We start from the raw sequence: 56,587 nt of genomic DNA on the forward strand, positions 1-56,587 counted from the left end.
ACTGTCCGACGCTCTGCATGAGCGTCTCACGCAAAGATTTGTGGATCGGCGCACATCGGTTTTGTTGCGCCGGCTCAAACAGAAGGAGGCCCTTTTGGCCGAAGTAAATGACAAGGGTGAAGTGACCGTCGAAGGCGAATTCGTCGGTCGTCTGGAAGGGTTCCGGTTCATCCCGGACAAAAGCGCGCAGGGAACCGAGGCGAAAGCTCTGAAATCGGCGTCTCTGCAAGCACTCGCGCCGCAATTCCATCTGCGCGCCGATCGCTTCTACAACGCGCCCGATACTGAAATTGATTTCACTGATCAGGGTGGCCTGATGTGGGGTGAATACGCCGTTGGCAAGCTGGTTGCCGGGGCGGAACCTCTCAAACCTATGGTCGAAGTGTTCGTTGACGAAGCGGCGGGGCCGGATGTCGAGCAGAAAGTGCAGCGCCGTTTGCAGCACTTCATTGACCGCAAGGTGGCCGCTCTGTTCGAGCCGCTGCTGAACCTGTCCCGTGATGAGGAACTCAGCGGCCTTGCCAAAGGCTTTGCTTTCCGCATGGTCGAAGCGCTGGGTATCCTGCCCCGCGCCCAGGTCGCACAAGAGGTCAAGGATCTTGATCAGGACGCCCGCGGTGCCTTGCGCAAGCATGGTATCCGGTTCGGCCAGTTCACCATTTTCATGCCGCTGCTGTTGAAACCGGCCCCCACGCGTCTGCGTCTCGTGCTTTGGGCGCTGTCCAGCGGGTTGCAGGAATTCCCCGAAGCGCCACCTCCGGGCCTGGTGACCGTGCCGGTCGCCAAGGATGCACCGCAGGGCTATGACACCATGTGTGGCTACCGCGATGCAGGCGAGCGTTCGATCCGTATCGACATGTTGGAACGTTTGGCGGACATGCTGCGCGCTGAAGACAGCCGCGGGGGATTCGAAGCCAAACCCGATATGCTGTCGATCACCGGTATGACCCTGGATCAGTTCGCAGACCTGATGCAGGGGCTGGGATACAAGGCGGAACGCGGCGAGCGGCCGAAAGTCAAACCTGCACCGGTCGAACAGCCGGCGGCAGCTGAAGCGGACAAACCGACCGCCGAAGAAGCCCCGGCAAGTGAAGTCGCGGCAGAAGAGGTCGCCGCACCCGCCGAGGCGGCAGCCGAGGCCACCGACGGCACCGAGGCGGCAGCCGAGGCTGGCGCGGACAGCATTCCCGCAGAACCAGTGTCAGACGAACCCGAGGTTGAAGTGTTCTACACCTTCACCTGGGCCCGTCAGCGACAGCCCAACCGAGGCCCGCGCCGCGAGCAGGGGCAGGGCAAGGGCAAACCGCGCGGCAAACCGCAGGATGGCCGTGGCAAACCGCACGGCAAGAAGGGCGGCAAGCCTCAGGGCGCCAAGATCTTCTCGTCGCGGCCGCCGAAAAAGGAAAAGGCGATTGATCCTGACAACCCGTTTGCAGCCGCGCTGATGGGTTTGAAGGACGGCAACTGATCCGAAATGGCCGAGGCCAAGCTGCGGATTGACAAATGGTTGTGGCAGGCGCGGTTCTTCAAGACCCGCAGCCTGGCCGCCAAACAGGTCAGCGGCGGCCATGTCAGGTTGAACGGAAACCGGGTGCAAAAACCGGCGCAGGCCGTGGCCCCGGGCGACGTTCTGACCTTTCCTCAGGGCCGTATCGTCCGCGTTGTGCGCATCGAAAAAATCGGGGATCGCCGTGGTCCGGCCCCCGAAGCGCAAACGCTGTATTTCGATATGACCGAAAAACAGGACGTTCCGCCCAAAAATCCGGGGTTTGAGGGAAAAGGTCGCCCGACAAAGAAAGATCGCCGTTCACTTGATCTTTCTCGCACCGAAGATCGCTGATCATATCTTGAAGAGTAGGCCAGACTGAATTAGCTAAACGCTCAAACCGCAAACGGGAATCCGATCATGACCTATGTTGTCACCGAAAACTGTATCGCCTGCAAATATACCGACTGTGTCGAAGTATGTCCGGTGGACTGTTTCTATGAAGGTGAGAACACGTTGGTCATCCATCCCGACGAATGCATCGACTGCGGTGTTTGCGAACCGGAATGCCCGGCCGACGCGATCCGCCCCGATACTGAACCGGGCATGGATCAATGGGTCGAATTCAATCGCAAGTACTCGGAAATGTGGCCCGTGATCGTCACCAAGAAAGATCCGCTTCCTGATGCGGAAGAACGCGACGGTGAAGAAGGCAAGATGGAGAAGTATTTCTCGGAAGCACCGGGCGAGGGTGGTTGAACGATTCGCGCTCAAACCCCTGTTTGATGCGCAAAGAACGCGGCACAACCTGTTGAAAACAGGTTGAATATGAAAATTTACCGTGGGGTAAACTTTCGGGTGTCGTATTTTTGTGATATAGTTGGTTCTTGTATGATGACCGAGATTGGGATGCGCTCCACAAGTATGCTCGCTTTGGAGATTTGAATTTGTGACAATATCGCCGCCTGTCGGGGCTGAAAAAGTCCCCGCATGTGGTGTTTTTGTTGTCTGTGTCCCGTCCGCAAGCAAGGAAAAAACTGAATGACAAAGTCGAAAAAGCTCGAGTTCCGCCCGAACGACTATGTTGTCTACCCCGCCCACGGCGTAGGCCAGATCATCTCGATCGAAGAACAGGAAGTCGCGGGATTCTCTCTGGAGCTGTTCGTCATCTCATTTGAGAAAGACAAGATGACACTGCGCGTGCCGACCAACAAGGTTACCGAATCCGGTCTGCGGTCGCTCAGCTCGCCCGACGTGATCAGTCAGGCGATGAAAACGCTGAAGGGAAAGGCAAAGGTCAAACGCGCCATGTGGTCGCGCCGTGCTCAGGAATACGAACAGAAAATCAACTCGGGCGATCTGATCTCGATTGCGGAAGTGGTCCGCGATCTGCATCGCACGGACGACCAGCGCGAGCAGAGCTATTCCGAGCGTCAGCTGTACGAAGCTGCCCTGGAACGTCTGACCCGCGAGGTCGCGGCGGTTTCCGGCACCGGCGAAGTATCCGCTGCCAAACAGGTGGACGAAGTTCTGACCTCTCGCGCTGCCTGACAGCGAGTTCAATATGACAACAGGCCGCTCCACCATCGGGGCGGCCTTTTTCGTGGCTTGGTGAATTCCGCAAGTACCGCTAATTTCACTGTATATGCAGCAAGCTACAGGGCGGACATGAAGCAGACAGTTAGATATCTGTATATCGGACATGACCCGATTTCGGTCTGGTTTCGGTACGCTCTGATCCTGTTCGATGTTGCGACAATCATTTTCTTTGTCGCAACGGCTCACGTCCCTCATGGTCCCGGCTTGGTCCTTGCAAGCCAGTTGATCGGTTTTTTGATTTTCTTGGACTTCTCTGCGCGGCTTTGGATTTCAAAGGATCGTTGGAAGTTGCTGCGCCAGATTTATACGCTGGCGGATATTGTCGTCATCGTCTCGCTGGTTCTGGATCCGTTCCTGACGGGCAACCTGGCTTTCCTGAGGATTCTGCGGGCCTTGCGCCTGATCCACTCATACCATCTGCTCAGGGACTTGCGACGCGACAGCAGCTTTTTTCGCACCCATGAAGACGCGGTGATTGCGGCAATCAATCTGATGGTATTTGTCTTTGCCACCTCTACGGCGGTTTTGGTGTTCTTCATTCCGGAAGACGCCCAGACGCCTTACATAGACGCGCTGTATTTCACCATGGCCACCCTGACCACAACCGGGTTCGGTGACATCACGCTGAGCACCCCTTGGGGCAAGCTGTTCTCGGTCTTCATCATGGTCGTGGGCGTCGCGTTGTTTGTCCGTTTGGCGCAGGCGATATTCATGCCGCAGAAGGTACGTCACAAATGCCCAAGCTGCGGGTTGTATCGGCATGATCCGGATGCCGTGCATTGCAAGCATTGCGGTGGAACACTGCGGATCGAAACAGGCGGCGCGTCCTAAATCTGCGCGCTGATGGCAAGCAGAAACGCGATCTCGGCCAGTTGTTGCGATGCCCCAAGTATGTCCCCGGTCTGGCCGCCGATCTTCTTGCGCGCTGTCAGCGCCAAGATGGCAGCAACCGAGGCGGCAGAGAAGATGGCGGTGATCGCCGCACCCCCGCACAGGAAAACGGCGATTGGAGCGGCCAGGCCCAAGGACATGCTGACCGAAATCGCGCCGGGGGTTCCCACCGAATGGCTCAGCCCCGATTTTCTGGCGTTTGGCAGGGATGCCATCAAAACCGGCATCAAGGCGCGTGAGAACATGCAGGCTGCCAGAATCGCCCAAATCGACCCGGTTGCCAAAATCGCGGCAACTGCCGAAACCCGAGCAAGCTGAGAAAAAACCAAAGCGAGAACACCATAGGTTCCGATCTGGCTGTCTTTCATGATTTCAAGTCGACGTTCAGCGGTGAACCCGCCCCAGAGGCCGTCGAACGTATCGGCCAGACCGTCCTCGTGCATCGCGCCCGTCGTCATGATCAACATTGCAACCAACAGGGTCGCGGCAACAAAAGGGGGCAGATGAAAGACCATTGCCAACCATCCAGCCAGACAGGCAATCGCTCCGACGGCCAGCCCGGCGACGGGGAAGGCCCATGCCGCCTGTGCCTGCCGTTTGAATACAGGTTCCGGCAATCGGGGCAGGGGCAGGCGGGTCAACAGCACCAGAGCCAGCGGAATATCCCACAGGGAAAAGGGATTGGTGTCGTTTTTATGCACGCCCGTGCCTTTCGGGGTCTTGTTGGATTCGATGCTTCGGTTAAACACACAGGACCACTCTGATGCAATGAGGCTTTCATGTTGCCTGAACTGAATGATTTGAACGCGTTCCGTGCTGCGCTTGCAGCGGCTCCGGGGCCGGATGCCACCGCGGCGCAGGGCGCGGCAGAGCGAAACGGACAACTGACGAAACCCCCGGGCGCGCTGGGGCGACTTGAAGATTTGGCAATCTGGTACGCAGGATGGCGAGGAGATGCCCGGCCACAGATCGCGGCGCCACAGGTCATCGTCTTTGCCGGAAATCACGGCGTCACTGCACAGGGGGTCTCGGCTTTTCCGTCGGAAGTGACCGTGCAAATGGTGATGAACTTCGAACATGGCGGTGCGGCGATCAACCAACTGGCCCGGGCGGCGGGTGCGGCGATGGATGTACACGCACTGGATCTGGACAACCCGACCGCAGATTTCACCCAGGCACCGGCCATGACGGAAGCCGAACTGCTGGATGCGCTGCGCACCGGCTGGCAGGCCGTGGACCCGCAGGCAGATCTTTTGGTCGTGGGCGAGATGGGCATTGGCAACACGACCCCGGCAGCCGCCATTGCCTGCGCGCTGTTCGGCGGTGACGCGGCCGATTGGACAGGTCGCGGGACAGGCGTCGATGATGCAGGGCTGACCAACAAGACCCGCGTTGTGGCCGAAGGTGTAGCGTTGCACAAGTCAGAGGACGGCCTTGAAATCCTGCGCTGCCTCGGAGGTCGTGAGATCGCGGCGATGGCAGGGGCGATTGCCGCCGCGCGGATATTGCGCATTCCTGTGATCCTTGACGGTTTTATCTGTACCGCCGCCGCTGCCTGCCTGTGGAGGCTGTCGGACACCGCGCTGGATCACGCCGTGGCCGGCCACCAAAGCGCCGAGGCCGCACACGGTGCCGTATTGGCGAAGCTGGGCAAGGAACCGCTGCTGAGTCTTGGTCTTCGGCTGGGCGAAGGGTCGGGCGGGGCACTGGCGATCAATATTCTCAAAAGCGCCGTGGCCTGCCATTCCGGTATGGCAACCTTTGCCGAGGCAGGGGTTTCTGACGGTTGATTCATTGCCTGACCCGGGCACAGGCTTGGGTCAGGCGGACTTCTTGGCGTGTTTTTCCGCCAGCTCCAGCAGCGCGGTTTCCAGATCCTTTTCCAGCTGCTGTGCACGCTCGATGTATTTCTTGTTTTCGGCAGTTGGCAGACCCGGGACCCATAGTTCGGCGAGATCGCGAACAGACATCCGGTCATGGTGATAAAAGGTCTGTTCTGCCTGTGCGGCCTCGTACTCACTCAGCCCGACATTCTCCAGAACATAGCGGCCTGCGCGCAATGAGCTGTCGAAAAGTTCCCGCACGATGTCGTTGGCGCCAGCCTGATAGAGCTCGTACACATGCGTCCGGTCGCGGGCGCGGGCGATGATGTGAAGGTCAGGGCGCTGCCGTCTGGCATACCCGACAAGCCGCGTGACTTGCTTGTGGTCATCCATGGCGGCGACAAGGACCGACGCTTTTTCCAACCCCGCAGCGCGCAGCAATTCAGGGCGTGTAGGATCGCCCAGAAACCCTTTGACGCCGAAACGGCGCATCAACTGAATGGTTTCGATATCATGGTCCAGTACAACCGTCTTGAACCCGCTGGCCCGCACCAGCCGGTTTACAATCTGCCCGAACCGACCAATCCCGGCGATGATGACGGGGCCTTTTTCGTCAATTTCGTCCGGCACAGGTTCTTTGAAAGTGTCGCCGATCTTTCGCGACAGAAGATCGTAGATGATAAACAGAAGCGGTGTGATCAGCATCGTCAAAGCGATAATCATCAGCAGTTTTTGGGACAGGTCGGGGGGGATGACATTCTGTTGCGTGGAAAATGCCAGCAGAACAAAGCCAAACTCACCCGCTTGCGCCAAGCCCAAGGTAAACAGCCAGTGATCGCGCCCACGCAACTTGAAGGCCTTACCCACAAGATACAGGATGATCCCTTTTGCAAGGATCAAAAGAAGCGCCAGACCGATCAGGTCAAGGGGATCATCAAAGAAATAGGCAACATCGATCCCGGCACCGACCGTGATGAAGAAAAGCCCAAGCAAAAGCCCTTTGAATGGCTCAAGGTCGCTTTCCATTTCATGTCTGAACTCGGAACTGGCCAGAACCACGCCCGCCAGGAAGGCGCCCAGGGCAGGAGAAAGTCCGACGAGGGTCATCAGGAAGGAAATCCCGACCACGATCATAAGCGCCAGAGCAGTATACATCTCGCGCAGGCGGGTCGCGTGGATGAAGCGAAACAGCGGGCGGGTCAGGTAGACACCGGCCAGGATGACAAACACCACTGCCCCGATCGTAACCAGCGTGACGGCCCAACCCGGCAGACCTTCGACCAGAGAAAGGCTGTGATGGTCCGCGCCGTGAAGGTCTCCGGCCCCGCGGTCAATCGAACCATCCGATTCGATATGAGGCATGGCCGGCAAGGCCAGAAGTGGAAGCAAGGCCAAGATCGGAATGACCGCTATGTCCTGCGTCAGCAGCACCGAAAACGTAGCTCGACCGCCATTTGTTCGCATCAGGCCCTTTTCCGAAAGAGTCTGAAGAACGATTGCCGTGGATGACAGCGACAAGGTCAGCCCTACGGCCAGGGCGACCGACCAGGGGTGGTTGGCGTACATTGCCACGGCAGCGATCGCAGCCGTCGACAACGCAACCTGCAACCCGCCCAACCCCAGCAACTTGTCGCGCATATCCCACAGGGCGCGCGGCTCCAGTTCCAGACCGATCAGGAACAGCATCATCACCACACCGAATTCGGCAACGTGCTGAAGGTTTTCCGTTTCCGCGCCGACAAGCCCAAGAACAGGTCCAATGATGATCCCGGCGGCCAGGTATCCCAGCACCGACCCCAGCCCCAGCCGTGCAGACAGGGGAACGGCGATGACCGCCGCTGCCAGATAGATCGAAGCCTGATATAGGAATACGTCCATAGGTGTCCTCTCGGGCCCGTTCAGGTGGGCAGGGGGGCGTCGCGTTTCAGTTGGTCCATTACGATCTGGCTATGGACCCTTGCAACGGCAGGATGCGGCAGGATGACCGAATGTAGCAAGCTGTTGAGCGCGGAAAGATCGTCACAATAGATGTGCAGCAGGTAATCTGCCTCTCCGGTCATCGTCCATGCGCTGGTAATTTCGGGGCGGGTGTCGACCATGCGGGCGAAGCTTGCAGATTGTTCAGGGCCATGAGTCCCCAGATGGACCTGAACAAAGCCTTGCACTTGCAGACCCAGTTTCAACGGGTCCAGCCGGGCGGCATACCCGGTGATGTACCCTTCGGCCTCAAGCCGCTGGCGGCGGCGTCCTGCCTGACTGGGCGACAGGTTCAGCATTTCGCCCAGTTGGTGCGCGGTCAGGTGTGCGTCCTTTTGCAGGGCGGAAAGCAATCGCTTGTCGGTCGCGTCCAGCATGTGCGGAAAAATCCTGCCTTTATTAACTTTTATGCGCGTTTTGCGCGCCCATCGGCAGTTTACACGAAAACAATGCGCAGAAACAGCGTCACAAAAGTCATATTTTTGAATCAGCAAAGAAATTCCTGTTTTCGAAGGAGACGCGCCATGGGTCCTTTCCCACACAACGCCCCGAAATCTGTTATCAGCGAAGAAAACCCTGCCGGTACCGATGGGTTTGAATTCGTCGAGTTTGCCCATCCTGAGCCGCAGGAGCTGCGTAATCTGTTCGCGAAGATGGGGTTTGATCTGGTGGCCCGCCACAAAGAAAAACCCGCCGTCGAGCTGTGGCAGCAAGGGGATGTAACCTATATCCTGAACGCGGATCCCGACAGCTTTGCCGCGAGGTTCGTGGACGAGCACGGCCCTTGCGCGCCATCCATGGGGTGGCGCGTTGTTGATGCGCAAAAGGCCTATGACCATGCGGTGTCGAAAGGTGCAGAACCTTACGACGGCGCTGACAAAACCATGAATGTGCCTGCGATCAAGGGCATCGGCGGATCATTGATCTATTTCATCGATCAATATTACGACACATCGCCCTACAATCAGGAATTCGAGTGGATCAAGGAATCCAAACCACGGGGTGTGGGCTTCTTCTATCTCGATCACCTGACGCACAACGTCTACAAGGGCAACATGGACAAGTGGTTCAAGTTCTACGGCGACCTGTTCAACTTCCGTGAAATTCGTTTCTTTGACATTCAGGGCAAGTTCACCGGGTTGTACAGCCGGGCGCTGACGTCTCCTTGTGGTCGTATCCGCATCCCGATCAACGAAGACCGCGGTGAGACGGGGCAAATCGTGTCTTACCTGAAGAAATACAAAGGTGAAGGCATCCAGCATATTGCTGTCGGCAGTGACGATATTTACGCCTCGACCGATGCAATTGCGGAAAACGGTCTGAAATTCATGCCGGGCCCGAACCAGGCATATTACGAGATGTCCAAGACCCGCGTGGCCGGCCACGAGGAGCCGTTGGACCGGATGATGAAACACGGCATCCTGATCGATGGTGAAGGCGTTGTTGACGGTGGTGAGACCCGGATTCTGCTACAGATTTTCTCGAAAACCGTCATCGGACCGATCTTCTTCGAGTTTATTCAGCGCAAGGGCGACGACGGTTTCGGCGAGGGAAATTTCCAGGCGCTATTCGAATCCATCGAACGCGAACAGATCGAAAGCGGCGAGATTTCCGCAGCCTGATTGCAACGTATTGACACGCCGGGGGCAGTTCATCTGCCTTCGGCGCTTTCATGTGACGGTTGGTACGTTAGAAGATCGATTGCCGTTTTTCAGCTGCGCGGCATCGCAAGGGTCACGTTGCGGCCCTTTTTCTGATATCGAAGCTCACTGTCGCTGATCGCGATCACTTTCCCGCCATCAAGGCGGTCTCCGACTTTCAGCTTTTTGTAACGCCCGCTGGGAAGCCGCACCAATGCGCGTCTGTTGGCTGGCGTTCCGTAGACCCCGATCAGGTTCAGCCTGCGCAGATTGATTGCGTTGTCGATCGTGGCTTGTCGTGCGACCGACGCGGTCGAAGGGATTTTGGGTGCGACGGTTTTTGGTTGGAACGATCCTGCTTCATCGGATTTCTGATCCAATGCTGCTGTGGACCCAAGATTCGAACTGTTTGAAGCAGGTGATTTGGCAGGGGCCAATCCGGCAGGGCGGGATTTGGGGCGCGGTACTCTTACGACAGCCAAGGCCGTTGGTGCATCATCGACCTGTGGCTTGGTCTGAAGGCTTTCCGGGCGCGTTTTCGGTCGCTTGGATGCCAATTCCTCCAATGACCGGCCACCCAGTTGACCGCGCTCGAAATTCTCGACCAGATCAGCTGGGCGTGGCTTGGGCCGAATGCCCGCCAATCTGTCGTCGACCTCGTCGACCACCGGTTCTTCTTCGAAACGAACCGGAGTTTCAGGCGGAACCTTGGATGGGCGCCCCAGATAAACAACGATCCCTTCCGGATTCACGGTGCCTTCCGGTGTTGGCACGACCAGGCCGTTCTCATCCAGATCAAACCGAGTGCCCGCAATGTTGGGGGATACGTCGGGTTCAAAAGGAGCGTCGGTGTCAAAACTGGGGTCGGGCGGTAGGGCAACCGCATCCTCGAACAGATCGGCGTTGTCGAGTGATGCCAGATACAATTCCTGCGGTTCAACAGTTTCGGGTATTTCCGGTGCCGCTGGCGCTGTCGTGCTTATGCCCGTAACGGCCTCGACACCTCTTTGCGTCTCGGGGTCCAGAGCGACGGATTCCACCGCGGTAGGGGCTACTTTGAGGGCCTCCAGAATGGCTGCATCTGTGGCAGTCAGATCCGGCTGCGTACCGGTTTCGGTTTCTGAGGGCTCGTTCGCAGGCTCTTCGGCGTCATCGGTCGCAAGGTCCGGAACGGTTTGTTGCGGGGCTTCCAGCGCAGCCGTGTCCAGCTCTGGTTCAGTCAGGGGCTCTGCGGCGGGTTCAGTGGCGGGAACCGCAACCTGAGCCGGGCGCTGTTCCGCCTGATCCTGTTCAGGGTCGGACCCCGATGCCAGCCATACGCCAACAAGCCCACCAACGAGAAGCACAGCGGCAAAGACCGGAATGGCAGACCGGTTTACCCTTGAAGATGCATCCAGGCTGTTCGCTGTTTCCCGGGGTACTCGGAAAGCCTCGGGCGCGGCGGTGCCGGCAATCGGATGGGTGGGCAGGCCGGAATCATCAGCCTGTTCAACTGCGTCCATTTCCACCGGAGATGGCTGGTTTTCCGGGTGTGACAGATCGGAAGCGTCCGAGGTTTCGCGAAACAACGCCTCGCGCGGGAACGCGCCCTCTTCATCTTCGGCAGTGAACGCCACCACCACAAAACCATGTTCCGAGGCAAAGGTCCGTGCTTCGGCCAGAGTTTCAACCGCCACGGCGGCAACATAGGTCGTGTCACCTTCGGTCTGGCTGTCATAACTCAGTTCCGACAGGGCGTAAGGCGTGGCCTCGGTCAGAGCACTTTCGATACGTTCCGTCCGGCCTTCCGGCGGCAGCCCATCGGTCGAAAGCTTTAGAAACCGAACCTGATCCTCTGGCAGCACGAGCTTGCAGCTCAGATCATTTTCCAGCGCAAATGCCTTTTCCCGCAACGCCTGTATCTGTGCGGACAAGTCCGGAACATCCAGCGGAATCGTACCGACGACAAACCAGTCGTCATCGGAACGGTGGTGCAGTGTTATTCCGGTCGCAGAAAAAGACAGCGCAAAGGCGGGTTTCATATTCCGGAGGAACCATAATTATCAATGTCAATGCAAACGACTTTGCGTTTGCAGACCGACATTAAAGCAGGAACCCGCCGAGGGAAAGAAAAAGGCGGTATCCCCTCTTGTATCGCAAGGACCCGTCAACCCATCTAAAAGCAGAGTAATTTGGAGTGATAACCTTGAAGACATTCGCTTTTCTGGCCGCGATGATGGCGGCAACGGCTGCCGGGGCCGCTCATGCGGAAGAACGTCGCATCAACGTTGATGCAACCGGAACAGTGCAGATTGCGCCTGATATGGCGACGATAACCTTGGGCGTGACCAACGAAAACGCCGAAGCCTCGGCTGCGATGCAGGCGACGTCGGATGCCGTTTCCAAAGTCCTGGCGCGTCTGACCGAGATGGGTATCGAAGATCGTGACGTCCAGACACGGGATCTGTCATTGTCCCCCGTCTGGTCGGGTCGTCACGGACAGAATGGGGAGACACCGGAAATCACCGGCTTTACTGCGTCCAATCGCGTGTTTGTACGTGTGCGCGACCTGACCCAACTGGGGAAGATCATGGACGCGGTCATTCAGGACGGCGCCAATGATTTCGGGGGCTTGAGCTTTGGCGTGCAGGATCCCAACCCGATCGAGGCGCAGGCGCGTGCCAAGGCCGTTGGCGAAGCCACGGCCAAAGCACAGCAGTTGGCAGAGGCAGCGGGCGTGACGCTTGGTCCGGTTCAGTCGATCTCGGAACAAACGGCTGGCATTCGTCCGATGGCAGAAATGCGCGCGCTGAGCATGGCGGATGCGGGTGGTGTTCCCGTCGCGGGAGGCGAGGTCTCGGTTTCCGTCAGTGTCTCGATGGAATTCGAGATTTCAGACTAAGATCACGCTTTCGCGCGGGCCATCAGCGGTTTGTGCTGCTGGCCCGTGCCGTCAAAATTGTCGGGCGACAGCCAGGCTTCGAATGCATCGCGAATGCGCGGCCATTCGGTGTCGATGATCGCGTACCACGCCGTATCCCGATTGCGGCCCTTGTAATGGGTCGCCTGCCGGAACACCCCTTCGAAAGTAAATCCCAGCCGTTCAGCGGCATTGCGTGACGGTGCATTCAGTGCGTCGCATTTCCACTCGTACCGGCGATAGCCAAGCTCGTCGAAAACCCGCTTCATCATGAGGTACATGACCTCGGTCGATTGCGGCTTGCGTTGCAGCAGCGGCGAAAAGTGGATGTGGCCGACTTCGATGGCACCCGCTGCGGGTTCGATCCGAAGATAAGAGGCCATGCCCACCGGCACTTCGTCCGCATCCAATACGGTATGAAACATCGGGTCCGCATCCATGCAGTTGGTGCGGGCCCAGTCTTCAAATTCCGGTTCGCTGTCAAACGGGCCATAGGGCAGGTAAGTCCAGTTACGGCCATCCCTGTCATTTGCAAACGCCCGAAAAAGCCCGGGCGCATGGCGATTCACATCCAGTGGCACGACAGAACAGTACCGGCCTTCCATCGGTGTATGAGGCGGTGTCGGGCGCGGAAAGTCACCCGACACCGGCAAACCGATGGGCTGGCCCAGTGCGTTTGTGGCGTGCCCGGCCATTGTCAGGCGCTGGCCTTGGCGAGGGCCTGATCAAGGTCCGCGATCAGGTCGTTCACGTCTTCGATGCCGATAGACACCCGCACGACACCCGGACCTGCACCGGCAGCCTCTTGTTGTTCCGGCGTTAGTTGACGGTGGGTGGTCGAGGCCGAATGGATGATCAACGAGCGGGCATCGCCCAGATTGGCCACATGGCTGAAAATCTCAAGAGCGTTGACCAGTTTGATACAGGCGTCATAACCGCCCTTCACCGCAAAGGTGAACAGTGCACCGGCGCCACGCGGATACTGTGATTTGACCCGGTCCTTGTAAGGTGATGACGGCAATCCCGCATAGGTGACGTATTCCACGCGGTCATCCGCTTCCAGCCACGCTGCGATTTTCTGGGCGTTTTCGACGTGACGCTCCATCCGCAGCGACAGTGTTTCGATCCCCATCAGCGTGTAATGGGCTGCCTGCGGGTTCATGGTCATGCCCAGATCACGCAGACCGATGGCAATGCCGTGGAAGGTGAAGGCCAGCGGGCCAAAGGTCTCGTGGAACTTCAGGCCGTGATAGGCAGGCTCAGGTTCGCTCAGTGACGGGAATTTGTCATTCGCGGACCAGTCGAACTTGCCAGAATCCACGATGCACCCGCCTGTGACGGTGCCGTTGCCGGTCAGGTACTTGGTGGTAGAATGCACAACCAGCGTTGCTCCGTGCTCGATCGGACGGCACAGATAGGGTGTGGCCGAGGTGTTGTCGACAATCAGCGGAATGCCCGCTGCATCAGCAACATCCGCCAACGCACGGATATCAGACACATAACCGCCCGGATTGGCGATGGACTCGCAGAACACGGCGCGGGTGTTTTCGTCGATGGCATCCTTCACGGCGTCCAGATCATCGGTGTCCACGAATTTGGCGGACCAGCCAAAGCGTTTGATCGTCTGGCTGAACTGCGTGACCGTACCGCCATACAAACGGGTCGAGGCGACCACGTTGCAGCCGGGGCCCATCAGCGGAAACAGCGCCATGATCTGTGCCGCATGCCCGGACGAGCAGCACACCGCCCCGACGCCGCCTTCAAGCGTCGCCACGCGTTCCTGCAGAACGGCGACGGTTGGGTTGGTCAGGCGGGAATAGATAAAGCCCACCTCTTGCAGGTTGAACAGGGCCGCTGCGTGGTCCGCATCCCGGAACACATAGGCCGTGGTCTGATAAATCGGTGTCTGGCGTGCTCCGGTCGCCGGGTCGGGGCGGGCACCCGCATGAATTTGCAATGTGTCGAAACCGTAGGTCGGGCCGTCAGACATCGTGAAAATCTCCTGTTGGTATCTGTCTTGCGGAATCTGTAGGCCATTGCCCGCCTGCGCACAACGATCCTGTCAGCGCAGCCAGAGTCCTTTGCTTTTGATCGCGTTGCGCAGTGCCTGTTCCCGCCGCGGCAGATTGTCCTGATCAAAGAGCGCACGGATTTTTTCGCCTTTGCCCTGAAGAACCAGCTTTTTCAAAGGATCATACTGTTTGAGCACTTTTTTGACCTTGTTGGGGGCCACGACGGTTTCCAGCACATCGATCACGTGATCGCTTTCGCGGGCATAAAGCAAAGGGAAAAGGCGATAGTGGCAGCTGACGGACCCATCCAGAAGCCCGTCCGGCAAAGCATCTCGCCCACCGCCGAAAGAATGAATGACCAGCGGCAGGGCTGCCTGATCCAGCCATGGGTCAAGGTTCTGGCCCGTCAGTTCGGGAATGTTTTCATCCCGGATCGTTCTTGCGTAGTCCAGGTAACGTTCACCGAACATCCTGGGGCATTTGTAAAAGAAGTAACCTGCGTTGAAGTAAAGGTATCGCCGCCAGTAACCATCGGGTTGGTCCGGATCCACCGAGCTTTCGAAATCCAGCCCGAAGCGTGCATAAAGCGACCGCCAGATACCGTCAAAGCCGGGGCCGTACAGCGTCGGCTTTGGCCACGTGCCCTCGACCTTCAGTGAGGCTCCGGGGCGGTCGAAATCGAACGGAACGCTTGTGATGTCGCCGGTGATCAGCGTGTCCGTATCGAAGAACACAAAGGGTTCACCTTCCGGCAGAGCCAACAAAGCCTCGATCTTGTTGCCATAAGGGTAGCTTTCGCCAAAAACATGCGAGTCGAAGGGCAGGATTTCGGCATCCAACTGTTTCAGGGCTTTCAAAACGTCTTCGTCCTGGATGCAGGGGTTGTGGGTCCAGCGCGGGCCCGGGTTGGGTGTGGCGACAAACAGCCGGCCTTTGAACCCGGGCGAACAATGGCGAAGCGAGGCCGCGAACAACAGGGCCTCATATTGCAGGCGGTTGTTTTGCCCGACAACCGCGATGTTGAATTTCCGAGAACTTGCCTGCATCTATGCCCATTCCTGAAAGCTGCCGGAACCGGCACCCTTTGATCCGGGTTACAGCAAGCGGGGTGGGGCGTCAAAAGCCGAAAGTTTGATTCTTGTTTTCTATGGCATTCCTCTCATTGCGCCGAGGAAGGGCTGAGCAAGGTCATTTTGCGGATTTTCCGAGGTTGGCCCGGTTCATGTCGAAAGGTGAATTCGGTTGCGTGCGATGCTGACCGAACCTTGTTTGCCAATACCCGCACAACCCTTTCCTGGGCAAATCCTGCCTTCGGACCCAATGATTCAACGCTTTTCGTGCTTAATCCCTAAGCGAAGTGCCCAAAAACACGGTTGTTTTTGCAAGGCTTTTAATTTTTTGACCATTTGGCAAATTTTACCAATTGATAAAAAAATTATTTGTGGCAAGCTGAAAGCATAACAAACATATCTACAGGGAGTAGAGTGATGGCACAGGGCCAGATGGCACCCGGTATCGTAGCCGGGCGGCTTTCAAGCGATGAGCTGACCTCGAATTTCACCGATCTGCATCCGCCGCTTGCGCAGCATGAGGCCGCAGTAGCCGCAGATCGCTGTTATTTCTGCTATGACGCGCCATGCGTGACGGCCTGTCCAACGGATATCGATATCCCGTTGTTCATTCGCCAGATTCAAGCCGGTCAACCGCAATCAGCAGGGCGCACGATTCTGGAACAGAATATTCTGGGCGGAATGTGCGCTCGGGTCTGTCCAACCGAAACGCTGTGCGAAGAGGCCTGCGTTCGCGAAGCCGCCGAGGGCAAGCCGGTTGAAATCGGGCGCCTGCAACGTTTCGCTACCGATGAAATCATGGCCTCGGGTGTGCATCCGTTTGAACGTGCGCCTTCGACCGGCAAGACAGTTGCCGTTGTGGGGGCCGGGCCTGCGGGTCTGGCCTGTGCCCATCGGCTGGCGATGCTGGGCCATGATGTGGTGATCCATGAAAGCAAGCCCAAACCCGGCGGCCTGAATGAATATGGTATCGCAGCCTACAAATCGACCAACGATTTTGCTCAGGCCGAGGTGGACTGGCTGCTGAAAATCGGCGGGATTGCAATCGAGACCGGTTCGGTTTTGGGCGAAAGCATCTCATTGGATGGGCTGGTCGAAAACTACGACGCGGTGTTTCTGTCCATCGGTCTTGCCGGTGTCAACGCCTTGCGTGCAGGCGGCGTCGACAAGGACGGTGTGCGGGCCGCGGTCGATTTCATATCGGACGTGCGGCAGGCCAGCGACCTTGCCGATCTGCCCGTTGGACGGAATGTGGTCGTCATCGGCGGGGGCATGACAGCTGTGGATGCCGCCGTGAAATCCAAGCTTCTGGGCGCCGAAAACGTCACGATTGCCTATCGCCGCGGCCGGGATGCCATGGGGGCCAGCCGGTACGAGCGGGACCTGGCAGCGTCGCATGGCGTTCGGATCATGACCAATGTTCAGCCGGTGGCCATCCACGGCAATGGTACCGCGACCGAGATCGAGCTGGAATATACATCCAGCCAGAACGGTCAGCTCATCGGCACCGGAGAAACGATCCGCTTGCCGGCCGATCAGGTTCTCAAGGCTATTGGGCAGACCTTGGAGGGCGCACCCGAAGGCCTGACGCTGGATGGCAACAAGATCGCCGTCAGCGGTGCTGGCCGAACCTCCTTGGCTGGTGTCTGGGCTGGTGGTGACTGCGCTGCGGGCGGTGAAGATCTGACCGTAACGGCCGTTGCCGAAGGTCGGGACGCGGCGATGGACATCCACGCAACGCTCGTTTCGTGATAGGGTGGGGTATTCACCCCATTCCTTTCGCTGCTGAGGTATTCCCATGTCCCAGATCGAACAAGCCGTTGCTCAACACTATACCACCGGTGCACTGACCGAACGCGTCCGCGCGGCGCTGAAGGCCAGCGGCATCGACCCGGATGCGGCCACGGTCGCTGATCTGAAGGCGGGGGATGAATTCCATACAGGCGGCGTTCTTGCGACCGACAACCTGTTTGCGCAACTTTCCCCGACCCATGCGACACGCGTCCTGGATATCGGATGCGGCATCGGAGGCACATCCCGGTACATAGTGGACAAATATGACTCAACGGTTACAGGGGTCGATCTGACGCCCGAGTTCGTGGAAACCGCAACTGCGCTCAGCGATTTGGTCGGGCATTCCGAAAAGACCAGCTTTCACGTTGGCAGTGCTCTGGACATGCCTGTGCCGGATGCCGGGTTCGACCTTGCCGTCATGATGCATGTGGGCATGAATATCGAAGACAAAGCGGGGCTGTTCGCTGAAGTGTCACGCGTACTGGCCACCGGTGGCACCTTTGCCCTGTTCGACGTCATGGGCGGAGAGGTGGATGAGCCGCTGGATTTTCCGCTTCCCTGGTCCACTTTGCCGGAAACCTCCTTTGTTCACGCGCCAGAGGTATACAAAGACGCCGCGGCTGCGGCCGGTCTTGAGCTGGTTGCCGAAACAGAACGCACCGCGTTTGCGATCCAGTTCTTCGAAGATGTGTTTGCCAAGATAGCCGAGACCGGACCAGCGCCGCTGGGGATCCACCTGATGATGGGCGAAACGGCGCCCGAAAAGTTCCAAAACTACGTCAAAAACCTCAAGGCCGGGCGTATTCGCCCGACCGAAATGATATTCAAAAAATCCGGCTGAGCCGGGAAGGGAGAAGCTATGGCCGATCTGACGACAAACTTTCTGGGCATTTCCAGCCCCAACCCGTTCTGGCTGGCCTCTGCGCCGCCGACGGACAAGGAATACAATGTGCGCCGCGCCTTCGAAGCCGGGTGGGGCGGCGTTGTCTGGAAAACGCTGGGCGCCGAAGGACCACCGGTCGTGAACGTGAATGGCCCGCGCTATGGCGCAATCTACGGGGCCGACCGCCGTTTGCTGGGCCTGAACAATATCGAACTGATCACGGATCGCCCTCTCGAGGTGAACCTCGAGGAAATGGCGCGGGTCAAATCCGATTACCCGGATCGCGCCTTGATCGCGTCGATCATGGTGCCGTGCGAGGAAGAAGCATGGAAGGCCATTCTGCCACGCGTGGCAGAAACCGGTGCGGACGGGATCGAACTGAACTTCGGCTGCCCTCATGGGATGAGTGAACGTGGTATGGGCTCGGCCGTGGGGCAGGTTCCGGAATATATCGAGATGGTCACGCGCTGGTGCAAACAGTATTACGACCGTCCGGTCATCGTTAAGCTTACGCCGAACATCACTGACATCCGCAAACCGGCTGCGGCAGCCAGAAACGGTGGCGCGGATGCGGTGTCGCTGATCAACACCATCAATTCGATCACCAGCGTCAATCTGGACACGTTCAGCCCTGAACCGTCCATTGACGGCAAAGGCAGCCACGGTGGGTATTGCGGCCCCGCCGTCAAGCCCATTGCATTGTCGATGGTGTCCGAGATCGCGCGGGCCGAGGCGACGCGGGGCCTGCCGATTTCCGGCATCGGCGGCGTCACCACTTGGCGTGACGCGGCCGAGTTCATCTCGTTGGGTTGCGGCAACGTTCAGGTGTGCACCGCTGCGATGACTTATGGCTTCAAGATCATCGACGAACTGACGGCAGGGCTGTCGGAATGGATGGATGAGAAGGGTTATTCCAGCATAGATGAAGTGATCGGACGTGCGGTGCCCAATGTCACCGACTGGCAGTATCTGAACCTCAACTACGTCGCCAAGGCGAAGATCGATCAGGATCAGTGCATCAAGTGTGGCCGGTGTTATGCGGCCTGCGAAGACACCAGCCACCAGGCGATTTCCATGTCCGAGGACCGCGTCTTTGAGGTGATGGATGACGAATGCGTCGCCTGCAACCTCTGCGTCGATGTTTGTCCGATCGAAGGCTGCATCGATATGGTGCCGATGGCAGCGGGCGAGGTTGATCCCCGGACCGGAAAAGAAGTTCAGCCAACCTATGCGAACTGGACGACGCATCCGAACAACCCGATGGCCAAGGCGGCCGAATGAGGGGATTGCGACAGATCGTAAAGGGGCCGTTTTTTCGGCCCCTTTTTTCAGGGGCTCAGAAGTTTGCGGTACAACGTGTCAACAAAAGTTTCTGCGCCCTCGAACGGATCTTCGTTGCCCAGAATTGCACGAACCTGAACATCGAAATCTGCATAGTGCTGCGTCAAGGCCCAGATCGAAAACACCAGGTGGTAGGGGTGCACCCGCGCGATTTTTCCCTGATCCATCCAGCCGGTAAGGATCGTGACCTTTTCGTCGACCAGTGTCTTGAGGTCATTGGACAATGCATCGTGAATACGCGGCGCGCCCTGTACAAGCTCGTTGGCAAAAAGGCGGCTTTCCCGTGGTAGCTCCTGACTCATCTGCAACTTGCGCCGAATGTATGCCAGGATTTCCTCCATCGGATCGCCATTGGCGTCCAGATCATGCAGCGGAGCCAGCCAGGTATCCAGCAGGCCGGACAGCAATTCAGTATGGATCGCTTCTTTTGATGGGAAATAGTACAGCAGGTTCGGCTTGCTCAGACCTGCTTCTGCCGCGATCTGGTCTACGGTTGCGCCGCGAAACCCGTGGGCTGAAAACACGTTCAGAGCGGCCTCTAGAATCGCGGCGCGGTTCTTTTTCTGAATACGGGTTGGTGCGCGGTCTTTTGGCATGTTTTCAGCGTGTCTCTTTTTTCGTCGAACAGGTGCGGGACGTACTGAAAATTTCAGCTGAACCGCGCAAATTCTTGACTGATACCGAACCCGTGATAGCGTGAGTTTGACCATATGGTCAAATCAAGACATCAAAAGCGAGCCAACTCGCCAGCAAACAGGGAAGATGAACATGGCAGCTCCGGCGCAGAATCTCAGGATCAATGGCGACAGGTTGTGGGACAGCCTGATGGAGATGGCCAAGATCGGCCCGGGTGTCGCTGGTGGCAACAATCGCCAGACCTTGACGGATGAGGACGCGGAAGGCCGCGCCTTGTTCCAGAAATGGTGCGAGGAAGCAGGGTGCACCATGGGGCTTGACCAGATGGGCAACATGTTTGCCCGCCGCGAAGGCACTGACCCGGACGCGCTGCCGGTTTACGTGGGATCGCATCTGGATACGCAGCCGACAGGCGGTAAGTTTGACGGCGTGCTGGGTGTCCTGGGAGGGCTGGAACTGATCCGGACGCTGAACGACCTGGGGATCAAGACGAAACATCCGATCGTCGCCACCAACTGGACAAACGAAGAAGGCACGCGTTACGCGCCGGCGATGCTGTCTTCGGGCGTATTTGCCGGGATGCACACGCAAGACTGGGCATACAACCGCGAAGATGCTGAGGGCAAAAAGTTCGGGGATGAGCTGAACCGGATCGGCTGGCGTGGTGATGAAGAGGTGGGCGCCCGCAAGATGCACGCGTTCTTTGAACTGCATATCGAACAGGGCCCGATCCTTGAAGCCGAAGGCAAGGATATCGGCGTCGTCACCCATGGTCAGGGGCTGAGCTGGACGCAGATCACGGTAACAGGCAAGGACGCGCATACCGGATCGACACCGATGCCGATGCGCAAGAATGCCGGGCTGGCCATGGCGCGGATCCTGGAGAAAGTCGACGAGATCGCATGGTCTCATGCTCCTCATGCGGTGGGTGCGGCAGGGCATATCGATGTCTACCCGAACTCACGCAATGTGATCCCGGGCAAGGTGGTGTTTACGGTCGATTTCCGCTCGCCCGAACTGGAGGTGATCACCGACATGGAAAACCGCCTGCGGGTGGCTGCCGAGGACATCGTTGACGAGATGGGTCTTCAGATCGAATTCGAGAAAGTCGGCGGGTTCGATCCGGTGAAATTTGACGATGCTTGCGTATCGGCCGTGCGAAACGCAGCCGAACGGCTGGGCTATTCGCACACTGATATCATCTCGGGCGCGGGGCATGATGCCTGCTGGATCAACCGGGTTGCGCCGACCGCGATGATCATGTGCCCCTGTGTTGACGGGCTGAGTCACAATGAAGCCGAAGAAATCAGCAAGGAATGGGCCGCAGCCGGGGCGGATGTACTGCTGCATGCCGTGGTCGAGACTGCCGAAATCGTGGAATAGGGGGCGCTGCCCCCGTCGCCCCGAGGGCGACTCCCCCGGGATATTTTTGGCCAGATGAAGCAAGCGGCGCAGACCGCATCAGGGAGTTCAAAATGAGTACTGTCATCAAAAACGGAACCGTTGTCACCGCGGATTTGACTTACAAGGCGGATGTATTGGTCGAGGGCGGCGTGATCACCGAAATCGGTATGAACCTGACGGGGGACAAGGAACTGGACGCAACCGGCTGTTTTGTGATGCCGGGCGGGATTGATCCTCATACCCATCTCGAAATGCCGTTCATGGGCACCTATTCCAGTGATGACTTTGAAAGCGGGACGCGGGCGGCCCTGGCGGGCGGTACCACCATGGTTGTCGATTTTGCACTGCCCAATCCGGGTGAAAGCCTGCTGGATGCGCTGAAACGTTGGGACAACAAGTCGACACGGGCCAATTGTGACTATTCGTTCCATATGGCGGTGACCTGGTGGGGGGAACAGGTGTTCGACGACATCAAAACCGTGATCGAGACGCGCGGTATCAACACCTTCAAGCATTTCATGGCCTACAAGGGCGCGCTGATGGTGAATGATGATGAGCTGTTTGCCTCGTTCAAGCGTCTTGCCGAGCTTGGCGGTACCGCGCTGGTACATGCCGAGAACGGGGATGTGGTGGCAGAGCTGAGCGCCAAGCTGCTTGCCGAAGGCAATACCGGCCCCGAAGCACATGCGTATTCGCGCCCGCCGCAGGTGGAAGGCGAAGCCACCAACCGGGCGATCATGATCGCGGATATGGCGGGTGTGCCGCTGTATGTTGTACACACCTCGTGTGAAGAGGCGCATGAAGCCATCCGCCGGGCAAAAATGCAGGGCAAGCGGGTGTGGGGAGAACCCCTGATCCAGCACCTGACATTGGACGAAAGTGAATATTTCAATCAGGATTGGGACCATGCGGCGCGACGGGTCATGAGCCCTCCGTTCCGCAATAAACAGCATCAGGACAGCCTGTGGAATGGCCTGCAATCGGGAACGCTGAGCGTGGTTGCAACCGATCATTGCGCCTTTACAACCGAACAGAAACGCTTTGGCGTCGGGGATTTCACCAAGATCCCAAACGGCACCGGCGGGCTGGAAGACCGGATGCCGATGCTGTGGACACATGGGGTCAACACTGGGCGTCTGACGCCGAACGAATTTGTGGCTGTCACTTCAACAAACATTGCCAAGATATTGAATTGCTATCCTAAAAAGGGTGCGATTCTGGTCGGGGCGGATGCTGATCTTGTTGTCTGGGATCCTGAGAAAAGCAAGACAATCAGCGCCGCGTCGCAGCAATCTTCGATCGACTACAATGTGTTCGAGGGCAAAGAGATCAAAGGTCTGCCGCGCTTTACTCTGACGCGGGGTCAGGTGGCGGTGCATGACGGTGAAATCCGGACGCAGGAAGGTCATGGAGACTTTGTCGCGCGTGAGGCGAACACCACCGTCAACAAGGCGCTGAGTACCTGGAAAGAGCTGACCGCCCCAAGACCCGTCGAGCGGACGGGAATTCCGGCGACCGGTGTTTGATCAGTTGGGGCCGCTTTGCTGGCGGCCCTGACACCACTCTTTTCAAGGCAATAAAATGAACACTGAAAGCACGACCCAGCCCGTCATCGAGGCAAGGCAGCTGGACCTGATATTCCAGACCAATGATGGGCCAGTACACGCGCTTAAAGACGTGAACCTGACAATCGACAAGGGCGATTTCGTCAGTTTCATCGGGCCGTCCGGCTGTGGCAAAACCACCTTTCTGCGCTGTATCGCAGCCCTGGAGACACCTACGGGCGGGACGCTGACCGTCAATGGCATGACGCCTGATGAGGCGCGTCGAAACCGGGCGTACGGGTATGTCTTTCAGGCGGCGGGCCTATATCCCTGGCGTACCATTGCAAAGAACATAAAACTGCCTCTTGAGATCATGGGATACCGTGCTGCCGAACAGGATGAACGAGTGAGAAAGGTCCTGGAACTAGTTGATTTGGAAGGGTTTGGCGGCAAGTTTCCCTGGCAGTTGTCCGGTGGGATGCAGCAGAGGGCCAGTATTGCTCGGGCCCTGGCGTTCGACGCGGATATCCTGCTGATGGACGAGCCGTTCGGGGCGCTGGATGAGATTGTGCGGGACCATCTGAACGAGCAGCTTCTTGAGCTTTGGGCGCGTACGGAAAAGACGATCGGATTTGTGACGCATTCCATTCCCGAGGCAGTTTATCTGAGCACAAAGATCGTGGTGATGAGCCCGCGGCCCGGGCGGATCGCCGATGTGATTGACAGCCCGCTGCCCAAGGAACGGCCGCTGGACATTCGCGACACCCCGGAATTCATCGAGGTCGCGCACCGTGTGCGCGAAGGTTTGCGGGGTGGGCATTCCAATGACGGCTGAGCTGAATGCGGATAAGATCCGGCGCGCGGCGCCAGACGATGTGCCTGCCTGCGCCAAGGTTGTTCATGACTGGGCCACGCAAACGGACTGGATGCCCGACGAACTTCCTGTCGACGAGCTGGCGAAGCTGATCAGCGACGCATTCGACAGCCGTGAAATGTGGGTCGCAGGTGATCCGGTCGATTGCTACATGTCAGTGGACCCGGCACAGAATAAAATCGGCGCGCTGTATTGCAGCCGGACGGGGCAGGGTATCGGCAAGCGCCTTGTCGACAAAGCAAAAGAGGGCCGAAATTTTCTCTGGCTGACGACGCACCGGCCCAATACGGCGGCGCAACGTTTTTATCGCCGTGAAGGGTTTGAAGTGACGGCCGAGGAACCCCCTGTGCCGCCGGATACCGTGCCCGTCTATCGGATGGAGTGGCGTGCATGAAGCAAGTCATCGCCGTATTCACCGTCATCGCCGCAATTGTTCTGTTCTGGTACGTGGCCTGTATTCCGATGAACATAAAGGGCGTGTTGACCGAACAAGAACGCGCGGGGGCCATCGTGCAGCCGCCATCCGCCAAGGACCGGCGGGACATGTCTGAGGTTGGTCTTGTTTTGAACAACACATTCGCCATCCCGGCCACGTGGGAACAGGACAGGCCTCGTTTGCCGGCCCCGCATCAGGTCGCCGTGGAAATGTGGGAAACGACGGTCCAGAAAAAGATCACTTCGAAACGGTCGCTGATCTATCATGGCTGGGTCACGCTCAGCGCGACGATGCTGGGATTTGCGATTGGCACCGGCCTAGGCATTCTTCTGGCCGTGGGTATCGTGCATAGCCGCGTGATGGACCTGTCGGTCATGCCATGGGCCATTGTCAGTCAAACCATTCCGATCATCGCGCTGGCTCCGATGATCATTGTGGTGCTGTATTCCGTCGGTATCCAGGGCATCATTCCCAAGGCGATCATATCGGCCTATCTGAGTTTCTTTCCGGTTGTCGTCGGCATGGTCAAGGGCCTGCGCAGCCCCGATGCGATGCAGCTGGACTTGTTGCGGACGTATAACGCCAGCCGGTCTCAGGGCTTTTGGAAATTGCGCCTGCCGGCATCCATGCCGTATCTGTTCACCTCGCTGAAAATCGGGATCGCCGCGTCGCTGGTCGGCGCCATTGTTGGTGAGCTTCCGACAGGGGCTGTTGCCGGTCTGGGCGCGCGGTTGCTTGCCGGCAGCTATTACGGTCAGACGGTACAGATCTGGTCGGCTCTGTTCGCGGCTGCCATTCTGGCGGCGTGCCTGGTCGGGTTGCTGGGGCTGATTGAACGGGCCGTATTGAAACGGATGGGGATGGCGCAATGATACTGGTTTTGTGTGCTGTCCTGCTTTGGCTTTTGGGCTGGTGGTTGAATAGCCGGTTGGCCAGCGGGCCTTATGCCGACACCCGAATGGTGCGGTTTCTGGCCCCGCTGATCTTTGGCCTGACGGTCATCGGGATCTGGGAGCTTCTGGTGCGCGGGCTTGAGGTTCCACTGGTTATCCTGCCAGCGCCATCGGTGATTGCGGTGCGGTTTGCGGACAGCCTTCCGATCCTGTGGGCTGACTTTGTGCAGACCATCATCAAGGGCGCGCTCAGCGGCTATGTCATCGGGTGCATTGCTGCCTTTCTGATGGCGATTGCCGTGGATCGCTGGGATTTCCTGCGCCTGGGCCTGTTGCCGGTCGGCAATTTCGTGGCCGCCCTGCCGATTGTCGGAACCGCCCCCATCCTGGTGATGTGGTTCGGGTTCGACTGGCACTCCAAGGCGGCGGTGGTGGTTGTGATGGTGTTCTTTCCGATGCTCGTGAACACCGTGGCCGGGCTACGTGAAGCCACCTCGATGCAACGCGATCTGATGGAGACCTATGCCGCAACCTATTGGCAGAGCTTTTTGAAGCTGCGACTGCCTGCGGCGATGCCATTCATTTTCAACGGGCTGAAGATTTCCACCACTTTGGCGCTGATCGGCGCTATCGTGGCCGAGTTCTTCGGCTCGCCGACACTTGGTATGGGGTTCCGGATATCTACCAGCGTCGGGCAACTGTCATTAGACATGGTCTGGGCCGAAATCGTTGTTGCGGCACTCGCAGGTACAGCTTTTTATGGTCTGGTGGCGGGGGTCGAAAAAGTGGTGACCTTCTGGCACCCGTCACAGCGCGGATAAAACAAGGAAATCAACAGACCCCGAAATTGGGGCACAACAAGCAACTAGGAGAATTGAAGATGAACAAGCTACTCAGCGGGGCGGTTGCCGCCTTTGGTCTGGCAGCCAGTGCGGCGCTGGCTGCGGACGAGGTGACATTGCAACTGAAGTGGGTCACGCAAGCACAATTCGCGGGCTACTACGTTGCCAAGGACAAGGGCTTTTACGAAGAAGAGGGGCTGGACGTCACCATTCTTCCCGGCGGACCTGACATCGCTCCGACACAGGTGATTGCAGGCGGTGGCGCTGATGTCACCGTCGAATGGATGCCCGCCGCGCTTGCTGCTCGTGAAAAAGGGCTGCCGCTGGTGAACATCGCTCAACCGTTCAAAAGCTCTGGCATGATGCTGACCTGCTGGAAAGACGCTGGGATCTCGTCGCCCGAGGACCTCAAGAACCGCACGCTGGGTGTCTGGTTCTTTGGCAACGAGTTTCCGTTCATGAGCTGGATGAGCCAGTTGGGCATCAGCACTGATGGCAAAGGCGAAAACGGCGTGGAAGTTCTGAAGCAGGGCTTTAACGTGGACCCGTTGCTTCAGCGTCAGGCGGATTGCATCAGCACCATGACCTACAATGAATACTGGCAGGTCATTGATGCCGGTGTCAGCCCGGATGAACTGGTGACCTTCAAGTACGAAGACCAGGGCGTGGCGACGCTGGAAGATGGTCTTTACGTTCTGGAAGAGAACCTGAGCGATGCGGCCTTCACTGACAAGATGGAGCGGTTCGTTCGCGCGTCGATGAAGGGTTGGAAATATGCGGAGGAGAATCCAGACGAAGCGGCGGAAATCGTTTTGGAAAACGATGCAACCGGTGCCCAGACGGAAGAACACCAAAAGCGTATGATGGGTGAGATCGCCAAGTTGACCGCAGGGTCGAACGGAGCGCTGGACCCGGCTGATTTCGACCGCACTGTCAACACTCTGCTGGCAGGCGGTTCCGATCCGGTTATCACTAAAAAGCCCGAAGGGGCTTGGACGCATCAGATCACCGAAGCTGCGCTGAATTAACTTCAGCCCTCTATTCACGAATTGAGACGCGGTCCCAATCGGGGCCGCGTTTTTCATTTAGAATGCCGGATATGTGTCTGTACTTAAACCAAAAACAGAGTAGTATTTGCTTGTAAAAGAGCGCATTTCGTACGGAATGCAGAAAAAGTGGAAAAAAATGCAGGGATTTGCATCAGAATTCAGTTCTGCGATCGCTCTGATCTTTGAGGGAGACTCAGAGCTTTGGGCGATTGTGCTGTTGTCCCTTAAAGTATCCGTGTTTGCGGTTCTGATTTCTGCCCTGATTGGCATGCCTGTCGGTGCTTCTTTGGCTGTGGCCCGGTTTCCGGGACGGCGGATGCTGATCGTTCTGATGAACGCCTTGATGGGGTTCCCACCCGTGGTTGTGGGGTTGCTGGTCTATCTGATGCTGTCCCGTTCTGGCCCGCTGGGTGTGCTCGAGCTTTTGTATACCCCGACGGCAATGATCATCGCTCAGGTCGTGTTGGTCACTCCTATTGTTGCCGCGCTGACCCGACAGGTGGTCGAAATGCTGGCCGAGGAGTACTCTGAACAGTTGCGATCACTGGGCGTGTCACGGCTTGCATCGGTTCCTGTGCTGCTGTGGGATGCACGGCTGGCATTGGTCACGGCCTTGCTTGCGGGGTTTGGGCGCGCCATTGCCGAGGTCGGCGCGGTGATCATCGTGGGCGGCAACATCAATCATGTGACGCGCGTGATGACGACAACGATCGCGTTGGAGACGTCAAAGGGAAATCTAGCGCTGGCTCTGGCGCTGGGGGCAATCCTGATTGGGATCGCGGTGGCCGTGAACGCGATGGTCAGCGCGGTCAGCCTGCGGGCCGAACGGGAAGGGGTACGTCATGCGTGACCTGTTCTGCGACGCGGTGAATTGCCTGAAAGTCGAGAACCTGCAAATCCGAAGTAACGGCAAGGCGTTGTTGGACGTCTCGTCATTGGTTCTGGATGGGCCGGGGCCAACCTTGATTCTTGGCCCCAACGGTGCAGGCAAAAGCCTGTTGCTGCGCTGCCTGCACGGTTTGATCACGCCGGATCGGGGGCAGGTCGTCCAGGATGGAAAACCGCTGGGCGCGGCACAGAAAGCCCGCCAGGCGATGGTGTTTCAGAAACCGGTTCTGCTGCGTCGATCAGTTGCGGCAAACCTTGACTTCGTTCTCAAGCGTCAAGGCATGGGACGAAGGGCCCGTAAGGCCCGTATCGCCGAATTGCTGGCCGAAGGCGGGCTGGACGGCAAGGCCAGACAACCCGCGCGGTCATTGTCCGGGGGAGAAGCGCAGCGATTGGCGATTCTCCGTGCGCTGGCGCTGGACCCCGAGACCTTGTTTCTGGACGAGCCCACCAGCGCGCTGGATCCAAGCGCGACCCAGATGATCGAACGAATGATATTGCGGGCATCGGCTCGGGCCGTGCGGATCGTGATGGTGACGCATGATATCGGTCAGGCACGTCGTTTGGCCTCGGACGTGGTCATGATGCAGGGCGGGCACGTCGTGGAACATGGTGTGGCAAAACAGGTTTTGAATTCACCCGAAAGCGATGCGTCGCGCCGCTATTTGGCGGGCGGATTGGTTACCTGAAAAAGAGAAAGCGGAGAGAGTGATGTTCCGGAAAGCAATTCGGGCAGCAGCGGTGGCTTTGGGCCTGTTGACCAGCGCGGTTTCGGCGGAAGAGCCGTATATTGTGGTGCAGTCGACCACGTCCACACAGAACTCGGGACTGTTGGAATACATCCTTCCGTGGTTCGAAGCCGATTCAGGTATCGATGTTCGTGTCGTGGCGGTTGGAACCGGTCAGGCCATTCGCAACGCCATCAACGGGGACGGGGATGTTCTTTTGGTTCACTCCAAACCGGCCGAGGAGAAATTCGTTGCTGACGGTTGGGGCGTAGAGCGGAAGGATCTGATGTACAATGATTTCGTTCTGGTCGGCCCCAAGTCTGACCCTGCCGGAATTCGCGGCGGCACCGATGTGTTGGCCGCGCTGTCGAAAATCGCCGAGGCCGAAGCGCCGTTTGCATCACGCGGTGACGACAGCGGAACACACAAGGCTGAACTGGGCTATTGGTCCGCAGCCGGGCTGGACCCTGCCGAAGCTTCGGGTACGTGGTATCGCGAAACCGGATCTGGTATGGGCGCGACGCTGAACGTGGCCAGTGGAATGGATGCCTATACGCTGACGGATCGGGCCACTTGGCTGTCGTTTGGGAACCGGGGAAATCTTGAGGTATTGGTCGAAGGGGATCCACGCCTGTTCAATCAATACGGCGTGATTCTTGTGAACCCTGACAAGCACGCTCATGTGCGAGCAGCTTCCGGCCGACGATTTATCGACTGGCTGACGGGGCCGGACGGGCAGGAGGCGATTGCGTCGTTCAGGCTGGACGGGCAGCAGGTGTTCTTTCCGAACGCCGACTAAGCCGGCCTGCGGCGGGCGCATCCTGACAAGGTAAAAGGCGGGTGAAGGCTCAACCGCTGGCACCGTTGTGGTGTATCGTGCCCAGGCCCGACAGGTCGTAGCCACCGAATTCACGGGCCCTTTGCGCAAATTGATCCGAGCGCAGCAGCGTTATCAGTTTCTGCATTGGCGGATCAAAATATGACCTACGCCAAATCGCCAGATCCAGCCTCTCGGAATGGGTGGGGACGAAACCCAGGTTGTAAAGCCCTGCCAAAGCCCCCAACCCAAAGCCGGCCTCGGCCTTTTCGCCGTGAAGGGCGATGGCCAGTTCCTCTTCGGTGCGTGCGCAGCCGGGGGTTGCGTCCAGATCGTCTCGGCTCATGCCATGGGCTTCCAGCTGGCTGTCGAACAGGTGTTGGCTGGCCGCACTGTCCTGACGCATGATCACGCGGCGCGATTTGAGATCCTTGAACGTTTTGATATCCGATACGCCCGGGGCAAGAAGCAGCCCGCGCTTGCGCCGGGCGACTTCGTACAACACCACCGGCCCTTCGCCCAAGGCGTCCCGCAGGGATATTTCGTTGAACCCTCCGTCTTCGTGGATGTGCAACACGGCCGCCTGTGCGCTGCGTTCGCTCAGCCGTGTCAGCCCGTCAAAAGAGCCGTCGTAATAGGTGGCAAGCCCCGATCCGCTTTCACGCAGCGCCCAGTCCAACAGAGGATCATGGCTGCCTGCTACAATCGGAGGCAGAGGCGGTTCGGCCACCTGCGGACCGGATCGCGACGCGTTGAGCCAGGCAATGATTTCGGCCCGCGGGAACAGCAGTTTGCCCATGGCGCGAACACAGGGCACCTCGCCCGAAGAGGCAAGATCATAGGCTTTGCGCTCGCCGATGCGCAGCAGATCGGCCAGTTCGCGGGTGGTCAGGTATTGCGACATTCAGTCGAGGCGCACGGCAGAGCCGGACGTGGCGTCGGCGGCGGTGAAACCGATCCGATCCAGCACGGCAGGGGCTGCCACTGCAATGACGACCATCGCGGCGACCGCGGCAAGAAAGGCTTTCATGGTCTCCTCCAGTTCAGTTCCGGGCACCCGTTGCGCGGCGCAGAAAAGCAATAAGATCCTGACGATCCTGAGCTTGTGTAATTCGCTGCATCGGCATCTTGGACCCCGGAATGTAATGGTCAGGCCCTTCGTCGAAAAGAGCATTTATCGTTTCGTCATTCCAAATGATATCAGAGCCTTGCAGCGTATCCGAGTACAAATATCCCGGTAACGTGCCCGCGCGTCTGCCGAAAACCCCGTGCAAGGAGGGACCTGCGCGGCGTTGGCTGTCGGGTGTCAGGCTGTGACAGATCGAGCATTTCCGCGCGAATTGACGCTCACCATTGTCCATCTCGTCGGGGTTTTGCAGAAAACTCGGCTCGGCAGAAGCCATCTGTTGCCGGTCGGACAAGGTGGTGACTGGCCAACTGTACATTGCCTCGTCAATTCCGCCCGCATGGATGTTTTCACCATCGACCGAAAAGGCCAGGGCCCAGACTGGCCCCCGCAACGTTGCGCGAAAGTCCTGCGCGATGCGCCAGTCCGAGGTATCGATGACCATGATATAGCCTTCACCGTCGCCCACGGCCAGAAACCGACGATCCGGGCTGAGCGCCATGGCAAGGATCGGGCGACGATCCAGAGTGAAATCGCGTTCTTCACCGGTGGAAAGGTCCAGTATTCGGGTCACTCCATCAACAGCACCGTAAGCGATCCAGTTGTCCGGTTCATTCAGGACCAGTTCGTTGATGCCGAACCCGTGTTCGATGAGCCGGGTGATCTCTTGTCCACTCCTTACGTCCCAAATGCGCAGCGATCCATCCATGCCCGCTGAATAAAGCTGTGTGCCGTCTGAAGAAAACACCACGGCGTTCACACCGCTTCCGGTCGGCCCAAGAGTTGTGTGGGCGGTTCCGTTAACGGGCCAAACCCCAATCGTTCCGTCCCAACTGGCGGTTGCGACGTGGGTCTTGGACGCTGCCAGACCCACGATCTTGCCCTGATGTCGCCCAACCACGTCGCCACCGGGCCACTTGCGCAGGGTGAAGTCATCTCCGGCCGAGTAGATGGCCGTGCCATTGAAGGCAACGGCGTTCACGGCGGCTTCATGACCTTCCAGCCATTCGGGGGTCCGATCAGCCCACAGTCCGACGGAATTGTCGAAACTGGCTGTTGCGATACGCCCGTCCGAGGCTGTGGCGATCCCCATGATTGGGCCGCCGTGTCCCTTGAGTGTGAAGAATTCGGCCAAGGCGGGCAGAGGGATCAGCGCCAGGGCCAGAACCAGCCCCCGCATCTATTCAGCAGGCGAGGCGGCGGTTTTGCCTGCCTCTTTTTCCTGAACTTCTTCCAGCCACAAAGAGTGGTGTTCACGGGCCCATTGTTCTTCGACCTCGCCGGTGCCCATGGCGTCAAAGGCGCCCTCCATTCCAACGGAGCCGAGATAGATATGCGCCACGATGATCGCAATGAACACATAAGCAACCATCACGTGCCAGACTTGGGCATATTGCATTTCTTCCTGCGGCGACATCTGCTCCGGCAGGTTCAAGCCCATCATTTGTGGAATACCGGTCGCATTGGCGATCTGGAAGGTTTTGGCAAACAAGGGCATCTCGAATGGGAACAACAGCGACAGACCCGACAGGCTGATGGAGACGCCCAGCAGGATGCAGGCCCAGAATATGATCTTTTGACCGGCGTTGAACTTCTTTGCCGGTGGGTGGCTGTTCTTGGTGAACAACCCGCCACCTGCGGCCAGCCATTTCAGATCGACGCGGTTGGGGATGTTATGGGCAATCCAGTTTACCGTGACGATGATCAGGCCCAGCATGAAGGCCCAGGCCAGATTGTTGTGCAACCACTTGCAGCCCTGTGCGAGGGCCGCAAAGCCCTCTTTCCCGAAAATCGGGATCAGGAAATCGCGCCCATAAAGCGTCAGCAGGCCCGTGACGCCAAGGATCAGGAACGACCCGGCAAACATCCAGTGGCCGAACCGCTCGAACCCGTTGAATCGCGTGACCGTGCGGCCGGTTTTCTCACCATCGATGCGAATTTTGCCTCGGATCAGGAAAAACAACAGGATGATGCCCAGCATCCCGGCAATGATATAGGTGCCGTATTCGCGCAGCGGTCCGGTGCGGAAGGTCAGCCACCACATGCCGCCATCCTGAATCAGCACGCTGTCTGCCGGACCATGAGAAGACACCGTCACATCAGCCGAGCCATAGCGCAAAGCGCGATACACGTCACTGTCCGAGGCCACACCACGCGTGCCAAGCTGCCCCAGCAACCCCTCGGCATTGCCCTGACCTGTGTTCTCGGAACGATAGCTGTTGTCGACGGTTTCACCACGCTGCCGGGCGAGAATGTCTTCCAGCGTTGTCGCTCCGCCGGTCGAGGTGCGCTCATCCGCCGTGGGTTCAGAGGTCTCTTGCGCCCATGCGGCTCCGGTCAGAAAAATCGAAACGAGCAGAAACTGAATCAGACGCATAGGGATATCCTCCTGTGCATTTTCATATCAGCGGTCAAATCCACCGATTTGCTGGTGAAAAACGGCGCCGACTGGCGTGAGCGCTTCGCGAAGATCATCCTTGGCCGGACCATACACATCCAACCCCACTGGCGTCAGAAGGGCCAGAAACCGTTCAGCGAAGTTAGCACCAAAATTTTGCATATGTATCATGGCATCTTCGGAACTAGCATAGCGTTCATAGATATGAACAGCCGAACCGGTCATGTGCCATTCATAGCTTCTGGCGCCGGTTTCGTGCAGCGTGGCCGCGACCATTTCCGCCATAAGCGCTTCGAACTCATCCTTTTTATCCAGATCGAGGTCAAGCTTCAGCAGCCAGTAAACATCATTGGTCATGCATGCCTCTCAAATATGTTTGCTGTGACGTTGCAGGAAACGGATCCCCGATCACATCACTTGAAAAGCCCCCCGCAAAGGGCGGGAGGCTGCTTTGTCAAAAGCCGGATTTCAACCGTCTTTCTGGTCGTAGGCCGTGCCCCAGCCCCAGGCGCCCGAGCCGAAACCTCGCGCCACGACGCGTTCACGGTAAACTGCGGAAACCACGTCGCCGTCACCGGCGAGCAGGGCCTTGGTGGAACACATTTCGGCGCAGATGGGCAGCTTGCCCTCGGCGATCCGGTTGCGACCGTATTTGGCGAACTCTGCGGTCGAGTGCGTTTCCTCGGGGCCGCCGGCGCAGAAGGTACATTTGTCCATCTTGCCGCGCGATCCGAAGTTACCCGCCTGTGGATATTGCGGCGCGCCGAAGGGGCACGCATAGAAGCAATAGCCGCAGCCAATGCACAGGTCCTTGGAGTGCAGGACGACCCCTTCTTCGTTCTGATAGAAGCAGTCGACCGGGCACACCGCCATGCAGGGCGCATCCGAACAATGCATACAGGCGACCGAGATCGAGCGTTCGCCCGGGTTGCCGTCATTGATCGTCACCACCCTGCGGCGGTTGATGCCCCACGGCACCTCGTGTTCGTTCTTACACGCGGTTACGCAGGCGTTGCACTCGATGCAGCGTTCAGCGTCGCAGAGAAACTTTGCTCTAGCCATTTATCGTCCTCCTTACGCTGCCCAGATCTTGCAGAGAGTCGCCTTGGTCTCCTGCATCTGGGTCACTGAATCATAGCCATAGGTCTGGGCGGTGTTGGTGCTTTCACCCAGCACATAGGGGTCTGCACCTTTGGGGTATTTCTCCCTCAGGTCCTCGCCCTGGAAATGGCCACCGAAGTGGAACGGCATGAAGGCCACACCGGCACCGACCCTGTTGGTCAGCATCGCCATCACCTTGACTTTGCCGCCCTCGGGGCCTTCGACCCAGACCTGTGATCCGTCCCGAATGCCAAGGTTGTTGGCATCACGCGGGTTGATCTCGACGAACATGTCCTGCTGAAGCTCAGCCAACCACGGATTGGACCGTGTCTCATCACCGCCGCCTTCATATTCGACCAGACGACCAGACGTGAGGATAATCGGGTAATCCTTTGAAAAGTCGTTCTTCTGGATCGATGCATAAAGGGTGGGCAGACGATAGGCCTGACGATCCTCGTAGGTGGGATAATCCGCCACCAGATCGCGCCGATTGGTATAGAGCGGCTCGCGATGCAGTGGGATTGGATCCGGGAAGGTCCAGACAACCGCACGGGCCTTGGCGTTCCCGAAGGGCGCACAGCCATGTGCGATCGCGACCCGCTGGATGCCGCCGGACAGGTCGGTTTTCCAGTTGGTCTTTGGTCCGGCCACGGCGTCGATGGCCGCGCGTTCCTCGGCCGTCAGATCACCGTCCCAGCCAAGATCCATCAGCATCTGCATCGTAAACTCAGGGTATCCATCCTGAATTTCCGATCCAACGCTATAGACCCCTTCGGCCAGCAGGTTGTCGCCGTCGCGTTCCACGCCGAAACGGGCACGGAAGGTCAAGCCGCCTTCGGCCACCGGTTTGGACATGTCATAGAGGTTTGGTGTTCCCGTATGGCCCATTTCCGGTGTGCCCCAGCAGGGCCACGGCAGACCGTAATATTCGCCGTCGTTTGGTCCACCAATGGCTTGCAGCGTGGTTCTGTCGAACGTGTGCTGGTTGGCCATATGGCTTTTCAGACGTTCCGGCGACTGACCGGTATAGCCGATGGTCCAGAGACCCGAGTTGAACTCACGCGTGATGCTTTCAACATTCGGGGTTTCGGGGTCTTCCATCTCGATATTGCGGAAGAACCGATCCGCCCAGCCGAATTTGTTGGCGAACTTGGCCATGATGACTTCGTCCGGCAGACTTTCGAACAGCGGATCGACCACCTTGTCGCGCCATTGCAGAGACCGGTTCGAGGCCGTGACAGAACCACGGGTTTCGAACTGCGTACAGGCGGGCAACAGGTAGACGCCATCGGTACGGTCATGCAGAACGGCGGAAACGGTGGGATACGGGTCGATCACGACCAGCATGTCCAGCTTTTCCATCGCCGTCTTCATTTCCGTCATCCGGGTCTGCGAGTTGGGCGCGTGGCCCCACAGAACCATGGCGCGGACATTGTTGTCCTGATCCATGTTGGCCGGGTCTTCCAGAACACCGTCGATCCAGCGGGAAACAGGAATGCCGCGCTCGTTCTGCAGCGGTTTGTCCTTGCCGTCCTTGTCCTTGATCGTGGCGAATTGACCGGCCAGCCATTCAGGTTCTTCGCCCCAGACACGGGCCCAGTGACCCCATGCGCCTGCGGACAGGCCATAATAGCCGGGCAGGGTATGGGAAAGAACACCAAGGTCCGTTGCGCCCTGAACGTTGTCATGACCGCGGAAGATGTTGGTGCCACCACCCGAGGTTCCCATGTTGCCCAGTGCAAGCTGAAGGACGCAATACGCGCGGGTGTTGTTGTTGCCGTTGGTGTGCTGCGTTCCGCCCATGCACCAGACAACCGTTCCGGGACGGTTGTTGGCCATCGTGCGGGCAACCCGCTTCAACTGCGACCCCGGAGTGCCGGTGACACGTTCCACCTCATCCGGGTTCCACTTGGCAACTTCTTCGCGGATCTGATCTATGCCCCAGACACGGGTGCGGATGAACTCTTTGTCTTCCCAACCGTTGTCGAAGATGTGCCAGAGGATACCCCAGATCAGCGCAACGTCCGTGCCGGGGCGGAAACGGACATATTCATCCGCGTGCGCCGCAGTGCGCGTAAAGCGCGGGTCGCAGACGATCAGCGGGGCGTTGTTCTGCTCTTTTGCGCGCAGAATATGCAGCAGCGAGACGGGATGCGCCTCGGCCGGGTTGCCGCCGATGATGAAGATCGCCTTGCTGTTGTGCATGTCGTTGTAGCTGTTGGTCATGGCGCCGTAGCCCCATGTATTCGCAACGCCCGCAACAGTGGTCGAGTGGCAGATCCGGGCCTGATGGTCCACGTTGTTCGTGCCCCAGTAGGCGGCGAACTTGCGGAACAGATAGGCCTGTTCGTTGTTGTGCTTGGCGGAACCCAGCCAGTACACGCTGTCAGGCCCGGATTCTTCGCGGATGCTCATCATGCCGTCGCCGATCTCGTTGATCGCCTCTTCCCAGCTGATGCGCTTCCACTCTCCGCCTTCCTTTTTCATCGGATATTTCAGGCGGCGCTCGCCATGGGCGTGCTCGCGAACGGCGGCACCCTTGGCGCAATGGGCGCCCAGGTTGAACGGACTGTCCCAGCCGGGCTCCTGCCCGATCCAGACGCCGTTCTGAACTTCGGCAACCACCGTGCAACCGACCGAACAATGCGTGCAGACGGACTTGATGTTCTCGACAGCCGTGTTGGCTGCGGTCTGGGCGCTGGCTGGCGTCACGGTTCCACCCGTGGCGCTGATCGCGGCAAGGCCGCCGATCGTCAGGCCCGATCCACGCAGGAATGCGCGGCGATCGACGGTTTTCTCGCCGACCTGGGACAGGATACTTGTCCGCTGGGGGCGTCTCGCAACCCCGTTGGTCTTTTTCCTAAGCATTTGTTTCCTCCCTTGCGCGCCGTGTATGCCACGGCTGGCTTGGTACTGCTGAAGCCGACGTCGGGGCCAATCGCAACCGTCAGTCGGGTGTGAAAACGTCCGATCCTAGAACCGGGTGCTTTCGATGTAGGCGCGTGTATGCGCGGTATCCTGGATGCGGGTATCGTCTGTCGGCGCTTCGGCCGCTTCGGCTTTCCCGGTCAGGCTGGCGGCGGCAACAGCAGCAGGCGCTGCGGTTCCGGCCAGTTTGAGGAAGTCGCGGCGTGTGGCGCCTTCTTCCTTGGTCTTGCTCATGGGCTCCTCCTGTCCCAATTGCGGTTTGGTGCCCACAGGGCACCGGCGATGTGCGGGCTACCCCGCTGTCATCCGGAACGCTTCGCGCTCGATCTCCATGAATACCCGACCGGCGGTGCCGACGGATGCATAGAGAACAGAGTTTTCAGCAGCTTCCAAATCCGAATAGAAATGTGCGGCCCATGGGCCGATATGTTTGCTCCAGAATGCTTTCTGGTCTTCAAGCGATGCCGGGCTGCCAAAACGCCCAACGATCATGCCTGCCATCATCTCCATCAATGAGGCGATGTTGTCCTCGGGCTCAAACACGTTCTGGGCGCGTGTGATCCCGCGCACCGCCATGTCATTGCGGAGCTGCGCCAGAGGTTTCTCGTTCAGAAAACCCGTGAGATAGAAGCTGGCATAGGGCAGCAATTCGCCCCGACCCAAACCGATGAACAATGCGTTGAATTCCCGTTCCGCGGCGGCGGGCTTGGTGACTTTTGCAACCCGCGCCATGGCTTGGATGGCCTGACCAAGATCAGTGTCATCCCCGCTAAGGCTCGCCATTTGATCCAGCAGCATCTGGTCGGGTGGACCGGCCAGCAGCAAGCCCAGAAAGTTGTAGAAATCCGCGCGCAGGCGATCCTCGGCTGAAACGTCCAGAGTGTGCGCGTCACTTGCGGTCATTCGGTCATCCTTCAAATTCAAATGTCATTCGACGTGGCGCCGGGGGAAGGTCGATTTCTTCCGGCTCGTCCGCGCGGGCGACGGAAACCGGTTCGGGCCCGGTATCGGGTTCGACCGGCTCGGCCTCGGGTTCAGCGCGCGTATCGGCTTCGCTTTCAGCAGCATCGTCTTTGGCCTCTTCCGCGTCGGCCGCCAGTGCTTCGATATGTGCCAGCATACCTTTTCCAACCTGATAGGCGGTTTGCATGTTTTCGATCACGCAGGCCGCATCGGTGTAGTCCTCGCCGTAATCAACCAGCCCGTCGACATTGGCCAGAACCGGGTTCAGCCGCCACAGCCGACGCAAAGCCCGACGGCGCAGGCGATCAGGCACGGCCTTGGCCATGAAGCCCGAAACATCGTCGCCGGGTTGCAGGGTCTCTGGGTCGGGAAGGTTGAACTCGGCGAGGATCTCGGCGTCATCCTTTTCTTCCAGCTCCGCTTGCCGTTCTGCGATCGCCTGTTCTTCAAGGGCCAGTGCCTCGGCCTCGGCTTCGGCGTGAACGGCGGCCTTTCGGCGAGACCAGAAATCATCGGGCCGGTTCATTGCAGCGCCTTTCTCGGGGCGCGATACACGTCCGACGTCTGCCGGATACGAGCATCACCCTTACCGTCTTCAACCAGATCTGTCCGCTTCTTGTCGCGGCGGCGCTTGACGAAAACTTCGTGCTGATGATGTTTCAAAGCAAAATCGCGGACCCAGGCAATCAGCCCTTCAGTCATCGGTATCTTCTCGACAATTTCTTCACCGGTATCCGCGTAATCCTGCCCCTCGAACGGAGAGGCGGTGATCAGAACTGCATTCAGGGGAGTTTCGCCTTTCAGTTCGTCCCGCAGCACAAGGTACAGCGAAGGCTGCCCATCCGACAAGTTAACCATGTAGGCTTCGGTTTCATCTGCCCAGAGCGTCAGGGGCAAGGTGGCCGCGTGATACTCGACGGCATCGCCTTCGCGGCGCAGTTCCTGCCAGTCGGCCGGTCCCGCGCCGGGTAAAAGGGCCACAGCGCGCCAGTTCCACCGGGCCCACCGTGTGACCCCGGGTGTCTTGCGCACGATGACGCCAACCGGCATTTCAGTCTGGCTTGCGGCCTTGGCCACTGGCTCCTCCCCGAAAGGCTCTCCCCTGCCTTTCCAAGTCCACTATGGTACACAAACTGGTTGTGTGCCAAGCCTAAGCTCTACGACTTTGGTCGTAGTCCAGGGTAGCAACTGCGTGAGCAGGTCCTGTGAATGCTTGTGTTTCGTGGCATTTATTGCCGAAATTCAACCCTGTGCAGGAAACGCGGCAAGGGGTTGAAGTTGCTTTCCCGGGGGTACAGCCTAGTGTGCATGGAACCGGGGCGGTTGCCCGAGGAGAGGATATGGCCACGAAACTACTGCTATGTGATTGCGCCGGAACACAGGCATTCGATCCGGACAAGATCGAAAGCGCCTGCGGCGTTGCCTGTTCCAGGTTGCATACCGCGCTTTGTACCGATGAGTTGCAGTCCGCCGCGGACTTGATGAAAGAAGGTGATACCGTCATCGCTTGTGCGCAAGAGCATGACGTTTTCAGGTCACAGGCCGAAGACCTGAATATCGACGTGCCCGGATTTGTCGATCTGCGCGATCGGGCCGGGTGGTCAGACCAAGGTGCGGATGCGACCCCCAAGATGGCGGCATTGGCGGCCGAGGCCGTTCTGGCGCAACCGGTCACACCCAGCGTGGATGTCTTCAGTGAAGGCACCTGTTTCATCATCGGGCCCGGTGCGGTGGCCTTTGATCTGGCAGAGCGTCTGGCGGATTCGTTGGCAGTGACCGTCATGACGACCGATTTGTCAGAGCCTCTCTCGCGCGCCTATGACGTGGTACGGGGGCGGCTGCGTTCGGTTTCCGGTGCGCTCGGTGGGTTTTCGTTGCGTCTGGACGCGCTTCAGCAGGTCGTGCCCGGTGGGCGCGGCGCGTTTGCTTGGACCGATCCAAAGGACGGTGCGCTTTCATCGTGTGACATTGTCATCGATCTGGCAGGAGAAACGCCCTTTGTTCAGGCCCCGGACAAGCGCGAAGGCTATCTGCGGGCTGATCCCAGGGATGCGGTTTCCGTGGAACGTCTGGCTTTTGAAGCCGCGCAATTGGTGGGGACATTCGAAAAGCCGCTTTATGTGCGCGTGGAAGAAACCCTGTGTGCCCATTCCCGGGCCGAGCAGGTGGGCTGTACCAACTGTTTGGATATCTGCCCAACCGGTGCGATTTCCCCGGCGGGCGAGCATGTGGCGATTGACCCGATGGTATGTGCAGGCTGTGGTGCTTGCGCCGCGCTGTGCCCTTCAACGGCCATAACCTACGAAGACCCACCTGTTTCGGCGCTGTTGTCGCGGATGCATATTCTGGCCCGTACCTATCGACGGGCCGGCGGCACCGCGCCTCGGTTGCTTGTACATGATGACGCCCACGGGGCCGAAATGATCCGGTTGGCGGCGCGTTTCGGACGTGGATTACCTTCGGACGTGATCCCATTGGAATTGAACGTGATATCTGGCTTTGGCCATGCCGAGATGCTGGCGGCTCTGGCGCATGGGTTCGCGCGGGTGGTTGTGCTGTTGGCGCCGACGACTGAACGCGAGGCGTTGAACCGGGAGCTTGAATTGGCACATGCCATTGCTGGCCCCGAGGGTATAGGCCTGATTGACGAAACAGACCCCGATGCGATGTCCGATCTGCTGTACGGGCAGGCGGTGCCCCGGCCTTTGTCCGATCCGGTCTTGCCTATGGGCAATCGCCGGCAAATCGCGCGGCTGGCAGCACAGGCGCTGAACCCGCAGGCTGAATCGCCTTTGCCGCTGCCTGAAAATGCGCCTTACGGGGCAGTTGCAGTGAATACCGACAGCTGCACCCTGTGCCTCAGCTGTGTGTCGCTGTGCCCATCCGGTGCGTTGATCGACAATCCGGATATGCCGCAATTGAATTTCCAACAAGACGCCTGTCTGCAATGCGGGATGTGCAAGACCATATGCCCCGAGGATGCGATCACGCTTGTTCCACAACTTGATCTCAGCGATGCGGCCCTGTCACAGCAGGTTCTGAACGAAGAAGAACCTTTTGCCTGCGTGGAATGCGGGGCATTGTTCGGCGTGAAGTCCACGGTTGAGCGGATCATGGAGAAGCTGTCGGGCACGCATCCGATGTTCGCGACGTCGGATCAGGCGCGGATGATCCAGATGTGTGACAATTGCCGGGTGAACGTGCAGTTCCAACAGCAAGACAATCCTTTCCAGTCAAAGCCCAAGCCTCGGGTCGTCACGACCGAGGATTACTATTCAGACAGAAAGGATCACTGAAGTTTCAGAGGTGCACCCAGATCCGCAGCGTCGATGCGCGATACGAACGCCAGGATCGCGTCAAGATCGTCCAATGTCATCTCAACCGGGTGAATAGGAGACGGGCGTTCGGGATCGAAAGGCGGTGTCAGACCGTCGATCTGTGTGAATGCGGGGTGGGGGTTCAGGGCGAAAAACGCTTCGAATCGCTGCGACCAGTCGGGCATTGCGCGCAGAACGGCGAAAGAGGGCGTCGACCCCAGGCCATTCATGCGGTTCCTTGGCCCGATGACATGACAGCGCCCGCAATGGGTCATCGAAAGTTCTTCGCCAAGTTGGGTGTCGCCTTCAACGATGTCACCGGACTCAACCACGGCAATATCAAAACTGGCAGAGTAGGGCCCTCCGTCTGCCGGGGCAAAGCTTTCCACCGTGCGCTTGCCGATATCCGATTTCAGCCATTCAAGAAAACGGGTCTGGCGGTCGTTGTCTTCGATACGCAGGTGATAGATCACGTCGTTGCGGGCAAAGACCGGATCACCGGGCGGCGCGGTTTCCAGCACCATGACCCCGGCGTCGTCTGCAATAACACGGATCCCGGTCTTGAGAGAGAAGCGAGGAAGGATATGTTGCAACAGGCCGGAGTCTTTAACCTCTGCCGGGGCCGCAAGGCCAATCGCCTCTTGTGACCAAGAGGGGGTGGCAGAGAGCGTCAGGCTCAGGCACAAGAGGACAAAGCGCATGGCTCAACGTAACTTCGCGGGGCGGGATGCGTCAAATGTACAGACAAAGACGGAGACACGTGCAATGAGCGGCGAGTCGATACGCACGCCCCTGTCAGCAGGGCGGATCAAGGGGAACAAGCATGAGTGTTCGTGACGCGGTTCTGGCGAACCTGAAAAAGATCACCGACCCGGTATCCGGGCAGGACATCGTAAGCGCAGGCATCGTGCGCGCCTTGAATGTGGAAGGCGACACGGTACGCTTCGTGCTTGAGGTCGACCCGAAATATGCGGAAAAGATGGAACCCGTCCGCGCCACGGCTGAAAAGGCCGCTCAGATGGTGGAAGGCGTGGCAAATGTTTCGGCCTTGATGACCGCGCATTCCGACAAGGCACCGCCGGATCTGAAACCGAAACCCAAGCCATCGCAAACCGGGCCGCAGGCAGTGCCGGGTGTGGATCGGATCATCGCCGTTGCCTCCGGCAAGGGTGGGGTTGGCAAATCCACCGTTTCGGCCAACCTTGCCTGCGCATTGGCTGCGGAAGGCCGGCGTGTAGGTCTGCTGGATGCGGATGTTTACGGGCCGTCGCAACCCCGGATGTTGGGTGTCTCGGGTCGTCCGGCCAGCCCTGACGGCAAGACAATCCTGCCGCTGCGCAACCACGGGGTCACCATGATGTCGATGGGTTTGATGACCAACGAAGGTCAGGCGGTTGTCTGGCGCGGGCCGATGCTGATGGGTGCGCTGCAACAAATGATGAGCCAGGTGCAATGGGGCGCGCTGGATGTTCTGATCGTCGATCTGCCGCCCGGCACCGGTGACGTGCAACTGACGCTGAGCCAGAAGTTCCAGGTGGATGGTGCCATTGTCGTTTCAACGCCGCAGGACGTGGCCCTGATTGATGCCCGAAAAGGGATCGACATGTTCAACCAGCTCAAGACACCCATTGTCGGGATGATCGAAAACATGTCCACGCATATCTGTTCGAACTGTGGGCACGAAGAACATGTTTTCGGTCATGGTGGTGTCAAGTCCGAGGCAGAGGCGCTGGGCGTGCCGCTGCTGGGTGAAATCCCCTTGCATCTGGACATCCGCGTCGCCGCCGACGGAGGCGCGCCCATCGTGGTCAGCAAACCTGACAGCCCGCAGGCCGAGGCATTCCGCAAGATCGCCCGCGACATGATCGCCAAAGGCAACGCATGAGCCAGCCGGTTTTCCCACCCTTGCTGACGGGCCACCCGGTTCAGGGTGGGGAAGACCCGTTCGAGCGCGCGCAGGCCATGGCTGCGCTAGGCTGTGATGCGGGGACGGTTGTCTACAATATTCAGGCGGATTTCCTGCGCGTGGCAATTGTTTTTGCCCCCGAGGTACCGTTGCAGGATGCCGTGGCGATGCTGCCGCTTTGTGCTGTGGGATTCCAGAACGCGCTGGGTGCTTTGGCCCCGCCAGAGGTTGCGGTGCATCTGGGTTGGGATGGTCTGATTTGCGTGAACGGCGCGCGGTGCGGCCGGTTTCGCGCGGCTGCGTCAACATCAATGCCCGAAGAAGAGCCGGACTGGCTGATCGTCGGTTGGGAGCTGACGCTGTTGCAAACCAGTGATGCGCCGGGTGAAACCCCTGATATCACCGCGCTGTACGATGAAGGCTGTGCCGAGGTTTCTGCAACGCAGTTGGTGGAAAGCTGGTCACGACACATGTTGACCTGGCTCAACCGTTGGCAGGAGGATGGCAACGCGTCCTTGCACGCCGAATGGATGGGCCTGCTGCGCGGCGTGGGCGAACCGCTGATCGACGGTGGCGTATTCCTTGGAACGGATGAACGTTTCGGGATGCTGATCCGCGACGGGGTCGATACGCATCTGCGCCCCCTGACTGACTTGTTGGAGAACCGAGAATGAAACTGGCCCGAGCGATCCATTTCGACGAAAGCGACATGAACGTGTTTCATTCCCCGGCGCGCACCGGAGAGTGGTGCGTTTCAGGCGGGTTTGAGTTTTCCAACTGGGGGCAGGGTGATCTTGAAGGCAAGGCACGACAGGCATTTGCGAACGGTTGGCTGGGGTTGGAAACCTTTGGCCGGGTGACTTTTGTCGCCGTGACGCAGATCGAAGCCGCAGAGAAAGATCAGATTACTTATAACCTGGCCGAACATTTTGTGCAGTTCTATGGCGCACCCTCGGTCGAGGCCGCATTGGGCGTTGCGCAAGCTGAAATCGACCACATGTCGGAGTTGTGCGAAGACCATCCTGCCAACACGTTGTTGACCGTCGCAAGGGAATTGACAGAGACAGGCGTTCACGAAGCCTTTCGCGTGATCACTCCTCAGGACGCGGAACTGGAGGCGTTGGCGGTTCACGGGTCGCTGGACGATTAGATCAGGTCGACAAACCCGCCGAACTGCCCGCGTTTGAAGATCAGCCCTTTGCCGGTGCGATACATGACCTGCTCTACCTGACCCACGATGATCAGATGATCCCCTGCGTCATGACGGGCATTAAGGCGGCAATCGAACCGGGCCAGACACTGGGCCAGATGTGGACGCCCGGCCTCATCCTCGGTCCAGTCGGCATGTGAGAAATCCGCCCCATCGCGTGCAAACCGCAACGCCTGATCCTGCTGATCCTGCGCCATGACGTGGATCGAATAGAGATCACAGGTACTGAACGTATCAAATCGGAATGATTCCCTGGCCAGACACCACAGGACCAGTGGCGGATCCAATGAGACTGAGGCAAATGAATTCACCGTTATGGCACGCGGGCCCTTGTCGGATTGCGCGGTAATCACCGTGACACCGGTGCCAAAGCATCCCAGCGCTTCCCGAAAGGCGGGGCTTTGATCCGGGGTTGGTCTGAAGGTCTTTTCGGTCATTGCGGGCTTAATCCTTGGCCGCGCATCAGGTGCCATGCGTGGCCCGGATTGTCCATGAAAAGCTGACTGCCGGGTGCAATTTATGCCGTCAGTTCAGATCTTCCAGCAAACGACCATGTTTGCGGGTTTCCATGATCACCTCGCCAAAAGTCGTCAGGCCGCGTGCTTGCAGGATCGGCAGCATCTTGATCAATGCCTCGGCCGTGGCAACCGCGTCGCCCAGTGCGGTATGGCGCAACGTTTCGGGGATCGTGATTTCCAGCCGTTCACACAAGGCGTCCAGCGTGTGTGTATCGCTGGCCCCGAACAGCACCGCAGATAGCAGGACCGTGTCGAGTATCGGATGGTCCCATTCAACACTCATCCGTTTGGCATGACGACGCAGGAACGCCATGTCGAACGGGGCGTTATGTGCCACGATCACCGCGTCACGCGAGAACTGATGGAATACGCGCCCGGCTTCGGCAATATCCGGCGCGCCTTGAACCATGCGGTCGCTGATCTTGTGTACTTTGGTCGAGGCCGGGGGAATTGGAATGCCGGGATCAACCAGCATGTCCAGATGCTCACCCTGAACGATTTTGCCATTCAGAACGCGTACTGCGCCGATCTGCACAATCTCATCCTTGTGAGGCAGCAATCCTGTTGTTTCCGTGTCGAAGACCACGAAGCACAGATCTGACAGGGGGCGGTTCTCAAACGCATCATCCCCCGGTGTATTGAGAAGTTCGAAATCATAGACCAGCGGGCGGGCATCGTCCGGTGACATATGTGCCGCGCTGTCTTCGAAGACAAGCATATACCCAGGTGCATCCCCCAAAGGTTTCATCCGGGCGGAGTATGTCTGCCGCCCATCCACGCTGGACAGGGTGCAATAGACGTCCTTTCCGGTTTTGCACATCTTGGCATAAGCGTCTGTCAGGCCGGTGGCTTCGAGATATTCGAAAAGAGAGGCGTTCAAACGAGGATGCGCGATCTGGGCAAGAACCTCGGCGGCCTGCCCATCGTACAGAACGATCTGATGCTTCGGACTAGCCAGCAGCATGGCCACCGGGATTTCCGTCAGCAGCGCGGTCAGGCGCTGTTTTTCGGCGGCCAGATGCGCGGTTTCGGCGGCCACGGCCTCGGCCGTGCGCATGGCGTTCGAGGCCAGTTGTTCCGCCAACCCCGCCGCTGCCGGGGCAAGATCACCCAGATACCGCGCGGCCTGCATGTCCAGGTCGGTGCTTACACCGGCATGTGCACGGGCCCGCAGTTGGGCGGAAAGCCGTTCGATCGGTTTGGCGACGTTGTCGTCGAACAGCAGCCAAACACCCGCGACCAGTGCCAGAAATCCAAATCCGATAAGGATTTCGGCGAAGACGAAATCATTCAGCAGACCGGGGTTTCCCGCACGGGAATAGGTGATCCAGAGAGCGGTGGCGCTGATGGCAACCCCGCCCAGGGCGAGGAGGCAGAAGAACAGAAAGATCCTGAGCCTCAAACTCAATCCAGTCAGCATGATTACACCCCGCAAGTGGCTGCGATGACGGGGTCATTGGTTCCGGCTGCAATCCAGTCAGCGTTCACCAGACGCCCGTCCTCGGCAAATTCGGCACCATCCGCCAGGTTGGCGCGGCGGCCTTCTGCACAATTCACGGCCACCGGCAGTTTCGAAACCGGAGCCCAGCGGCCAAAGAAGTAAAGATCGACAAGCCGTTGTTCCGGAACGTTTTCGTTTGTGCGCACCGATACGGTGTCGATTGCGGCAAACCGGTCAACGAACGGCACCGCGTAGGTCCAGGGACGATAAAACGCGCGGCTTTCGACCTCTTGCACGATGGTCATCTCTTCCGGCAGTTGGTCGCGCGTGCGATCGTACCAGGAATATTCGCTGTTGATGGTCATCGCGATCATTCCAAGACCGGCCGCAACCGGCGTTGTCCATTTTGGCAAACGCCCTCCGGTCAGCTTGTTCAGCAGAAGAACGATGCCGGCACATGCGACCCCTGCGAAAATCGTGCCGATCAGTTCCAGAAACATGTGGTCTCTCCGTTGGTCAGTCGCATGTCAGCCCAGCATTCCCTTGCCGTGGCCAACTGCCGATTGCATCGTTTTTACCACCACGAAAGCATCACGCAGATGACTTCGCTCAAAGTCCGACAATTCAGACGGTGGCAGGTAGTTGTCGGGCATCGCTCCGGATTTAACCAGCCGCACCTGATGCTCCAGCCGGGTTTCAGCGATCAGATCATAGGCGTCCAGCAAGTCACGCGCACCAGAAGGGCTGAGCACGCCACTGGCCTCGGCTGCTTTCAGACGGGCGCGGGTGTTGGCCTCGGTCAGCTCGCCTTGCAGTGCGTAGATGCGCGCCAGATCGACGACGGGCACAACTCCGTTGTGTTTCAGATCCAGCGTATTGCGATGCTCGCCCGAGCGGATCGTCGCGAAACCGCGCAGCAGGCCCAGGGGGGGCGTGTGCTTCAGCGAGTTCGAAATCATGTGTGCGACGAAGATCGAGTTTGCCCTGGCCACTGCCAGAGTGTCCGCTTGCAGATCGCCAAACAACTCAAATGCGCCGCCGATGGGGCGCAGGTCGAACATGACCGAGGCCAGCATCTGCGCCTCGGGGTTTGGCTTAGCAATCCAGCCTTTGAAATAGTCGCGCCAGACACGAACCGGCTGGCACCAGCGCGGATTGGTCGCCATCATGTCGCCGGGGCAGTAAAAGTACCCGCAGACGTCCAGCCCGTCAGAGACGAATTTGGCCAGTTTGGTGAAATAGGACATATCGGCGTCGGTGACGCTATCGTCCAGCATCAGGCAATTGTCCTGATCCGATACGCCGGTTTGTTCTTGCCGTCCCTGTGAGCCGCAGGCCAGCCACAAATAGGGTACAGGTGGCGGACCCAGTTCAGATTCGGCCAATTTCAGCAGGCGGCGGGTAACCGTGTCTGCAATATCGGTGATCAGCCGCGTGACAATCTCGTGTCGGTTCCCGCCGGCAACCAACTGAACCAGCAACTGCGGAATTTCCGCCGTCACCCTCGCCATCTCTTCGGCACTGTCAGCCTTTGCGATCCGACCAACCAACTCGGCCGAGTTGACGGCCTGATAGCGGGTCAGATCGGTCTGCGTCACGATCCCGACCAGACGACCGCCTTCGGAAACAGGGATATGGCCAATGCCGCGCTCCATCATGATATGCAGAACGTCCGAGCCGATATCGCTGGGCGACAGCGTCACGGGATTTGCAGTCATGATTTCGGAAATCCGTGTGGTTGCGGGCAACCCGTCCGCAACATATTTGCCCGAAATGTCCCGCAGGGTGGCGATACCTTTCAACTTCTCTCCATCTGTCACGCATAGCGACGAGATGTGTTTGTCGCGCATGATCCGTGCCGCTTCCTGAACTGTCGTGTCCGCAGGGCAGGTGGCGGGATCGCGCGCCATCAGAACGTCAATCGAACTGGTCGCAAGGCTTTGCGGGCCGCTGCGACCTCCACGGGTTCGATTGAAGAATTTGGCGACGACATCGTGGTTGTCGATCAAACTGCGCACCAAATCCGGTGGCAGAACCATCAGGACAGACGGCGTATGAGCACGGGCTTTGGTGGCGGCTTTGCCGTCTTTCAGCAGGCCTCTCTCGCCGAAGGAGTTGCGCAGCCCCAGATGAGAGACGATGGCCCCGTTCTCATCAGTAATCTCAACCTGTCCTTCGTAGATCAAGAACACCCCGGGCAACTTGTGACCCAACTCATAGACAGAAGCGTCCTCCTCAACTTCCCAGACCTCGATCTGTTTGACGATCTGATCCAGGGCGTCGGAAGGCAACACGTCATAGGGGTGAACGGATTTCAGAAACCGGGCAATTTCATCATGGGACAGGGGCATGTGTTGTCTCCGGTTTTCTGGTTAAAAAATCCCGCCCAGTGGTGTGCCGGGCGGGAACAGTGGATCGAAAGACGCGGTCGAAGGCAAGAACCAACGACCGCATCAAGCTCACTTATTCTGAGCTGCGCCCGCACCACGGGGAATGCGTACGCTTTCGACCAATTCAACGATCTCCGGCGGAGTCTCTTTGGTCATTCCGGCGACGACGTAAGCGACGCCGAAGTTGATCACTGCACCGATGGCGCCGAACGAGGTCGACTTGATCGGACCCAGCAGCGGATCAGCATCAGTGAACGAGTTGGTGCCCGGAATGAACAGCCAGCCCTTGTGCAGGAAGATGTAAACCAGGGTTACGATCAGACCAGCCAGCATACCTGCGACGGCACCGGTGTTGTTGATGCGGGTCGAGAAAATCCCCATCATCAGCGCCGGGAAGATCGAGGCAGCCGCCAGACCAAAGGCCAAGGCCACGGTTTGCGCAGCAAATCCCGGTGGGTTCAGACCCAGATAGGTTGCAACGACGATGGCCACAGCCATTGCGATACGAGCGGCCAGCAGTTCTCCTTTTTCAGAGATTTGCGGGTTGATCGCGCCTTTGACAAGGTCGTGGGACACCGCCGACGAGATCGCCAGCAACAGGCCCGCAGCGGTCGACAGAGCAGCTGCAAGACCACCGGCAGCGACCAGACCGATCACCCAACCCGGCAGGTTGGCGATCTCGGGGTTGGCCAGAACCAGGATGTCGCGGTTGAACTTGGTCAGCTCGTTACCGACCCAGCCTTTTTCTTCCGCAAGTGCCTGCATGTCGGCATTTTGGTCATTGTAGTACTGGATCTTGCCGTCGCCGTTCTTGTCTTCCCAGTCCAGCAGACCAGTTTTCTGCCACGTCTGCATCCAGTCATAGCGTGGATCGTTGTCGATATCCTCGACGGAAACGGCACCACCTTCGATGCCACCATTGGGCCACATCATGTCGGTGATGTTCAGACGCGCCATTGCGCCAACCGCTGGGGCGGTCAGGTACAGCAGAGCGATGAAGACCAGAGTCCAGCCAGCCGACCAACGTGCGTCAGAGACTTTCGGCACGGTGAAGAAGCGCATGATGACGTGCGGCAGACCCGCAGTACCGATCATCAGCGACAGCGTGAACAGCACCATGTTCAGCGTGTTCGAATGATGCGCTGTATACTCGGCAAAGCCCAGCTCGGTCACGATCGCGTCCAGCTTGGTCAGCAGAGGCTCACCGCTGGCGGTATCGCTGAACAGACCCAGCGCCGGAACCGGCGTACCGGTCAACTGCAGCGAGATGAAGATCGCCGGGATGGTGTAGGCGGTGATCAGCACGCAGTACTGAGCGACCTGAGTATAGGTCACGCCTTTCATCCCACCGAACACCGCGTAGGCAAACACCACACAGGCACCGATCAGCAGACCGGAGGTGTTCGACACCTCAAGAAAGCGGCCGAAGGCCACGCCCACGCCGGTCATCTGACCGATAACGTAAGTCACCGAAGCAACGATCAGACAGATCACAGCAACGATACGTGCGGTCTGGCTGTAGAAACGGTCGCCGATGAATTCCGAGACGGTGTATTTGCCGAACTTACGCAGGTAGGGCGCAAGCAGCAGTGCCAGCAGAACATAGCCACCGGTCCACCCCATCAGGAAGGTCGAGTTGTCATAGCCGGTGAAGGCAATCAGGCCCGCCATCGAGATGAACGAGGCCGCAGACATCCAGTCCGCCGCTGTCGCCATACCGTTGGTGACCGGGTGAACGCCGCGACCGGCGGCGTAGAATTCCGATGTGGACCCCGCGCGGGCCCAGATCGCAATGCCGATGTACAGCGCAAATGACGCGCCGACAAACAGCAGGTTGATGGTAAACTGGTCCATGCTGCTTACTCCTCGTCCACGCCGAATTCAGCGTCCAGCTTGTTCATGCGCCAGGCGTAGTTGAAGATCAGCACCAGAAAGACCAGGATCGATCCCTGCTGAGCGAACCAAAAGCCCAGATCGGTGCCGCCAACGGCGATGCCGGACAGCAATGGACGCAGCAGAATGCCGAATCCAAAAGACACCAGCGCCCAGATCACGAGGCTGATGTAGATGAGACGCAGGTTCGCCTGCCAATAGCCTTTGTCGGCTTCGGCAGTCTGCGCGGAGTTTGTTGATTGATCCGCCATTGCGGGTTCCTCCTTCGCTTCCTCGTTGGACGGCCCGATGCCCACATCCTCCAGTGCGTCGGGCCGCTTCTCACTTGCGCCAGACGCCATGTGACGTCAGGCAAAACTCCTCCAGTCCGCCAAGGCGGTCTTTTGAAGTATTCTGTTTGGGATCAGAGCCTTGCGGCCCTAAATCCACCCCCTATTTCATGACTTTACTAACGATCCCTTCAAGGCCATTGGCAATGTCTTCGATCCTGCCCATGGCGTTTGTACGCTGCAGCACGCCCTGACCGTCATAGTAGGCGATCAGTGGTGCCGTCTGCGCGTGGTACGCTGCAAGGCGCGAGGCCACCGTTTCGGCATTGTCGTCGGCGCGGCGCTTGAATTCGGTATGGCCACACTTGTCGCATTTGCCTTCTACGGCAGGCTTCTTGAACTGGTCATGGTAGCCTTCACCACAGCCGGCGCAGGTGTAGCGGCCCGAAATACGGGTCACCATTTCTGCGTCTTCCACCTCGAGGCTGATTGCGGCGTTGATCTTCTGGTTGTTCGATGCCAGCAGGCTGTCCAGCGCTTCGGCCTGAACCGTCGTGCGCGGGAAACCGTCCAGAATGACGCCCTTGGCGCAATCCGGCTGTGCCATGCGGTCGCGCAGGATGGCGATGACGATTTCATCGCTGACCAGATCGCCGGCTTCCATAACGGCTTTTGCCGCTTTGCCGGCTTCGGTTCCGGCCGCGACCGCTTCGCGCAGCAGGTCACCGGTGCTGAGTTGTACAAGTCCGAATTTTTCTTCCAGCATCCGGGCCTGTGTGCCCTTCCCGGCACCCGGAGGGCCGAGAAGGATGAGAACGGCGGGCGTGGTGATCGTGGCAGCGTCCATCATACCCTCACTTGTTCGCACGGTTTTCGATCAGGTCTTCGACCACCGACGGATCGGCCAGTGTCGAAGTGTCGCCCAAGGATCCGAAATCGTTCTCGGCGATCTTGCGCAGGATACGGCGCATGATCTTGCCCGAGCGCGTTTTCGGCAGGCCGGGTGCCCACTGGATCACATCCGGGGATGCAATCGGGCCGATCTCGGTGCGGACCCATGTGCGCAGCTCTTTCATCAACTCGTCCGAAGGCTCGCGATCATTCATCAACGTGACATAGCAATAGATGCCTTGCCCTTTGATTTCATGAGGGTATCCAACCACGGCAGCCTCGGCCACTGCAGCATGTGCAACCAGCGCGCTTTCCACCTCGGCGGTGCCCATGCGGTGACCGGACACGTTGATCACGTCGTCTACACGACCGGTAATCCAATAATCGCCATCTTCGTCGCGGCGGCAGCCGTCACCCGTGAAATAGTAGCCTTTGTAATCCGAGAAATAGGTTTTCTCGAACCGCTCATGATCGCCCCAGACGGTGCGCATCTGGCCGGGCCAGCTGTCTTTGATACACAGAACGCCCTCGACACCGTTGCCTTCGATTTCAACACCGGATTGCGGGTCCAGAACCACCGGTTCGATGCCAAAGAACGGCTTCATGGCCGATCCGGGTTTCATCGCATGTGCACCGGGCAGCGGCGTCATCAGGTGGCCGCCGGTTTCGGTCTGCCACCAAGTATCGACGATGGGGCATTTGCCTTTGCCGACAACCTCGTTGTACCAGGTCCAGGCTTCGGGGTTGATCGGTTCACCCACGGTGCCCAGAATGCGAAGATCGCTGAGGTCGCATATCTCGACAAACTCATTGCCCTGACCCATCAGGGCGCGGATCGCAGTGGGGGCGGTGTAGAACTGGTTGACCTTGTGCTTTTCGCAGACCTGCCAGAAGCGCGAGGCGTCGGGGTAAGTGGGCACGCCTTCGAACATCAGCGTGGTTGCGCCATTGGCCAGCGGGCCATAGACGATATAGCTGTGCCCGGTGACCCAGCCCACGTCAGCGGTGCACCAGTACACGTCACCTTCGTGATAATCGAATGTGATCTCTTGCGTCATCGAGGCGTAAACAAGATACCCCCCCGTGGTGTGCACAACGCCCTTGGGCTGACCGGTCGAACCGGACGTGTAAAGGATGAACAAAGGATCTTCGGCGTTCATTTCGGCTGGGGCGCAATAGTCGTCAGCCTCGAGCGCCATTTCGTTGTAGTCAAAGTCGCGACCGTCGATCCAGGTGGTCTGACCGCCGGTGCGCTTGACCACAAGGCATTTTACCGTGTCTTTGCAGTGCAGCAGGGCGGCGTCTGCGTTGGATTTCAGCGGCGTTTTGCGGCCGCCACGCGGCGCTTCATCCGCAGTGATCACGACCTTGGCGTCGCACCCGTTGATGCGCGCGGCCAGAGCGTCGGGCGAGAAGCCCGCAAAAACGATCGAATGAATTGCGCCGATCCGCGCACAGGCCAGCATGGCGTAAGCGGCTTCGGGGATCATCGGCAGATAGATGACCACGCGATCGCCCTTGCGCACGCCAAGGGATTCCAGAATGTTGGCCATCCGGCAAGTGCGGCGGTGCAATTCTGCGTAAGAGATATGCTGGGCCGGGTCATTCGGATCATCCGGCTCCCAGATGATCGCGGTTTGGTCGCCGCGGGTTTTTAGATGACGATCCAGGCAGTTGGCCGACACATTCAACGTGCCATCGGCATACCAGTTGATCTTGACCGAGCCAAACTCGTAACTGACGTCCTTGACCTGGGTGAAGGGCTTGATCCAGTCGATGCGCTTGCCTTGCTCGCCCCAGAACGCGTCGGGGTCGCTGATTGAGGCTGCGTACATGTCAGCATACTTTGCCGCATCGACATGCGCACGAGCGACAGTTTCTGCGGATGGCGGATAAGTCTTGGCATCTGCCTGGGCAGCGGTGGTCATCTTTGAGGCTCCTCCCTCTGGACTGGATTGCTTTTGGATTTTTTGCCTGTCATTCAGGCAATGTCGATCCTGTTCCTCCCCAAGTTTGAATATTACCGCGTTCTGAAAATAAATAAATAAATTGGTGTAATCCTTGGATTTCTTTGTAAAGAAATTTCAACAATATGGCCAAATCTGTAAAAAAATCGGCAAAAGAATCACTAAAATAGAACAAAAACAGCCACTTAAAAGTAACGAGAATTGAGGGCGCTGTGTGTCAATTGTGGTTGCAACGACAGGTGACCTCAAGGCTTCTGTCGTCTTGGGTCATTTCTGGGGCTTATTCTGCAAAATACGCAAATACCGGTTAGGGTTGGCACAATCGAGTGTTGGCGCTAGCTTGATCGGCAAGCGCCTCGGTAGGGGGCGCACCTATGGGAGACAAAACTATGAAAAAGATGTTGAGCGGTGCCGCAGTCGCCGCCCTTGGCGTTGCTTTTGTGACCGAAGCCGCGGCGACAGAATGGAACGCATCCGTCTGGGGCAAGCGCCGCGCCTTTACGGAACATGTTGAAAAGCTGGCCGAACTGGTCAGCGAAAAAACCGGTGGCGAATTCACCATCAATGTCAGCTATGGCGGGTTGTCCAAACCCAGGGAAAACCTGGACGGGATCGAAATCGGCGCCTTTGAGATGGCTCAGTTCTGTGCCGGCTATCACCGCGACAAGAACCGGGCGATCACCGTTTTGGAACTGCCGTTCCTGGGTGTGAACAACCTGCAGGAAGAAGTTGCGATAAGCCATGCGGTATACGACCATCCGGCGGTCAAGGAAGAGATGGCGCAATGGAACGCCCGCATCATCATGACCTCGCCAATGCCGCAGTATAACCTTGTCGGCACGGGCGAGCCGCGGGATGAACTGGCTGAATTTGACGGAATGCGGGTCCGGGCGACCGGTGGCCTTGGTCAGGCCTTCGAGGCGGTCGGAGGGGTGCCGACATCGGTTCCGGCGACCGAAGCCTTCAATGCGATGGAATCGGGCGTCGTCGACACCGTGGCCTTTGCCCAGCACGCGCACCTGTCATTCGGAACGATCAACGAAGCGGACTGGTGGACCGCGAACCTGAATCCGGGAACGGTGAACTGCCCGGTTGTCGTCAACATCGATGCCTATGAGGCCCTGCCAGCCGAACATCGTGAAGCTCTGGACAGCTCGATTGACGAGGCGATCGACCACTACCTTGCGAATTACGGCGGCTTGCTCGAACAATGGGACAGTGTCCTGGAAGAAAAGGGTGTCCAGAAGGTCATGATCGACGACGCGGTAATTGAAGAGTTCCGCACAAAGGCCGCTGATCCGATCCGTGAAAAATGGATTGCGGACATGACCGCACAGGGCCTGCCGGCGCAGGACCTTTACGATCTTGTCCAGACGACGCTGAAGCAACAGCGCGGCGGCAACTGATCCACACGACCGGGTGCTTTCAAGGCGCCCGGCAACAAACAACAAGGAAACACCGGAATGGCAGGACAAGCCACGGTTCTGGTAGACGGCAGCCGTCTGAGCCAGTTGGATCAGCGTTTGCTCGTGCTCGAACGGTTTCTGGCACTGATCAGCGGATTGGCGGTTTTTTCACTGATGGTATTGGCCGTTGTGTCGGTCAGTGGTCGAAATGCGCTGAATGCTCCTTTGCCGGGCTACGTGGACTGGATCGAACAGGCGATGCCTCTCATCGCTTTTCTGGGCATTTCATATGTTCAGCGTGATGGGGGGCATATCCGGATGGATATCGTCATATCCCGCTTGCACGGTCGGGCTTTGTGGCTGTTCGAACTGCTCTCGGTGGTTCTGATCCTGATCCTGATGCTGGCTCTGGTTTGGGGCAGTTGGTCTCATTTCGACCGGTCCTTTGATTTTGGCGCCCCAATGTGGAGCCGGGACAGTTCGATCGACATCGGCATACCCTTGTGGCCGGCCAAGCTGCTGGCACCCGTTGCATTTTCCGTTCTCTGCCTGCGCCTTGCGCTGCAAGTCTGGGGGTATGGTCGGGCGTTCTGGCTGGGGCTGGGCGCTCCGGCGGCCGTTCCGTTGATACAGGATGCAGCGGCGCAGGCGGCGGCCGAGGCCGAACAGTTCGAAGGGCAGGACTGATAGATGGACACGATTGAGATTGGCCTCTGGGTCACTGGCGGCCTTCTGGTCCTTGTCGTGGCGGGCATGCGGGTTGCCTTTGCAGCCGGTTTGGCAGGGCTTGTCGGACTGGTTTGGATTTTCTGGGCCAAGTTCGGTTACGATCCGGAACGGTTTGGCAAGGCGCTGACAGTGGCGGTCAAGACCGCGGGGCAGGTGCCACATTCCAAGGTCGCGTCCCACACTCTCAGCCTGATTCCGACCTTTATCCTGATTGGATATCTGGCGTATTACGCGGGGCTTACCCGCGCTTTGTTCGAGGCCGCAAAACGCTGGGTCGCATGGGTGCCCGGCGGGTTGGCGGTTTCGACCGTTTTCGCCACGGCCGGCTTCGCTGCGGTGTCCGGAGCTTCGGTTGCGACGTCCGCCGTCTTCGCCCGTATCGCGATTCCGGAAATGCTGAAGGTGGGCTATAACAAACGCTTTGCAGCAGGTGTGGTTGCCGCGGGCGGGACGCTGGCCTCCCTGATCCCGCCTTCGGCCATTCTGGTGATCTACGCGATCATCGTCGAGCAGGATGTCGGGAAACTGCTGTTGGCGGGTTTCATTCCGGGTGCGTTTTCCGCAATCGTGTACGGCCTTCTGATCATTGGGATTGCAGTGATCTTCAA

Annotated in this window: 56 protein-coding genes (2 of these 56 cut by a window edge); 28 read left to right on the top strand and 28 right to left on the bottom strand. The window is 58.6% G+C overall.

The genetic code is table 11. From position 1 onward, the window contains the following. The 5 genes from GS620_RS01370 to GS620_RS01390 all read left to right on the top strand — a co-directional run. Nucleotides 1-1,468, top strand: the 3' portion of a protein-coding gene (locus tag GS620_RS01370; protein ID WP_171613708.1) for a helicase-related protein. Its footprint begins 1,358 nt before the window's first position; 1,468 of the gene's 2,826 nt are visible here — the last part of the coding sequence; the start codon falls outside the window, past its left edge; its stop codon occupies nt 1,466-1,468. Nucleotides 1,469-1,474: 6 nt separating this feature from the next. Next, nucleotides 1,475-1,840 (top strand): RNA-binding S4 domain-containing protein, encoded by a 366-nt coding sequence (locus tag GS620_RS01375; RefSeq protein ID WP_171168579.1) that lies wholly within the window; start codon nt 1,475-1,477, stop codon nt 1,838-1,840. Between the two features lie 66 nt (nt 1,841-1,906). Continuing rightward, the gene (gene fdxA, locus GS620_RS01380) at nt 1,907-2,245 is read left to right on the top strand and encodes a ferredoxin FdxA (RefSeq protein WP_152457680.1); all 339 of its coding nucleotides are present in this window, start codon (nt 1,907-1,909) and stop codon (nt 2,243-2,245) included. 282 nt (nt 2,246-2,527) lie between these two features. Beyond that, nucleotides 2,528-3,037, top strand: coding sequence for a CarD family transcriptional regulator (locus GS620_RS01385; protein WP_171116428.1), 510 nt, complete (start codon nt 2,528-2,530; stop codon nt 3,035-3,037). A gap of 117 nt (nt 3,038-3,154) precedes the next feature. Next, nucleotides 3,155-3,916 (top strand): ion channel, encoded by a 762-nt coding sequence (locus GS620_RS01390; protein WP_171613710.1) that lies wholly within the window; start codon nt 3,155-3,157, stop codon nt 3,914-3,916. On the opposite strand, the gene cobS is transcribed toward GS620_RS01390, so the two are convergent. Then, on the bottom strand, nt 3,913-4,677 hold the full coding sequence (cobS, locus tag GS620_RS01395) for an adenosylcobinamide-GDP ribazoletransferase (protein ID WP_171613712.1): 765 nt from the start codon (nt 4,675-4,677) through the stop codon (nt 3,913-3,915). The genes GS620_RS01390 and cobS overlap by 4 nt on opposite strands. Before the next feature lie 78 nt (nt 4,678-4,755). Here cobS and cobT point away from each other — a divergent pair, with 78 nt between their 5' ends. Continuing rightward, nucleotides 4,756-5,766: a nicotinate-nucleotide--dimethylbenzimidazole phosphoribosyltransferase gene (gene cobT / locus GS620_RS01400; RefSeq protein WP_171613714.1), complete on the top strand. Its 1,011-nt coding sequence runs from the start codon at nt 4,756-4,758 to the stop codon at nt 5,764-5,766. 30 nt (nt 5,767-5,796) lie between these two features. Here the strand turns inward: cobT and GS620_RS01405 are convergent, their stop codons facing one another. Then, complete coding sequence (locus GS620_RS01405) at nt 5,797-7,677, bottom strand: monovalent cation:proton antiporter-2 (CPA2) family protein (protein ID WP_171204575.1); 1,881 nt, start codon at nt 7,675-7,677, stop codon at nt 5,797-5,799. A 20-nt stretch (nt 7,678-7,697) separates the two neighbouring features. Next, nucleotides 7,698-8,153 carry an Lrp/AsnC family transcriptional regulator gene (locus tag GS620_RS01410; protein WP_152457686.1) on the bottom strand — a complete coding sequence of 152 codons (456 nt, stop codon included), beginning with the start codon at nt 8,151-8,153 and terminating at the stop codon, nt 7,698-7,700. 147 nt (nt 8,154-8,300) lie between these two features. On the opposite strand from GS620_RS01410, the gene hppD reads away from it, so the two are divergent. Continuing rightward, a complete protein-coding gene (gene hppD / locus GS620_RS01415; protein WP_171613716.1) occupies nt 8,301-9,398 on the top strand; it encodes a 4-hydroxyphenylpyruvate dioxygenase in 1,098 nt (365 codons plus the stop codon). Nucleotides 9,399-9,487: 89 nt separating this feature from the next. Here the strand turns inward: hppD and GS620_RS01420 are convergent, their stop codons facing one another. Beyond that, nucleotides 9,488-11,437: a hypothetical protein gene (locus GS620_RS01420; protein ID WP_171613718.1), complete on the bottom strand. Its 1,950-nt coding sequence runs from the start codon at nt 11,435-11,437 to the stop codon at nt 9,488-9,490. Between the two features lie 155 nt (nt 11,438-11,592). Here GS620_RS01420 and GS620_RS01425 point away from each other — a divergent pair, with 155 nt between their 5' ends. After that, nucleotides 11,593-12,297: an SIMPL domain-containing protein gene (locus GS620_RS01425; protein WP_371807861.1), complete on the top strand. Its 705-nt coding sequence runs from the start codon at nt 11,593-11,595 to the stop codon at nt 12,295-12,297. Nucleotides 12,298-12,299: 2 nt separating this feature from the next. Here GS620_RS01425 and GS620_RS01430 read toward each other — a convergent pair whose 3' ends face one another. The 3 genes from GS620_RS01430 to GS620_RS01440 form a co-directional block, all read right to left on the bottom strand. Next, nucleotides 12,300-13,010, bottom strand: a complete 711-nt coding sequence (locus GS620_RS01430) for a GNAT family N-acetyltransferase (RefSeq protein ID WP_171613720.1) — start codon at nt 13,008-13,010, stop codon at nt 12,300-12,302. Nucleotides 13,011-13,012: 2 nt separating this feature from the next. Beyond that, the gene (locus tag GS620_RS01435) at nt 13,013-14,305 is read right to left on the bottom strand and encodes an O-acetylhomoserine aminocarboxypropyltransferase/cysteine synthase family protein (protein WP_152457691.1); all 1,293 of its coding nucleotides are present in this window, start codon (nt 14,303-14,305) and stop codon (nt 13,013-13,015) included. Nucleotides 14,306-14,377: 72 nt separating this feature from the next. Next, a complete protein-coding gene (locus GS620_RS01440) occupies nt 14,378-15,373 on the bottom strand; it encodes a hypothetical protein (protein WP_171613722.1) in 996 nt (331 codons plus the stop codon). Nucleotides 15,374-15,814: 441 nt separating this feature from the next. Here GS620_RS01440 and GS620_RS01445 point away from each other — a divergent pair, with 441 nt between their 5' ends. Genes GS620_RS01445 through preA form a run of 3 tightly spaced genes read left to right on the top strand, consistent with a single transcriptional unit; the run spans nt 15,815 to nt 19,355 of the window. After that, the gene (locus GS620_RS01445; protein ID WP_171168565.1) at nt 15,815-17,149 is read left to right on the top strand and encodes an NAD(P)-dependent oxidoreductase; all 1,335 of its coding nucleotides are present in this window, start codon (nt 15,815-15,817) and stop codon (nt 17,147-17,149) included. 46 nt (nt 17,150-17,195) lie between these two features. Continuing rightward, nucleotides 17,196-18,032: a methyltransferase domain-containing protein gene (locus tag GS620_RS01450; RefSeq protein ID WP_171168562.1), complete on the top strand. Its 837-nt coding sequence runs from the start codon at nt 17,196-17,198 to the stop codon at nt 18,030-18,032. An 18-nt stretch (nt 18,033-18,050) separates the two neighbouring features. Then, nucleotides 18,051-19,355: an NAD-dependent dihydropyrimidine dehydrogenase subunit PreA gene (gene preA, locus GS620_RS01455; protein WP_171228556.1), complete on the top strand. Its 1,305-nt coding sequence runs from the start codon at nt 18,051-18,053 to the stop codon at nt 19,353-19,355. A 47-nt stretch (nt 19,356-19,402) separates the two neighbouring features. On the opposite strand, the gene GS620_RS01460 is transcribed toward preA, so the two are convergent. Next, nucleotides 19,403-20,011: a TetR family transcriptional regulator C-terminal domain-containing protein gene (locus GS620_RS01460; protein WP_152457696.1), complete on the bottom strand. Its 609-nt coding sequence runs from the start codon at nt 20,009-20,011 to the stop codon at nt 19,403-19,405. A 172-nt stretch (nt 20,012-20,183) separates the two neighbouring features. On the opposite strand from GS620_RS01460, the gene GS620_RS01465 reads away from it, so the two are divergent. The 10 genes from GS620_RS01465 to GS620_RS01510 all read left to right on the top strand — a co-directional run bounded on the left by GS620_RS01465 (nt 20,184) and on the right by GS620_RS01510 (nt 29,508). After that, nucleotides 20,184-21,434 carry a Zn-dependent hydrolase gene (locus GS620_RS01465; protein WP_152457697.1) on the top strand — a complete coding sequence of 417 codons (1,251 nt, stop codon included), beginning with the start codon at nt 20,184-20,186 and terminating at the stop codon, nt 21,432-21,434. 92 nt (nt 21,435-21,526) lie between these two features. Further along, nucleotides 21,527-22,981: a dihydropyrimidinase gene (hydA, locus tag GS620_RS01470; protein WP_171613724.1), complete on the top strand. Its 1,455-nt coding sequence runs from the start codon at nt 21,527-21,529 to the stop codon at nt 22,979-22,981. A 55-nt stretch (nt 22,982-23,036) separates the two neighbouring features. Continuing rightward, complete coding sequence (locus GS620_RS01475; protein WP_171613726.1) at nt 23,037-23,834, top strand: ABC transporter ATP-binding protein; 798 nt, start codon at nt 23,037-23,039, stop codon at nt 23,832-23,834. Continuing rightward, nucleotides 23,824-24,267, top strand: a complete 444-nt coding sequence (locus tag GS620_RS01480) for a GNAT family N-acetyltransferase (protein ID WP_253283776.1) — start codon at nt 23,824-23,826, stop codon at nt 24,265-24,267. Before GS620_RS01475 ends, GS620_RS01480 begins: the two co-directional genes overlap by 11 nt. After that, nucleotides 24,264-25,181: an ABC transporter permease gene (locus GS620_RS01485; RefSeq protein ID WP_171116397.1), complete on the top strand. Its 918-nt coding sequence runs from the start codon at nt 24,264-24,266 to the stop codon at nt 25,179-25,181. Before GS620_RS01480 ends, GS620_RS01485 begins: the two co-directional genes overlap by 4 nt. Continuing rightward, complete coding sequence (locus tag GS620_RS01490) at nt 25,178-26,023, top strand: ABC transporter permease (protein ID WP_171613728.1); 846 nt, start codon at nt 25,178-25,180, stop codon at nt 26,021-26,023. Before GS620_RS01485 ends, GS620_RS01490 begins: the two co-directional genes overlap by 4 nt. A 59-nt stretch (nt 26,024-26,082) precedes the next feature. After that, nucleotides 26,083-27,072: an ABC transporter substrate-binding protein gene (locus tag GS620_RS01495; RefSeq protein WP_171613730.1), complete on the top strand. Its 990-nt coding sequence runs from the start codon at nt 26,083-26,085 to the stop codon at nt 27,070-27,072. Between the two features lie 157 nt (nt 27,073-27,229). Beyond that, complete coding sequence (locus GS620_RS01500) at nt 27,230-27,943, top strand: ABC transporter permease (protein WP_171613732.1); 714 nt, start codon at nt 27,230-27,232, stop codon at nt 27,941-27,943. Next, nucleotides 27,936-28,670 (top strand): ATP-binding cassette domain-containing protein, encoded by a 735-nt coding sequence (locus tag GS620_RS01505; protein WP_171116391.1) that lies wholly within the window; start codon nt 27,936-27,938, stop codon nt 28,668-28,670. The genes GS620_RS01500 and GS620_RS01505 overlap by 8 nt, the downstream gene beginning before the upstream one ends. 22 nt (nt 28,671-28,692) lie before the next feature. Then, the gene (locus tag GS620_RS01510) at nt 28,693-29,508 is read left to right on the top strand and encodes a substrate-binding domain-containing protein (protein WP_171613734.1); all 816 of its coding nucleotides are present in this window, start codon (nt 28,693-28,695) and stop codon (nt 29,506-29,508) included. A 49-nt stretch (nt 29,509-29,557) separates the two neighbouring features. On the opposite strand, the gene GS620_RS01515 is transcribed toward GS620_RS01510, so the two are convergent. The 11 genes from GS620_RS01515 to GS620_RS01560 all read right to left on the bottom strand — a co-directional run bounded on the left by GS620_RS01515 (nt 29,558) and on the right by GS620_RS01560 (nt 39,119). Continuing rightward, on the bottom strand, nt 29,558-30,430 hold the full coding sequence (locus tag GS620_RS01515) for a helix-turn-helix transcriptional regulator (protein WP_171613736.1): 873 nt from the start codon (nt 30,428-30,430) through the stop codon (nt 29,558-29,560). Beyond that, nucleotides 30,431-30,556 (bottom strand): hypothetical protein, encoded by a 126-nt coding sequence (locus GS620_RS22170; RefSeq protein WP_256367494.1) that lies wholly within the window; start codon nt 30,554-30,556, stop codon nt 30,431-30,433. A 13-nt stretch (nt 30,557-30,569) separates the two neighbouring features. After that, complete coding sequence (locus GS620_RS01520) at nt 30,570-31,832, bottom strand: c-type cytochrome (RefSeq protein WP_171613738.1); 1,263 nt, start codon at nt 31,830-31,832, stop codon at nt 30,570-30,572. Next, entirely contained in the window at nt 31,833-33,029 is a 1,197-nt protein-coding gene (locus tag GS620_RS01525) for a formate dehydrogenase subunit gamma (protein ID WP_171613740.1), read from the bottom strand. Nucleotides 33,030-33,056: 27 nt separating this feature from the next. After that, the gene (locus GS620_RS01530) at nt 33,057-33,407 is read right to left on the bottom strand and encodes a putative quinol monooxygenase (RefSeq protein WP_171613742.1); all 351 of its coding nucleotides are present in this window, start codon (nt 33,405-33,407) and stop codon (nt 33,057-33,059) included. A gap of 111 nt (nt 33,408-33,518) precedes the next feature. Further along, nucleotides 33,519-34,112, bottom strand: coding sequence for a formate dehydrogenase FDH3 subunit beta (gene fdh3B, locus GS620_RS01535; RefSeq protein WP_010439472.1), 594 nt, complete (start codon nt 34,110-34,112; stop codon nt 33,519-33,521). A gap of 12 nt (nt 34,113-34,124) precedes the next feature. Beyond that, entirely contained in the window at nt 34,125-37,019 is a 2,895-nt protein-coding gene (locus GS620_RS01540) for a formate dehydrogenase subunit alpha (RefSeq protein ID WP_171613744.1), read from the bottom strand. Nucleotides 37,020-37,124: 105 nt separating this feature from the next. After that, nucleotides 37,125-37,313, bottom strand: coding sequence for a ubiquinol-cytochrome c reductase iron-sulfur subunit N-terminal domain-containing protein (locus GS620_RS01545; RefSeq protein ID WP_171116379.1), 189 nt, complete (start codon nt 37,311-37,313; stop codon nt 37,125-37,127). Nucleotides 37,314-37,370: 57 nt separating this feature from the next. Then, nucleotides 37,371-37,982: a molecular chaperone gene (locus GS620_RS01550; RefSeq protein WP_171116377.1), complete on the bottom strand. Its 612-nt coding sequence runs from the start codon at nt 37,980-37,982 to the stop codon at nt 37,371-37,373. A gap of 4 nt (nt 37,983-37,986) precedes the next feature. Beyond that, entirely contained in the window at nt 37,987-38,568 is a 582-nt protein-coding gene (locus GS620_RS01555) for a DUF3306 domain-containing protein (protein WP_171168535.1), read from the bottom strand. Next, nucleotides 38,565-39,119, bottom strand: coding sequence for a DUF3305 domain-containing protein (locus tag GS620_RS01560; RefSeq protein ID WP_171116373.1), 555 nt, complete (start codon nt 39,117-39,119; stop codon nt 38,565-38,567). Before GS620_RS01560 ends, GS620_RS01555 begins: the two co-directional genes overlap by 4 nt. A gap of 263 nt (nt 39,120-39,382) precedes the next feature. On the opposite strand from GS620_RS01560, the gene GS620_RS01565 reads away from it, so the two are divergent. Continuing rightward, nucleotides 39,383-41,338: a 4Fe-4S binding protein gene (locus GS620_RS01565; RefSeq protein WP_171613746.1), complete on the top strand. Its 1,956-nt coding sequence runs from the start codon at nt 39,383-39,385 to the stop codon at nt 41,336-41,338. On the opposite strand, the gene GS620_RS01570 is transcribed toward GS620_RS01565, so the two are convergent. After that, nucleotides 41,332-42,060 carry a cytochrome c gene (locus GS620_RS01570; RefSeq protein WP_152457716.1) on the bottom strand — a complete coding sequence of 243 codons (729 nt, stop codon included), beginning with the start codon at nt 42,058-42,060 and terminating at the stop codon, nt 41,332-41,334. The two genes, GS620_RS01565 and GS620_RS01570, sit on opposite strands and share 7 nt — an antisense overlap. A 122-nt stretch (nt 42,061-42,182) precedes the next feature. Between GS620_RS01570 and GS620_RS01575 the strand changes: the two genes are divergently transcribed. From GS620_RS01575 to GS620_RS01585, 3 genes are read left to right on the top strand one after another with little or no spacing between them, the layout of a single operon-like run. After that, nucleotides 42,183-43,244: an Mrp/NBP35 family ATP-binding protein gene (locus GS620_RS01575; protein ID WP_152457717.1), complete on the top strand. Its 1,062-nt coding sequence runs from the start codon at nt 42,183-42,185 to the stop codon at nt 43,242-43,244. Continuing rightward, on the top strand, nt 43,241-43,939 hold the full coding sequence (locus GS620_RS01580) for a biotin/lipoate--protein ligase family protein (protein WP_171613748.1): 699 nt from the start codon (nt 43,241-43,243) through the stop codon (nt 43,937-43,939). Before GS620_RS01575 ends, GS620_RS01580 begins: the two co-directional genes overlap by 4 nt. Continuing rightward, nucleotides 43,936-44,415, top strand: coding sequence for a DUF6505 family protein (locus GS620_RS01585; protein WP_171613750.1), 480 nt, complete (start codon nt 43,936-43,938; stop codon nt 44,413-44,415). The genes GS620_RS01580 and GS620_RS01585 overlap by 4 nt, the downstream gene beginning before the upstream one ends. Here the strand turns inward: GS620_RS01585 and GS620_RS01590 are convergent. The 8 genes from GS620_RS01590 to acs form a co-directional block, all read right to left on the bottom strand. Beyond that, a complete protein-coding gene (locus GS620_RS01590) occupies nt 44,412-44,912 on the bottom strand; it encodes a flavin reductase family protein (RefSeq protein WP_171613752.1) in 501 nt (166 codons plus the stop codon). The two genes, GS620_RS01585 and GS620_RS01590, sit on opposite strands and share 4 nt — an antisense overlap. A gap of 88 nt (nt 44,913-45,000) precedes the next feature. Then, entirely contained in the window at nt 45,001-46,413 is a 1,413-nt protein-coding gene (locus GS620_RS01595; RefSeq protein ID WP_171613754.1) for a PolC-type DNA polymerase III, read from the bottom strand. 2 nt (nt 46,414-46,415) lie between these two features. Then, nucleotides 46,416-46,934, bottom strand: coding sequence for a hypothetical protein (locus tag GS620_RS01600; protein WP_171116357.1), 519 nt, complete (start codon nt 46,932-46,934; stop codon nt 46,416-46,418). Nucleotides 46,935-46,961: 27 nt separating this feature from the next. Further along, entirely contained in the window at nt 46,962-48,785 is a 1,824-nt protein-coding gene (locus tag GS620_RS01605; protein WP_171228578.1) for a DUF294 nucleotidyltransferase-like domain-containing protein, read from the bottom strand. A 108-nt stretch (nt 48,786-48,893) separates the two neighbouring features. Next, nucleotides 48,894-50,678, bottom strand: coding sequence for a sodium:solute symporter family protein (locus GS620_RS01610; protein ID WP_171613756.1), 1,785 nt, complete (start codon nt 50,676-50,678; stop codon nt 48,894-48,896). Between the two features lie 5 nt (nt 50,679-50,683). Continuing rightward, nucleotides 50,684-50,968 carry a DUF4212 domain-containing protein gene (locus GS620_RS01615; protein ID WP_171116351.1) on the bottom strand — a complete coding sequence of 95 codons (285 nt, stop codon included), beginning with the start codon at nt 50,966-50,968 and terminating at the stop codon, nt 50,684-50,686. Nucleotides 50,969-51,149: 181 nt separating this feature from the next. Next, nucleotides 51,150-51,833: an adenylate kinase gene (locus GS620_RS01620; RefSeq protein WP_171614475.1), complete on the bottom strand. Its 684-nt coding sequence runs from the start codon at nt 51,831-51,833 to the stop codon at nt 51,150-51,152. Nucleotides 51,834-51,840: 7 nt separating this feature from the next. Further along, nucleotides 51,841-53,805, bottom strand: a complete 1,965-nt coding sequence (acs, locus tag GS620_RS01625; protein ID WP_171613758.1) for an acetate--CoA ligase — start codon at nt 53,803-53,805, stop codon at nt 51,841-51,843. Between the two features lie 428 nt (nt 53,806-54,233). Between acs and GS620_RS01630 the strand changes: the two genes are divergently transcribed. The 3 genes in view from GS620_RS01630 to GS620_RS01640 are tightly spaced (at most 57 nt apart) and all read left to right on the top strand, a layout consistent with a single transcriptional unit that may run on beyond the window. Next, a complete protein-coding gene (locus GS620_RS01630; protein WP_171613760.1) occupies nt 54,234-55,250 on the top strand; it encodes a C4-dicarboxylate TRAP transporter substrate-binding protein in 1,017 nt (338 codons plus the stop codon). Between the two features lie 57 nt (nt 55,251-55,307). Beyond that, nucleotides 55,308-55,937 (top strand): TRAP transporter small permease, encoded by a 630-nt coding sequence (locus GS620_RS01635; protein WP_171168513.1) that lies wholly within the window; start codon nt 55,308-55,310, stop codon nt 55,935-55,937. A 3-nt stretch (nt 55,938-55,940) separates the two neighbouring features. Continuing rightward, nucleotides 55,941-56,587, top strand: partial view of a TRAP transporter large permease gene (locus tag GS620_RS01640; RefSeq protein ID WP_171613762.1) — the 5' end (the start) only. The gene runs 757 nt beyond the window's last position; the window shows 647 of its 1,404 coding nt (coding positions 1-647); the start codon lies at nt 55,941-55,943; its stop codon lies off the right edge, out of view.

This window comes from Ruegeria sp. HKCCD6428, assembly GCF_013110595.1.
Classification (GTDB): Bacteria; Pseudomonadota; Alphaproteobacteria; order Rhodobacterales; family Rhodobacteraceae; genus Ruegeria.

Coding starts and splice junctions, on each gene's coding strand:
- GS620_RS01375 (WP_171168579.1), top strand. CDS start 1,475: ATGGCCGAGGCCAAGCTGCGGATTGACAAATGGTTGTGGCAGGCGCGG.
- fdxA (WP_152457680.1), top strand. CDS start 1,907: ATGACCTATGTTGTCACCGAAAACTGTATCGCCTGCAAATATACCGAC.
- GS620_RS01385 (WP_171116428.1), top strand. CDS start 2,528: ATGACAAAGTCGAAAAAGCTCGAGTTCCGCCCGAACGACTATGTTGTC.
- GS620_RS01390 (WP_171613710.1), top strand. CDS start 3,155: ATGAAGCAGACAGTTAGATATCTGTATATCGGACATGACCCGATTTCG.
- cobT (WP_171613714.1), top strand. CDS start 4,756: ATGTTGCCTGAACTGAATGATTTGAACGCGTTCCGTGCTGCGCTTGCA.
- GS620_RS01405 (WP_171204575.1), bottom strand. CDS start 7,677: ATGGACGTATTCCTATATCAGGCTTCGATCTATCTGGCAGCGGCGGTC.
- GS620_RS01410 (WP_152457686.1), bottom strand. CDS start 8,153: ATGCTGGACGCGACCGACAAGCGATTGCTTTCCGCCCTGCAAAAGGAC.
- hppD (WP_171613716.1), top strand. CDS start 8,301: ATGGGTCCTTTCCCACACAACGCCCCGAAATCTGTTATCAGCGAAGAA.
- GS620_RS01420 (WP_171613718.1), bottom strand. CDS start 11,437: ATGAAACCCGCCTTTGCGCTGTCTTTTTCTGCGACCGGAATAACACTG.
- GS620_RS01430 (WP_171613720.1), bottom strand. CDS start 13,010: ATGGCCGGGCACGCCACAAACGCACTGGGCCAGCCCATCGGTTTGCCG.
- GS620_RS01435 (WP_152457691.1), bottom strand. CDS start 14,305: ATGTCTGACGGCCCGACCTACGGTTTCGACACATTGCAAATTCATGCG.
- GS620_RS01440 (WP_171613722.1), bottom strand. CDS start 15,373: ATGCAGGCAAGTTCTCGGAAATTCAACATCGCGGTTGTCGGGCAAAAC.
- GS620_RS01445 (WP_171168565.1), top strand. CDS start 15,815: ATGGCACAGGGCCAGATGGCACCCGGTATCGTAGCCGGGCGGCTTTCA.
- GS620_RS01450 (WP_171168562.1), top strand. CDS start 17,196: ATGTCCCAGATCGAACAAGCCGTTGCTCAACACTATACCACCGGTGCA.
- preA (WP_171228556.1), top strand. CDS start 18,051: ATGGCCGATCTGACGACAAACTTTCTGGGCATTTCCAGCCCCAACCCG.
- GS620_RS01460 (WP_152457696.1), bottom strand. CDS start 20,011: ATGCCAAAAGACCGCGCACCAACCCGTATTCAGAAAAAGAACCGCGCC.
- GS620_RS01465 (WP_152457697.1), top strand. CDS start 20,184: ATGGCAGCTCCGGCGCAGAATCTCAGGATCAATGGCGACAGGTTGTGG.
- hydA (WP_171613724.1), top strand. CDS start 21,527: ATGAGTACTGTCATCAAAAACGGAACCGTTGTCACCGCGGATTTGACT.
- GS620_RS01475 (WP_171613726.1), top strand. CDS start 23,037: ATGAACACTGAAAGCACGACCCAGCCCGTCATCGAGGCAAGGCAGCTG.
- GS620_RS01480 (WP_253283776.1), top strand. CDS start 23,824: ATGACGGCTGAGCTGAATGCGGATAAGATCCGGCGCGCGGCGCCAGAC.
- GS620_RS01485 (WP_171116397.1), top strand. CDS start 24,264: ATGAAGCAAGTCATCGCCGTATTCACCGTCATCGCCGCAATTGTTCTG.
- GS620_RS01490 (WP_171613728.1), top strand. CDS start 25,178: ATGATACTGGTTTTGTGTGCTGTCCTGCTTTGGCTTTTGGGCTGGTGG.
- GS620_RS01495 (WP_171613730.1), top strand. CDS start 26,083: ATGAACAAGCTACTCAGCGGGGCGGTTGCCGCCTTTGGTCTGGCAGCC.
- GS620_RS01500 (WP_171613732.1), top strand. CDS start 27,230: ATGCAGGGATTTGCATCAGAATTCAGTTCTGCGATCGCTCTGATCTTT.
- GS620_RS01505 (WP_171116391.1), top strand. CDS start 27,936: ATGCGTGACCTGTTCTGCGACGCGGTGAATTGCCTGAAAGTCGAGAAC.
- GS620_RS01510 (WP_171613734.1), top strand. CDS start 28,693: ATGTTCCGGAAAGCAATTCGGGCAGCAGCGGTGGCTTTGGGCCTGTTG.
- GS620_RS01515 (WP_171613736.1), bottom strand. CDS start 30,430: ATGTCGCAATACCTGACCACCCGCGAACTGGCCGATCTGCTGCGCATC.
- GS620_RS22170 (WP_256367494.1), bottom strand. CDS start 30,556: ATGAAAGCCTTTCTTGCCGCGGTCGCCGCGATGGTCGTCATTGCAGTG.
- GS620_RS01520 (WP_171613738.1), bottom strand. CDS start 31,832: ATGCGGGGGCTGGTTCTGGCCCTGGCGCTGATCCCTCTGCCCGCCTTG.
- GS620_RS01525 (WP_171613740.1), bottom strand. CDS start 33,029: ATGCGTCTGATTCAGTTTCTGCTCGTTTCGATTTTTCTGACCGGAGCC.
- GS620_RS01530 (WP_171613742.1), bottom strand. CDS start 33,407: ATGACCAATGATGTTTACTGGCTGCTGAAGCTTGACCTCGATCTGGAT.
- fdh3B (WP_010439472.1), bottom strand. CDS start 34,112: ATGGCTAGAGCAAAGTTTCTCTGCGACGCTGAACGCTGCATCGAGTGC.
- GS620_RS01540 (WP_171613744.1), bottom strand. CDS start 37,019: ATGCTTAGGAAAAAGACCAACGGGGTTGCGAGACGCCCCCAGCGGACA.
- GS620_RS01545 (WP_171116379.1), bottom strand. CDS start 37,313: ATGAGCAAGACCAAGGAAGAAGGCGCCACACGCCGCGACTTCCTCAAA.
- GS620_RS01550 (WP_171116377.1), bottom strand. CDS start 37,982: ATGACCGCAAGTGACGCGCACACTCTGGACGTTTCAGCCGAGGATCGC.
- GS620_RS01555 (WP_171168535.1), bottom strand. CDS start 38,568: ATGAACCGGCCCGATGATTTCTGGTCTCGCCGAAAGGCCGCCGTTCAC.
- GS620_RS01565 (WP_171613746.1), top strand. CDS start 39,383: ATGGCCACGAAACTACTGCTATGTGATTGCGCCGGAACACAGGCATTC.
- GS620_RS01570 (WP_152457716.1), bottom strand. CDS start 42,060: ATGCGCTTTGTCCTCTTGTGCCTGAGCCTGACGCTCTCTGCCACCCCC.
- GS620_RS01575 (WP_152457717.1), top strand. CDS start 42,183: ATGAGTGTTCGTGACGCGGTTCTGGCGAACCTGAAAAAGATCACCGAC.
- GS620_RS01580 (WP_171613748.1), top strand. CDS start 43,241: ATGAGCCAGCCGGTTTTCCCACCCTTGCTGACGGGCCACCCGGTTCAG.
- GS620_RS01585 (WP_171613750.1), top strand. CDS start 43,936: ATGAAACTGGCCCGAGCGATCCATTTCGACGAAAGCGACATGAACGTG.
- GS620_RS01590 (WP_171613752.1), bottom strand. CDS start 44,912: ATGACCGAAAAGACCTTCAGACCAACCCCGGATCAAAGCCCCGCCTTT.
- GS620_RS01595 (WP_171613754.1), bottom strand. CDS start 46,413: ATGCTGACTGGATTGAGTTTGAGGCTCAGGATCTTTCTGTTCTTCTGC.
- GS620_RS01600 (WP_171116357.1), bottom strand. CDS start 46,934: ATGTTTCTGGAACTGATCGGCACGATTTTCGCAGGGGTCGCATGTGCC.
- GS620_RS01605 (WP_171228578.1), bottom strand. CDS start 48,785: ATGCCCCTGTCCCATGATGAAATTGCCCGGTTTCTGAAATCCGTTCAC.
- GS620_RS01610 (WP_171613756.1), bottom strand. CDS start 50,678: ATGGACCAGTTTACCATCAACCTGCTGTTTGTCGGCGCGTCATTTGCG.
- GS620_RS01615 (WP_171116351.1), bottom strand. CDS start 50,968: ATGGCGGATCAATCAACAAACTCCGCGCAGACTGCCGAAGCCGACAAA.
- GS620_RS01620 (WP_171614475.1), bottom strand. CDS start 51,833: ATGGACGCTGCCACGATCACCACGCCCGCCGTTCTCATCCTTCTCGGC.
- acs (WP_171613758.1), bottom strand. CDS start 53,805: ATGACCACCGCTGCCCAGGCAGATGCCAAGACTTATCCGCCATCCGCA.
- GS620_RS01630 (WP_171613760.1), top strand. CDS start 54,234: ATGAAAAAGATGTTGAGCGGTGCCGCAGTCGCCGCCCTTGGCGTTGCT.
- GS620_RS01635 (WP_171168513.1), top strand. CDS start 55,308: ATGGCAGGACAAGCCACGGTTCTGGTAGACGGCAGCCGTCTGAGCCAG.